Annotated in this window: 43 protein-coding genes, 2 tRNA genes and 2 pseudogenes; 19 read left to right on the top strand and 28 right to left on the bottom strand. The window is 37.4% G+C overall.

From position 1 onward, the window contains the following. The 6 genes and pseudogenes from RFH42_RS13575 to RFH42_RS13555 all read right to left on the bottom strand — a co-directional run. Nucleotides 1–1,081 (bottom strand): annotated as a pseudogene (locus tag RFH42_RS13575) (hypothetical protein); the annotation flags it as partial. A gap of 429 nt (nt 1,082–1,510) precedes the next feature. Beyond that, nucleotides 1,511–1,870 (bottom strand): YMGG-like glycine zipper-containing protein, encoded by a 360-nt coding sequence (locus tag RFH42_RS13570; protein ID WP_308976248.1) that lies wholly within the window; start codon nt 1,868–1,870, stop codon nt 1,511–1,513. 182 nt (nt 1,871–2,052) lie between these two features. Next, on the bottom strand, nt 2,053–2,676 hold the full coding sequence (locus tag RFH42_RS13565) for an alpha/beta fold hydrolase (RefSeq protein WP_308976246.1): 624 nt from the start codon (nt 2,674–2,676) through the stop codon (nt 2,053–2,055). Beyond that, a complete protein-coding gene (locus RFH42_RS13560) occupies nt 2,676–3,623 on the bottom strand; it encodes a pirin family protein (protein WP_308976245.1) in 948 nt (315 codons plus the stop codon). Before RFH42_RS13560 ends, RFH42_RS13565 begins: the two co-directional genes overlap by 1 nt. A gap of 133 nt (nt 3,624–3,756) precedes the next feature. Then, entirely contained in the window at nt 3,757–4,239 is a 483-nt protein-coding gene (locus tag RFH42_RS16910; protein ID WP_374990840.1) for a hypothetical protein, read from the bottom strand. Next, nucleotides 4,236–5,141, bottom strand: coding sequence for a hypothetical protein (locus RFH42_RS13555; protein WP_374990839.1), 906 nt, complete (start codon nt 5,139–5,141; stop codon nt 4,236–4,238). The genes RFH42_RS16910 and RFH42_RS13555 overlap by 4 nt, the downstream gene beginning before the upstream one ends. Before the next feature lie 147 nt (nt 5,142–5,288). On the opposite strand from RFH42_RS13555, the gene RFH42_RS13550 reads away from it, so the two are divergent. Next, nucleotides 5,289–6,620, top strand: coding sequence for a hypothetical protein (locus RFH42_RS13550; protein WP_308976244.1), 1,332 nt, complete (start codon nt 5,289–5,291; stop codon nt 6,618–6,620). Between the two features lie 157 nt (nt 6,621–6,777). Here RFH42_RS13550 and guaA read toward each other — a convergent pair whose 3' ends face one another. Next, nucleotides 6,778–8,346: a glutamine-hydrolyzing GMP synthase gene (guaA, locus tag RFH42_RS13545; RefSeq protein ID WP_308976243.1), complete on the bottom strand. Its 1,569-nt coding sequence runs from the start codon at nt 8,344–8,346 to the stop codon at nt 6,778–6,780. 329 nt (nt 8,347–8,675) lie between these two features. Between guaA and RFH42_RS13540 the strand changes: the two genes are divergently transcribed. Next, nucleotides 8,676–9,323, top strand: a complete 648-nt coding sequence (locus RFH42_RS13540) for a DedA family protein (RefSeq protein ID WP_308976242.1) — start codon at nt 8,676–8,678, stop codon at nt 9,321–9,323. 5 nt (nt 9,324–9,328) lie between these two features. Here RFH42_RS13540 and RFH42_RS13535 read toward each other — a convergent pair whose 3' ends face one another. The 5 genes and pseudogenes from RFH42_RS13535 to RFH42_RS13515 all read right to left on the bottom strand — a co-directional run bounded on the left by RFH42_RS13535 (nt 9,329) and on the right by RFH42_RS13515 (nt 11,740). Beyond that, complete coding sequence (locus RFH42_RS13535; protein WP_308976241.1) at nt 9,329–9,811, bottom strand: threonine transporter RhtB; 483 nt, start codon at nt 9,809–9,811, stop codon at nt 9,329–9,331. 58 nt (nt 9,812–9,869) lie between these two features. Beyond that, nucleotides 9,870–10,055: pseudogene (locus RFH42_RS13530) on the bottom strand (hypothetical protein); the annotation flags it as partial. A gap of 7 nt (nt 10,056–10,062) precedes the next feature. Further along, nucleotides 10,063–10,905, bottom strand: coding sequence for a ParA family protein (locus RFH42_RS13525; protein WP_308976240.1), 843 nt, complete (start codon nt 10,903–10,905; stop codon nt 10,063–10,065). Nucleotides 10,906–11,025: 120 nt separating this feature from the next. After that, a complete protein-coding gene (locus RFH42_RS13520) occupies nt 11,026–11,415 on the bottom strand; it encodes a SirB2 family protein (RefSeq protein ID WP_308976239.1) in 390 nt (129 codons plus the stop codon). 16 nt (nt 11,416–11,431) lie between these two features. Next, the gene (locus RFH42_RS13515) at nt 11,432–11,740 is read right to left on the bottom strand and encodes a BolA family protein (RefSeq protein ID WP_308976238.1); all 309 of its coding nucleotides are present in this window, start codon (nt 11,738–11,740) and stop codon (nt 11,432–11,434) included. Nucleotides 11,741–11,977: 237 nt separating this feature from the next. Here RFH42_RS13515 and RFH42_RS13510 point away from each other — a divergent pair. Continuing rightward, nucleotides 11,978–12,053 (top strand) — tRNA-Gly (locus RFH42_RS13510). 127 nt (nt 12,054–12,180) lie between these two features. Here the strand turns inward: RFH42_RS13510 and RFH42_RS13505 are convergent. From RFH42_RS13505 to RFH42_RS13480, 6 genes are all read right to left on the bottom strand, one after another. Further along, nucleotides 12,181–12,519, bottom strand: a complete 339-nt coding sequence (locus tag RFH42_RS13505; protein ID WP_308976237.1) for a hypothetical protein — start codon at nt 12,517–12,519, stop codon at nt 12,181–12,183. Nucleotides 12,520–12,649: 130 nt separating this feature from the next. Beyond that, entirely contained in the window at nt 12,650–13,750 is a 1,101-nt protein-coding gene (locus tag RFH42_RS13500; protein WP_308976236.1) for a patatin-like phospholipase family protein, read from the bottom strand. Beyond that, the gene (locus tag RFH42_RS13495; protein ID WP_308976235.1) at nt 13,750–14,634 is read right to left on the bottom strand and encodes a diguanylate cyclase regulator RdcB family protein; all 885 of its coding nucleotides are present in this window, start codon (nt 14,632–14,634) and stop codon (nt 13,750–13,752) included. Before RFH42_RS13495 ends, RFH42_RS13500 begins: the two co-directional genes overlap by 1 nt. Before the next feature lie 80 nt (nt 14,635–14,714). Beyond that, nucleotides 14,715–17,090, bottom strand: coding sequence for a dynamin family protein (locus RFH42_RS13490; RefSeq protein ID WP_308976234.1), 2,376 nt, complete (start codon nt 17,088–17,090; stop codon nt 14,715–14,717). A gap of 48 nt (nt 17,091–17,138) precedes the next feature. Then, nucleotides 17,139–18,605 carry a dynamin family protein gene (locus RFH42_RS13485; protein WP_308976233.1) on the bottom strand — a complete coding sequence of 489 codons (1,467 nt, stop codon included), beginning with the start codon at nt 18,603–18,605 and terminating at the stop codon, nt 17,139–17,141. A 49-nt stretch (nt 18,606–18,654) separates the two neighbouring features. Then, on the bottom strand, nt 18,655–19,554 hold the full coding sequence (locus tag RFH42_RS13480; RefSeq protein ID WP_308976266.1) for a helix-turn-helix transcriptional regulator: 900 nt from the start codon (nt 19,552–19,554) through the stop codon (nt 18,655–18,657). Between the two features lie 774 nt (nt 19,555–20,328). Between RFH42_RS13480 and RFH42_RS13475 the strand changes: the two genes are divergently transcribed. From RFH42_RS13475 to RFH42_RS13460, 4 genes are read left to right on the top strand one after another with little or no spacing between them, the layout of a single operon-like run. Continuing rightward, nucleotides 20,329–20,856, top strand: a complete 528-nt coding sequence (locus tag RFH42_RS13475; protein ID WP_308976232.1) for a fimbrial protein — start codon at nt 20,329–20,331, stop codon at nt 20,854–20,856. A 20-nt stretch (nt 20,857–20,876) separates the two neighbouring features. Further along, nucleotides 20,877–21,575, top strand: a complete 699-nt coding sequence (locus tag RFH42_RS13470) for a fimbrial biogenesis chaperone (RefSeq protein WP_308976231.1) — start codon at nt 20,877–20,879, stop codon at nt 21,573–21,575. A 9-nt stretch (nt 21,576–21,584) separates the two neighbouring features. Beyond that, nucleotides 21,585–24,176: a fimbria/pilus outer membrane usher protein gene (locus tag RFH42_RS13465; RefSeq protein WP_308976230.1), complete on the top strand. Its 2,592-nt coding sequence runs from the start codon at nt 21,585–21,587 to the stop codon at nt 24,174–24,176. Nucleotide 24,177: 1 nt separating this feature from the next. Continuing rightward, nucleotides 24,178–25,245 (top strand): hypothetical protein, encoded by a 1,068-nt coding sequence (locus RFH42_RS13460; protein ID WP_308976229.1) that lies wholly within the window; start codon nt 24,178–24,180, stop codon nt 25,243–25,245. 84 nt (nt 25,246–25,329) lie between these two features. Here the strand turns inward: RFH42_RS13460 and RFH42_RS13455 are convergent, their stop codons facing one another. Next, a complete protein-coding gene (locus RFH42_RS13455; protein ID WP_308976228.1) occupies nt 25,330–26,553 on the bottom strand; it encodes an SfnB family sulfur acquisition oxidoreductase in 1,224 nt (407 codons plus the stop codon). 610 nt (nt 26,554–27,163) lie between these two features. Here RFH42_RS13455 and RFH42_RS13450 point away from each other — a divergent pair. Further along, nucleotides 27,164–28,528 carry an LLM class flavin-dependent oxidoreductase gene (locus tag RFH42_RS13450; protein WP_308976227.1) on the top strand — a complete coding sequence of 455 codons (1,365 nt, stop codon included), beginning with the start codon at nt 27,164–27,166 and terminating at the stop codon, nt 28,526–28,528. A gap of 61 nt (nt 28,529–28,589) precedes the next feature. On the opposite strand, the gene RFH42_RS13445 is transcribed toward RFH42_RS13450, so the two are convergent. Next, entirely contained in the window at nt 28,590–29,654 is a 1,065-nt protein-coding gene (locus tag RFH42_RS13445; protein ID WP_308976226.1) for a sigma-54 interaction domain-containing protein, read from the bottom strand. Between the two features lie 422 nt (nt 29,655–30,076). On the opposite strand from RFH42_RS13445, the gene ssuD reads away from it, so the two are divergent. The 3 genes from ssuD (at nt 30,077) to RFH42_RS13430 (ending at nt 33,719) form a co-directional block, all read left to right on the top strand. Then, complete coding sequence (gene ssuD / locus RFH42_RS13440) at nt 30,077–31,228, top strand: FMNH2-dependent alkanesulfonate monooxygenase (RefSeq protein WP_308976225.1); 1,152 nt, start codon at nt 30,077–30,079, stop codon at nt 31,226–31,228. Between the two features lie 104 nt (nt 31,229–31,332). Then, complete coding sequence (locus tag RFH42_RS13435; protein WP_308976224.1) at nt 31,333–32,532, top strand: acyl-CoA dehydrogenase family protein; 1,200 nt, start codon at nt 31,333–31,335, stop codon at nt 32,530–32,532. A gap of 116 nt (nt 32,533–32,648) precedes the next feature. Then, nucleotides 32,649–33,719 (top strand): sigma-54 interaction domain-containing protein, encoded by a 1,071-nt coding sequence (locus tag RFH42_RS13430; protein ID WP_308976222.1) that lies wholly within the window; start codon nt 32,649–32,651, stop codon nt 33,717–33,719. A 71-nt stretch (nt 33,720–33,790) separates the two neighbouring features. Here RFH42_RS13430 and RFH42_RS13425 read toward each other — a convergent pair whose 3' ends face one another. From RFH42_RS13425 to msuE, 3 genes are all read right to left on the bottom strand, one after another. Beyond that, a complete protein-coding gene (locus RFH42_RS13425) occupies nt 33,791–35,029 on the bottom strand; it encodes an acyl-CoA dehydrogenase family protein (RefSeq protein WP_308976221.1) in 1,239 nt (412 codons plus the stop codon). A gap of 29 nt (nt 35,030–35,058) precedes the next feature. Further along, nucleotides 35,059–36,189 carry a dimethylsulfone monooxygenase SfnG gene (gene sfnG / locus RFH42_RS13420; protein ID WP_308976219.1) on the bottom strand — a complete coding sequence of 377 codons (1,131 nt, stop codon included), beginning with the start codon at nt 36,187–36,189 and terminating at the stop codon, nt 35,059–35,061. 86 nt (nt 36,190–36,275) lie between these two features. Beyond that, entirely contained in the window at nt 36,276–36,947 is a 672-nt protein-coding gene (msuE, locus tag RFH42_RS13415) for an FMN reductase (protein ID WP_308976218.1), read from the bottom strand. 496 nt (nt 36,948–37,443) lie between these two features. On the opposite strand from msuE, the gene RFH42_RS13410 reads away from it, so the two are divergent. Continuing rightward, nucleotides 37,444–37,519 (top strand) — tRNA-Gly (locus RFH42_RS13410). A gap of 130 nt (nt 37,520–37,649) precedes the next feature. On the opposite strand, the gene rtcR is transcribed toward RFH42_RS13410, so the two are convergent. Further along, on the bottom strand, nt 37,650–39,245 hold the full coding sequence (gene rtcR, locus RFH42_RS13405; RefSeq protein WP_308976217.1) for an RNA repair transcriptional activator RtcR: 1,596 nt from the start codon (nt 39,243–39,245) through the stop codon (nt 37,650–37,652). Between the two features lie 255 nt (nt 39,246–39,500). Between rtcR and RFH42_RS13400 the strand changes: the two genes are divergently transcribed. From RFH42_RS13400 to rtcA, 3 genes are read left to right on the top strand one after another with little or no spacing between them, the layout of a single operon-like run. Next, nucleotides 39,501–40,769: an RtcB family protein gene (locus tag RFH42_RS13400; protein ID WP_308976215.1), complete on the top strand. Its 1,269-nt coding sequence runs from the start codon at nt 39,501–39,503 to the stop codon at nt 40,767–40,769. 4 nt (nt 40,770–40,773) lie between these two features. Continuing rightward, a complete protein-coding gene (locus RFH42_RS13395; protein WP_308976214.1) occupies nt 40,774–41,274 on the top strand; it encodes a hypothetical protein in 501 nt (166 codons plus the stop codon). A gap of 36 nt (nt 41,275–41,310) precedes the next feature. After that, complete coding sequence (gene rtcA, locus RFH42_RS13390) at nt 41,311–42,363, top strand: RNA 3'-terminal phosphate cyclase (protein WP_308976213.1); 1,053 nt, start codon at nt 41,311–41,313, stop codon at nt 42,361–42,363. A gap of 146 nt (nt 42,364–42,509) precedes the next feature. Here rtcA and dhbA read toward each other — a convergent pair whose 3' ends face one another. The 3 genes from dhbA to RFH42_RS13375 all read right to left on the bottom strand — a co-directional run bounded on the left by dhbA (nt 42,510) and on the right by RFH42_RS13375 (nt 45,225). After that, nucleotides 42,510–43,295, bottom strand: coding sequence for a 2,3-dihydro-2,3-dihydroxybenzoate dehydrogenase (gene dhbA, locus RFH42_RS13385; protein ID WP_308981629.1), 786 nt, complete (start codon nt 43,293–43,295; stop codon nt 42,510–42,512). A 25-nt stretch (nt 43,296–43,320) separates the two neighbouring features. After that, a complete protein-coding gene (locus tag RFH42_RS13380) occupies nt 43,321–43,956 on the bottom strand; it encodes an isochorismatase family protein (protein WP_308976211.1) in 636 nt (211 codons plus the stop codon). Between the two features lie 96 nt (nt 43,957–44,052). Next, entirely contained in the window at nt 44,053–45,225 is a 1,173-nt protein-coding gene (locus RFH42_RS13375) for an isochorismate synthase (protein WP_308976210.1), read from the bottom strand. 563 nt (nt 45,226–45,788) lie between these two features. Between RFH42_RS13375 and RFH42_RS13370 the strand changes: the two genes are divergently transcribed. Together RFH42_RS13370 and RFH42_RS13365 are read left to right on the top strand one after the other, a co-directional pair. Continuing rightward, nucleotides 45,789–46,262, top strand: a complete 474-nt coding sequence (locus tag RFH42_RS13370; RefSeq protein WP_308976209.1) for a PadR family transcriptional regulator — start codon at nt 45,789–45,791, stop codon at nt 46,260–46,262. Nucleotides 46,263–46,271: 9 nt separating this feature from the next. Next, nucleotides 46,272–47,096 (top strand): siderophore-interacting protein, encoded by an 825-nt coding sequence (locus RFH42_RS13365; RefSeq protein ID WP_308976208.1) that lies wholly within the window; start codon nt 46,272–46,274, stop codon nt 47,094–47,096. 72 nt (nt 47,097–47,168) lie between these two features. Here the strand turns inward: RFH42_RS13365 and RFH42_RS13360 are convergent, their stop codons facing one another. Continuing rightward, nucleotides 47,169–48,467: an MFS transporter gene (locus tag RFH42_RS13360; protein ID WP_308976206.1), complete on the bottom strand. Its 1,299-nt coding sequence runs from the start codon at nt 48,465–48,467 to the stop codon at nt 47,169–47,171. A 733-nt stretch (nt 48,468–49,200) separates the two neighbouring features. On the opposite strand from RFH42_RS13360, the gene RFH42_RS13355 reads away from it, so the two are divergent. Then, nucleotides 49,201–50,568, top strand: coding sequence for an NAD(P)/FAD-dependent oxidoreductase (locus RFH42_RS13355; RefSeq protein WP_308976205.1), 1,368 nt, complete (start codon nt 49,201–49,203; stop codon nt 50,566–50,568). Nucleotides 50,569–50,915: 347 nt separating this feature from the next. Then, nucleotides 50,916–51,476 (top strand): LuxR C-terminal-related transcriptional regulator, encoded by a 561-nt coding sequence (locus RFH42_RS13350; RefSeq protein ID WP_308976204.1) that lies wholly within the window; start codon nt 50,916–50,918, stop codon nt 51,474–51,476. Nucleotides 51,477–51,729 lie beyond the last annotated feature (253 nt).

Raw genomic sequence — 51,729 nt, 5'->3', positions numbered from 1 at the left:
CGCCTACGAGATTATTGACAAGATCAAGTGACAACAGACCGCCAAGTAGACCACCTACAAGATTGTTGACTAAATCAAGTGATAATAAATTGCCTGTAATGCCTTCAAGCAGGTTTGTTACCAAATCAAGTGATAACACACCGCCAAGCAAACCACCTACAAGGTTATTTACAAGATCAAGTGACAACAGACCGCCAAGTAGACCACCTACAAGGTTGTTGACTAAATCAAGAGACAATAAATTGCCTGTTACTCCGCCTAGTAATTCAGCAACAAATTCTAGAGATAGTATGCCTCCCAATAAGCCGCCAACAAGATTATTTACCAGATCAAGTGATAACAAACCACTTGTTACACCACCAAGCAGATTAGAAATGAGATCAACAGATAATAAGCCCTTTGCAAGACCACCAACAATGTCTGTTACCAAGGCGATTGGGAGAATACCATTCACTAGACCATTTAGGAGCGTTACGATGTTGTTCCCCAATAAACCATGAGAAACTTTATCAACAACATCAGTCAAATTATCAACTAAACCATCTACAGTATTCGTCACGCCACCGACAAGATCATTTACGCCTTTAAGTGAAATTTGAACACCTAGGCTTTTTAGAATATTTTCTAGTAAACCTGTAGTTGTACCAACTAAACCATCTACAGTATTTGTTAAATTACCTGTAAGTTGATCTATGGCATTGGTGGTTGACAATACTATTGAATCCAAACTCGTTAATAGTTTTGAAACCAATTCAACTGGTAATTTTTGTGTAGTTAATTGATCTACAAGTCCAGAAGTCAATCCAGTAGTTAACTTATTACTCAATGTATTGCTTAATAAATCGCTAACAACAGCGCTAGGAAGACTACCTTTAGACAGACTAGTTGTCATTTTCTCAACGAGTTTTAACTCAATGCGTCCACTTCTTAGACCTGCTAAAGTCTCTTTAACAACACTATTTTTAACCCCAAGTTTTGCAAGTTGATTTGCAACTTTAGAAAAGTTGATGCTATCAGCTAATGTATAACTAAAGACACCATTCGTTTTGTTTGAAGTATTCCCCAATATACCTAATATCATGATTCATTCACAATTAATTGAAATAGAAAAATGAGTATAGTTAAAGAAAATAAATCAACCATTGCATTTTACACTTTAATATTTCAATTATTTCAATTAAATTCAACCACTTATTTGCACCAAAATACAGCATACCAATAGTAGATTATAGTAATAATAATATTTATTTATGATTAATGAGATTAACAACACATTTTTTTATAATTTTATTTTTATTTTTCCAATTTTTTTAAAGACATAATTTCAGTACGTATTTGCAAAATATAATACTTATCCTAAAAATACGCTCAAAAGAATAAATTTGTTACAACTTCAATAACTTAATTCAAATCACCAAATAAACTTAAATTACAAAAGATATCACAAAATAAAAAACAAGCGCCATTTAAAGGGCGCTTGTTTTCAAAGAGATTTATATATTTTTATTAATTAGCGATTGCGCTGTTGAATTGCAGAACCTGCTGCTGCACCTGCCGCACCACCAATTGCTGCACCAGTACTTCCACCAAAGACTTCTTTACCGATCACAGCGCCAACGCCTGCACCAAGAGCACTCGCTCCAGCATTTTGATTTGAACCATTATTTGCCTTACTTGCCACAGCAGCACCACCTGCAGCACCTAAAGCAGCACCAGTTCTACCTCCAACACTGTTCCCTAATGCAGCACCAGCAGCACCACCTAAAGCAGCACTGCCTGTACGTTTATCATTTGTAGACATATTTTGGCAGCCAGTCATAGACAAAACGACAAGAACCGCAGCGGGAACGAAAAGCATAGATTTTTTCATGAATATTTCCTTACCATATGAATCTACAACAGTATGCGATATATCTATTTATTTGACGAATGCTTTAGTTAATTAAGCACTAAATTACAAAGCTCTATTCTCTATCACTTCATAATTCTATTTATTTTGATCAAAATTTTATCAAAAAATAGTATCAACCTACGTTGGTTATACATGTGAATTTACAGCAATGTTCTCAACACAAAATTCTGAATTAAACTTCCCACTTGTCTGGCATGTGTGAAGGCTAAGTCATGTTGTCCATCTTGAATAATTTCTAACTCAGCCCATTGAAATTTCTGCTGTAAATATTGTCCAACACCTATAGGGCTAATGGGATCATTATCTCCCCAAAGCAACAATACAGGACAAGTAATCTGATGAAGTGCCTCCTCAATCACGCTACTTTTCTCCACAACAAACCAATCAGGTAAATCAAATTGTTGCTGATAAGATTCACGCCAATCCATCACATGAAAAGGGGTCAAATCAATCCCACCAGATGTTGCAACCAATACTAAAGCTTGCACAAGCTCAGGTTTATTTAATACAGCTTGTACAGCAAAAATACCACCCATGGATTGAGCCACAACAATACTGGGCTGTTGAATTTGATCTAGCACATAACATTGTAAACTCTCAAAGTCATTCACTTGAGGTTTCGACAAAACACCATCAAAACCTGGGTAACCCAGTACTGTCGCTTGCTCTAAAATATCTAATTGCTCTACAACGGGTTGCCAAAATTGCCTCCGACCTGAAGCACCAGGTAGAAATATCCAATTTTTATCATGTACACCTTGCATTATTTAGATGCTCTCATACGATCAGGTAAAGGAGGTGCAGCTAAACGCTCACCCTGATAATCAGCGACCTCACCAAAACGAGCATCACCTTGTACCCATTGCTCACGGGCTTGCTCAATCTCTTCTTGGGTTCGTCCAACAAAGTTCCACCACAAAATAACAGGTGACTCAAAAGGCACTCCACCAATCAAAATCGCATGTGTGCCAGCAGACATCTCTAGCTCAAGCTGTTGCAGACCCGTATTAACCACCAACATGTGCTCATTATTTAGTTGATGCTCACCTACACGAAGCTCACCTTCCAGTACAAGTAATGCATATTCAAAATTTGGATTTAGCGGAAGTAATGTTTTCACTTGCGCCTGTGCGACTAAATCCACCCCAAGCAACTCACTATGTACTTGAACTGGTGACTTTTCACCTAAAAACTCACCAACTAATACGGTGTACTCTACTTGATCATGTTGCAATATTGGTAATTTAGGGTAATGATCAAACTGAGGTTGCATATCTTTTTTATCATCTGGTAATGCAATCCATAGTTGTACTGAATGCATCTGTGTTTCAGTAACAGGTGCGACCTCAGTATGGCTAATACCACGTCCAGCCGTCATCAAATTCACTTGCTTAGGTTGAATTAATTGTGCATAACCTAAGCTGTCTCGATGCATCATACTGCCTTTAATCATCCACGTAAAAGTTTGTAAACCAATATGTGGATGTGGACCAACATCCAAACCTTCACCTGCAGTAAAATCGACAGGTCCGGCATGATCAAGGAAGCACCACGCACCAATCATTCGTTTTTGGCGACTTGGTAAAGCACGTTTAATCTGTGTACCTCGACCAATTTCAGCCTGACGCAAAGTAATAGGTTGCATACCGGTTGTAATTAAATCTTGCTCAAATTGAGCGGTTGTACTTTTTGATGAATTATTATTACTCATGTTTATGCCCTCGTATAACTGCTTATTAATCTGATCAATAAAAGTATGCCACTAAAATTATATCCATCTTAACTTTTACAGAAACAGCGAGCTAGCACGAACAATAAATGCAGGATTTTATTAATAGAACAATCTATATCCCCCACTGCAATTCCATCTGAGTCATTTGATTATGTATAGATTGATATTCATATTGTTTACATGTTGACCATAATGACATAAAAGAGGGAGTAAAATAATTACTCAGTACTTGGCTTTGTTGAAATAGTTTTAAAGCATCAAGTTGATTATTCGCTAAAAATACTTGTGGGTCTGTCTCATCTAAAACATCAGCCCTTTCTGGTAATAATACCTCATGAGATAAGCCATATAATGTACCAATCAAAATAACACACATTACCAAATAAGGATTCGCATCTGCACCAGCAACACGATATTCAATACGCGTATTTTCTAAATCAGAACAAGGAATACGTATAGCAACATTACGATTATTATTCCCCCAATTTGCTTCTAAAGGTACGTGGTTTCCCAATTTAAAACGGCGGAATGAATTAATATTTGGTGCTAAAATAGCCATTGATGCAGGCATCAATTCAAGTAAACCTGCAATCACTCGATATAATGCAACTCCCCCTGCCCATCCTCAGAATCTGCAAAGATATTCGACTTCATCTCATTACGAATACTCATATGGAAATGTAAACCACTGCCAGCTTGATGTAGACTCGGCTTGGCCATAAAACATGCCCGTAGTTGATGTTGTTGCGCCAATTGTCGAATCATTCGTTTTAATGACATGATCTGATCAGCTAAAGTTAACAAATCAGCTGTGTGTAGCAAATTAAGCTCATACTGCCCTGGAGCCGATTCAGCAACGATTGAAATAATCTCAATCCCTTGTCGTTCAGCATGTTGTTTAATTAATTCTAAAATATGTTGATTTTCATCTAATGCATCAACATCAAAGCTTTGATTTTCAGCAGACTGATTAAAGGCTACTTGCTCCATATCTTGCTTAAACAAATAAAACTCAAGCTCTGCTGTCATTACAGGATAATAATGTTGTGCATGCAACTGCAACATCATGTTTTTCAATAAATTACGTGGCTCTAATAAACAATCTCGACCATCATTTTCCTGCATCGTTAATAATAATTGTGCATGTGTCTCAGGATCGATAGCATTGGCCTGTAAAGTTCCTAAAACAGGAATACAAAACTGATCAGGTTCACCAATACCCTTGCCTAATCCTGAAGCCTCGACCACAGTTCCTTCTAAGCTCATTGCATAGATTGATAAAGGAAAATAACAACCTTGAGCCAAGTTTGCTAACTGATTCACATCAATGCGCTTGCCACGCACATGACCATTGAGATCATGCAAAAAAATATCAACACAACTTGTTTGAGGATAACGCTGAAGATACTGATCAACTTCATCAAGAAACTGTGTAGAGAAATGTGCTGTTATAGCACCTTGACGGTGTTCTTGAAATTGATGATTTAGACTGTTCATATCGCAAAGTAATGCTAGAAAGATGCTTTAAAGCATAGAACACACATTCTGCTTTGTATCGTAAAGTCTGCATAAAATCTGAGGATGGTAAACACATTGACACTTATCACTATTGTCGTATGATCGAATAATACTTTTGGAGTCAATATGTTATCTCAGCTACCTCGCGACTATTTATATCGAATTAAAGCCAGCTGCATGGATGGAAATAAATCTGAACATTTTCACGGTAAATGCCCATCTTGTAATAAGACCATTGCTTTTTATGAAGCACATACTGCCTCACCACAGCTTCCAATAGGAGTAACTCTTCCCTCCTTAGATGAAAAAGGAGTAATGGTCGGAGTATGTGAGAACTGTACTAATCACTTTAAATTAGAAATTATTAATCCTGACTTTTCCGGATTTAACAGCGGAGCAGAAAAAGATGGCTTTTATCTTCATGGCGATAAAGATATAAAGCAAGAAAAGGATTATAAAGAATTCCCTTCAATGACTGATTATATAAAAAAAGATACCATTTTAAATAAGAAGAATCCACATTATGATTTTGATGACTACCCTCTTTACGTTTGCAATGATTGTGAACAAAATTTAGAAACCATCTCATTCCATCATCTACAAAATAAATGGCAGAGCATCAAAGGACCATACTGGAATTATATTAATTGGTCACTTGGAAATGCACGTGGAGCATCACCTAAAAATATAGTGATCAATTTTCCATTTTATTGTACCTGTGGTAAAAAGCATATCGCCAATTTTATAAGTGAGTATCAAGAAAATAATAACTTTGAAGAGCACTTGTTTTCACTTATAAATATAGCTGGCTCTCGTGAATTAACTGAAGTCATTTTTGGCGTTCATACAAAAACAGCAATTATGACTTGGCTTTACAAATTGATTGCTAGATGGAATTTCTTATATGATAGGGTATATATAATTTCTCCTTTTGTTGGATATACATTTCTTAAGAATACACCGATGGTGAATACTTGGCTAAATATGCTTGGCCGTTTAGATCCTCAAAAAACCTCCTTTCTACTGAGAAGTGGTCAAGTAACTGCGTTTAAAAACGCATTTACCAATATAAATGATATAAGTTACGAAGAGATGGAGGAATTTAATTTAGGATCGGAACTTATTAAACAAATAAAAAACAAACAAAACTTTCATGCCAAGATATATTGTGGTGTGAGCCTAGATCGATGTGAAATATTAAACGGTTCTAGTAATATTATCGAAGGTCCATCATACGAAGTAATAAATTTTGATGTGATTCATGATTATGCAACAACATTCAATAAATTTTTAAAACCGCTTAATATTGATGACATATCAAATGAACTTAAAAATTCAACCTCTAAAGAATATTCTTTATTCTTTGATGAAGAACAAAACTTTAAGCCATTTGTCTTTTATAAGAAAGATTATATTAAATATGGAGCTGATAATATTACTCCTAAATCATCATATTAAGGCAGATCTTAGTTAGCTAGTCATAATAAAAAATGGCTATCAATTTATGTCATACACCACTAATGAATGACAAATGCTACAAAAACAAAGAAGCCCACTTTTTAGTGGGCTTCTATCATTATTTTCCAGTCAATAGATGTAAACTTTTACTATAGGATTACTCCCATTCGATTGTTGCTGGTGGTTTAGAAGACACATCGTAAACTACACGTGAAACATCTTTAATTTCGTTCATGATACGTGTAGAGATTTTATCAACCAAATCATACGGTAAATGAGCAAAACGTGCTGTCATAAAGTCTACGGTTTCTACTGCACGAAGCGCGATTACCCAAGCATAACGGCGACCATCACCAACAACACCCACCGATTTAATCGGTTGGAATACAGCAAATGCTTGTGCAGTTTTATCGTACCAACCACTTGCGCGTAACTCTTGCATAAAAATATCATCAGCAAGACGTAAAATATCGGCATACTCTTTTTTAACTTCAGCCAAAATACGCACACCAAGTCCTGGACCTGGGAATGGATGACGATAAATCATGCTATGTGGTAAACCAAGAGTCGTACCTAATTTACGTACTTCATCTTTAAACAAGTCACGTAATGGTTCAACCAATTCAAAAGCTAAATCTTCAGGTAAACCACCCACATTATGGTGTGATTTAATCACGTGTGCTTTACCATGCTTACTTGCAGCAGACTCAATAACGTCTGGATAAATCGTGCCTTGAGCCAAGAATTTCACACCATCAAGCTTACGTGCTTCTTCTGCAAATACTTCAATGAACTCACGGCCAATAATCTTACGTTTTTGTTCTGGATCTGTTACACCAGCCAAAGCACCTAAGAAACGATCTTCAGCATCAGCACGGATAACACGAATACCCATATTTTTTGCAAACATATCCATGACTTGATCGCCCTCATTAAGACGAAGCAAACCATTGTCCACAAATACACAAGTCAGTTGATCACCAATTGCACGGTGTAATAAGGCAGCAACTACAGATGAATCTACACCACCTGAAAGACCAAGAAGAACCTTCTCATCACCTATTTGTTGACGCAATTGTTCAATACGCAATTCAATGATGTGCTCTGGTGTCCATAGACCACCACAACCACAAATTTTATGCACAAAATTAGAAAGTAATTCAGCACCTTGAGCAGTATGTGTAACTTCAGGGTGGAATTGAACACCATAGAAACGACGTGTTTCATCAGATACTGCAGCAAATGGGCAACTTGCTGTATTTGCAGTCACTTGGAAACCAGTTGGAATAGCAGCTACTTTATCACCGTGACTCATCCACACTTTCAACTGATCATTGCCATCATTTAGATTAGCAAGTAACTGATCACGAACAAGAACATTAACTTCGGCATAACCAAACTCGTGTACAGTTCCAGCTTCAACTTTACCACCAAGCTGTTCACACATGGTTTGTAAACCATAGCAAATACCCAGTACAGGCACACCCAATTCAAATACAACTTGTGGTGCACGCGGGCTACCTTCTTGATGAACACTTTCAGGTCCACCAGATAAAATAATCCCTTTTGGATTAAATGCACGGATCTCTTCTTCAGAAAGATCATAGGCATACATTTCAGAATACACGCCTGCTTCACGTACACGGCGAGCAATAAGCTGACTATATTGCGAACCGAAATCTAAAATAAGAATACGGTCTTCTGTGATTTGAGTATGGGTAGTCATGGTCAACACTATGATTGGCAAACGAAATAAGCGCTGCATTCTAGCATTTTTCTTTTAGTCGCGCACATGCTTTGGTCACTTTATCCCTGACAGTTTTTTAAACAATGTAAAAATCACTTTTTAACCACTAAGCGATGATCGAGTTAAGGTCCTTAAAGTTAATTTCAAACTTAATTGCAGCCAAGTAAAGCTGATATTTTTTGATAAGTTCAATTTAACGTTTCTTGGGATCTTGCTCGACACGCTTTGTATAATTTATTGATCAGCATACTGACTTTAGTCAAGGAGACTGCTAGGATTTGGACAACCCACTATATGGCTCACCTTTCATGGAACTCATCAATTTTATTTTGCACATAGACCAACACTTATATGAGTTTATAGTTAACTATGGTGCATGGGTTTACGCGATTTTATTTTTGATTGTCTTTGTTGAAACGGGCTTAGTTGTCGTACCATTTTTACCAGGTGACAGTTTATTATTTGCAGCTGGCGCACTTGCAGCCTCAACAGGCGTAATGAATCCTTGGCTATTGATTGCCTTATTATTTACTGCCGCAGTATTAGGTGACACGCTAAACTACCATATTGGTAAATATATTGGTCCTCGCGTATTTGAATTAAACTCTCGCTTTATTAATAAACAACATTTGGTAAAAACGCAGCAGTTCTTTGAACGCCATGGTGGTAAAACCATTATCTTTGCACGCTTTATTCCATTTGCTCGAACCTTTGCCCCTTTTGTTGCAGGGGCGAGTAGCATGAATTATAAATATTTTATTAGCTATAACCTCATCGGTGGCTTATGTTGGGTCAGTTCATTTATTATTTTAGGCTATTGGTTTGGTAATATGCCTATTGTCAAAGACAATTTTACCTACTTAATCTTTGGTATCATTATCTTCAGTATATTGCCTGCAATTTTCGAATTTGTTCGTCACAAATTTTTAAAAAGTAAAGATTCATCCCCTACGTAGTAACCTCATTTTAAAAAGCTCAAAAATATGGGCGAAATTCCCAAAATAAGTAACAGTGCTGATCCTTTATAATAATGATTAGCACTGACTCCCCTAATTTTTCCTAATAATAGATTTCGTCCAAAGCACACCCAAAACAGACTACAAATAACAAAACAAATGCAAAATATTGTCAGGACACCAATGTAGTTCTCAAAAGAACTCCATGTTTCAAATGGGAAAATACCACTGGAAAATAAAATTGTTTTAGGATTTTTTAAAATTGTTAAAAATATATGTGTAGACTTGGGCTTAGCACGTTTTAAATAAAACGGCTCCATTGATGAAATTCGCCATAAATGTCTAACCCACCAAATGACATACAAAACACTGGCTAGATGCAAAATATGTAAAAACAATGGCCAAACTGGCAATCCCAAATGAAGAATTAAAGCCCAAAAGCTAATACCGTAAAAATAGCTCAAAACCTCAATAGGAATAAATTTCAAGGCCTTCCAAACACCTTGTTGATACGCTGAGTCTGCTAAAATTACATTACGTGAATCAGGTACGATTAGCAGGTTGTACGCCATTATTAATATAATTTTGGATACGATTAAACTCATCACTAATCTGTGCACATGATAGAGATTGATATTGTGTTGGAGACACATAACTTGGTTTAACTGTTGTCGCACAACCACCCAATAACACTACACCGCCGGCCATTAAGGCTAGATAGATTCCTCTCATACTTTTCTCATTTAGTCATTTTTTCGATTTCATTGAACAATGATTTAAATGCCTGAGTCAACTTATGATCTTTAGATAAATAAATTAAAGGCATATTTTTATGGTGTGATTCTTTCATTATCACCGAAGGAGGCAACATATTATCAAATACAGGGAGGGCTTCATCTTTTAACTGTTGTACAACTTCACGTGGTAACTTAGCCTGTGCTTGATATTGATTAACAATAATACCTTCTATCTCTAAATGCACATTATGATCATCTTGAGTTTCTAAGACATTTTCAATAAGACTATACAATGCACGTTTTGAAAAAATATCGCAGTCAAAAGGTATTAAAACGCCTTCTGAAGCAATTAATGCGGAAAGAGTAAAAAAGTTAAAAGCAGGTGGTGTGTCTATATAAATTCGATCATATTGACCTTGGAGCGACTGAATAGCATCTCTTAATTTATATATTTTATGTTTTGCCTCAAGCATAGAGGCGAGGCTTGTCAAATCAGGGCTTGAAGGTAATACCGATAAATTTGTATAAGGCGACTTATGAATATAATCCGCAAACTCAGATTTACGTGCTTTTAATAGAGAACCTATTGCCTGCCCAATAAGACCTTTACTTTGTTGTTGTCCTAAAACTTCATTAAAAAAATCTTGAATGTTTGGTGTTAATGCTGGTTTATCTGCATTATAGGTTGCATCATCACCCAATAAATATTGGCTAGAATTGGCTTGAGGGTCTAAGTCAATTAATAAAGTCTTTAAACCTTGTTCTGCACTTATGGCCGCTAGGTTTACAGCAATACTCGATTTACCTACACCACCTTTTTGATTAAACACAACACGTGTACGCATAAAAGCCTCTTAATTTTAATAGTCTTACATCTATGATGATGCCCAAACAGCAACTACATTTTCAGCTGAGTTGAATTCACCCAAAATTATGTTCTCAACCCAGCCTGCTAATATAACCATTTAAAAAGTGGGTTTAATCATCACTAAAATTAAAATTGCCAAAAACACCATCGCGCCAATCGCCACACCAGCTTGACGTTGTTGTAGCGTAATGCTTTCATCACGTTTATAGGCTTTAATTTGAGTTGAGAGCAAAACTAAGAATAAAATAATTTTGGCATAAAACCATGGCTGTACTTGAAAGTCCTTCATAATCAAAAGTACCACCCCAGTGAGTACCAACACTGTATAACTTAGATGTTGCATAGCAACAAAAACAACACGACCTTTAGGATTCGGTTGTTGGTTAACAGTACCTATAAATAGCGTTGCTGCACGTAATACAAAAACCAGCATTGCTAAAGCAACACTGCTCATATGAATGATCTTAATCAGAAGTTGAGTTTCCATAACGTCTACCTAATTATTATTCTTTTGGTGCATGCGCACATTGTGGGCTTTCTGGAGCCTGACCTTGCCACTCACTTGGATCATAAGCATGAATAGCTAAAGCATGAATTTGTCCAGGTGCAACAAGTCCTGTAGCTGCGGCATACACTTTTTGATGACGCTGCACTAAACGTAGTCCAGAAAATAGCGCACTCACAATAATGACTTTAAAGTGCGACTCTTTACCAGGAAAATAGCCACCATGCCCAGCTGACTCATTGATGATCTCTAAATGCTCTGGTTGTAAATCCTGTAACTGTTGTAGCAATTGCTGTTCTAGACTCATAGTCAAACGATCCTAAGCACCTAAGTAAATGCCTTGAGTATAACGGTTAACGTTTGATTTAGATAATACTTCACAAATAATGTATATTATTTAGTCTCAATTCTTGCCAATTTTATGACCAATTCAAATGAACTTCTAAACCAAAACAAATAGGTGTGAATAAAAAACACCCAAACAATGCACTATCCTTAAAAAAATAGTTGACCAATATCATACATATTGTATTATACGCGGCATGCGGGAATAGCTCAGTTGGTAGAGCATAACCTTGCCAAGGTTGGGGTCGGGAGTTCGAGTCTCCTTTCCCGCTCCAGATTCAAAAAAAGCCTCAAGTGAAAACTTGGGGCTTTTTTAATCAATAACAAAAATAGTATCAATGTTTTCTTTAAGAGTTTTGATACGCTTTTGCTCTGCATATTTCCATCAAACTAAAATCATCTCTACTTACACATCAAATAACCTTTAGCTGCTGCAAGTCTATTGGCTCTCGTTTTATCTAGATAAGCCTGAATATCTTGGCGAGATACTGAACCCCCAGAATCACTACTCAATGAACCTAAAGAAAGCATATCTAACATATATTTATATTCATAATGCATTTGATCTGCTGAATATGCCTGCCATCGGCCTGTATCTTCTTGATAGTAAGCAACTCGACCTTGTGCATTACAGTTTTTTGCGAAGTGATAAAGTGTATCTGTCACATCCAAAGTTGCTCCATAACTATCAATAGAACAAAACCCCATAATCGCAACCGCTAAAACTTTTAATGATTTCATCACCCAACTCTCAGATTTAATAAATGTATACAAAGCAACTTATGCTCTATTTTCAATAAATTAAATCTAACAGTTGAGTGAGACAGGTGATGGCATTTAGAAAAAGACAAAGCTGTATTTTTTTAAATCACTATTTACCTCTAAGTCTTGCCATCATATCTTGCATACGGTCTGAGCTACTTAACATTTCCTGTTCTGTTTTTTGCTGCGCCTGTATTACTGTTGCCAAATGACCGCGACTCTCTAAAGCACCTTTAATTTTTCCTATACAAGCTACAGTATCTGTATAGCCTTGCTCTATCCACTCACCAATACGTGAAGGCTTAAAGGCTAAAAGATCTCGCATACCATCTCGGTTAATTTCTTTTTGAGGACGAATTTCAATAACTGTTGTATCAGGAAAACGATGTCTATCCCATAAAGAACCATCTGATAGGTGACTAACAATCACCAAATTACACCCAGCATTAATCAAAGGTGTTATTGGTGTATTACCTTGTACAGTTTTCCAACCACCTTGCCCACCATCAGTATAAGCCTGCCCATCAATTTTTTGACTCTCATACAATAAAGGTAATGCAGCAGAAGCCATTAAGGCATTTTTCCAGTTCTGTTCCGAAAGCTGTTGTAGACAAAAAAATTCAGATGGCGCAGTATCCTTAATATCAAGCATAGCTGCAATACAGCCCATTAAATCAAGCAACCCACCATCACTTTTATATGCTGAAACATATAAAGGAATGCCTCGTTTTAAATCATCCCATTGCAAATACTCATCAATAAGAGAAGTTAAAGGTGTATTATCTAATACACTTTCTGGACCAGTCAGTTTTTCTTCTAAACTTTTTAAATACTCTGGGTAGATATTAAAACGCTGTAATAGCTCTTTCCCACTTCGATACGCAATATATCGAACCATATTAGGTGTATTAAAACGTAAGCCAAAACTAGCTAATAACACCATATATGATGGAATAAATACATTTTTTGATTGCAGTTTTAGAGGAGATTGCTGACTTAATTGTTGCCATACTTTATTTAAACGCTGATAACCTTGCTGCATAGATTTGCTTGTTGCCAACAAAGAACCATTTAAGGCTCCTATGCTTGCTCCTGCAATTGCATCTGCTTCAATACCATATTCAGCAAGGGCTTTAACAACACCAACATGGTAAGCACCTTTAGCCCCACCGCCAGATAAGACTAATCCTGTTTTTAATTGTTTTTGCATTATCTTACCCCAAACATTTCATTTAATGAGTAACTTGCTAATTTTTCAGCAGTTAATATCCGAGGTAAATACAATGATAATTGCTCAGGCTGTTGTGATGCGAAATGATTAATTGGCATTTTATCAGCAATAGCCCAGTCCCCCATAAATGAATAACTTTCTTTTAGATCTAGACTTAACACTTCAGGTTGTTCAGCCCACTGTAATGGATGAAAAAAATCATCTTTATTACTGTGCTTATCTGCCTGTAAGCGCTTTGCAGCATCTAACCGAATGCTTTCTTTTAAATCAAGAACAGTTTTTTTTGCCTGTTGGACTTGATGATATTGTTGATAATAAGCGCCAAAATCTCCCCAATACAATTGCTCTAAGACAGTATATAACCGTAGTAATGGTGATAACTGACTAAACTCCCCCATCTCCCATTGTTTGAACAATAAAGTAATTTGTCTTTCTGCTTTATTCTCGGCCTCAACCATAGAAAGCCTTTGATCTAATTGATCACAACGACCGTGTAAGCTCACCGAAAGTTCTGATAATAGATCACGAGTTTCCAAACTAAACTCAGCCAAGTCAGTGACAGCATTCTGAACCTCAATAATTTTCTGATTTGCTGTCTCTATCGCTGTAAAACCTAAGCTTAACTCTTGAGTTAAAGTATTTAACCAATCAAAAGTTGCATTTAAACCTGTGGTCATATTTTGATTGATCTGTTGCTGACGTAGCTGCCCAGCCCCAGTAAAACTATCAATGAGACGAGAAATTTTCCCCAAACGCCCTGACTGTACTCGAACCTGATCTTGTGATACTTGAATACTATTTACGATTTCAATGACAAACTTATCCGCAATACACGGCATAATTTTTGATATTTCAGACTGCATGATTTACGCCTTATAAATGAGGTTATTTACTCACTGTAAATAACCTCGCTGATGGGTTACACAAGATAAAATTTAATTTCTTATTGGCTACTATCCTGTATAGCTTTTTGAAGTACCAGAGTTCTCTCTTTAATCGCTTGGCAAGACTTTTTCATAGCTGAAATCACATCCAAAAATTGACCATCATTTTGCTTCGACAATTCTTTATCTCTTAAACTATTTTCAATATCTTTACGCAATCCAGAAACCTTACGCTTAAACTCACTAAAGAACTGTTTAGTTGCATCCTCTAAAGGCTTTTTAATATTCTGAGTCAGAGAAATATCCAATTGTTTCTGATTTTCTATTAATTCATTTTTAATTTTTTGCTCAACTTGGCACATATCTACCTTATACTCACGGACAGTTTCAGTATAAGTTTCAGTTCCCCAGTTGTCGTTAAACCAATTTTTAAATTTAGCCCATTTGCCATCACTAACTCTTGTACGTGTCACTTGATGACTATTTTCAATCAATGCATTTTGCATCAATTTTGCACTAGATAACTTAAGATTTAACGACTTTCGTTTAGGTAAATTTAAGTTAATATCCTCAAAACCACTCTGGTTTAATGTGCTATTGATCTGTTGAATATCTTTTTGTGCATCTATAAAGATTTTATTTTTAAATTCCTCTTCAAATATCTCAAGTAAAGTAGTTAACTCTATTTCAATATTATGATTTGTCCGTTCATTAAGCTGTGAAAAAATAATAACTAAACTCTGTATAAACTCTTGTGCTTCCTTTTTATTTTCGCCAAAATCGATTACAGGATTAGTTTTGTCTATACGCCTTTCATTCATCTTCAGTTTTACTTTCTTCCAGACTGTAGCCAAAGTCTTAGGTTTTTTTGAAAGATCTTCTTTTTCCAACTGAAAAATAGTTTCCTGCCCTTTTTCGATATTAACTTTAATTTCATTAGATACAGAGTTAAACTCTTTATCAACAAGCTGCTTAATTTTTTCTAAAAATTGCGCCTGAGAGGCATCTATTGTTTTTTTTGCATTAATTTCTGTTTGATTAATTCGTTTAATATCATTACCCAATTGAACCATTAATTCTTGTAGTTCAACTGCAGACTTTTGCACTGTCTGTTCTTTAACAGCCAACACCAGATTAATTTTTTCAGAACATTCATCCAATTTATCGACTGCTGAATCCAATGCAACAAATGCAGCTTTTTGATGTGATGCTGAAATTACCTGTTTTAATGGCTCACTAAAGGATGATTTCTCCCATAAATACTTGATCATTGCAGCAATATTATCCGATGTTCGTAGTGGCTCCAAATGCAATCCTGCTACATTATAAAAGTCACCCACCCAAACTGCATTTTCAATATCTGGAAGTGCACCATCGGCTAAACGTTCGTGTCGAGCGCGGTTGGCCAAATAGGCAAATTTTGCTGCGACCGGATAAGTATTTTCTGCCTTAATTAATCCTTCTGTAAGCCCCTCAACAAAAATTTTCACTTCGTCCTTTTGCATACCATTACGATCACAATTATCAAACTTATTCACCAACGCATATATTCGATTCTTAACTGTATTGGCGATGTCTTTTAAATCATCTCGAATCTGGGCATCTGCCTCTGACTTAAGCTGGGTATAATCCATTACCGCCAACACGGCAGAGGCTTTTCTTAGTTGATCTTGTAACATTGGACGCAAATGCGTTTGCCCAGCTTCATTTGGCCCTGGAGTATCTAATAAAATGAGTTTACCTGCTTGATCTCCCACTTCTTGTAAGTGAGCAAACTCCACTTCTATTACAGGTAATTGATCGACATCTTGATAGCATTCAAATGGAAACTGTAAATTAAATAGTGGTGCAACACGCACCAAGTCATTCATAGAACTTAGAAAATCAAAAATTTGCTCCTCACCAAGCGCCTCAGTCTTCATTTTCATACCATTTTGAATCTTTTCAATGGTTGTATAGAGATCTCTATCTGACTTAGAGTGTTCAAGTATGTCTCTATTGGCAGGGTTTTCACATGCAACTTTTAAGTCTTGTATCAGCTGATTAATCGGTCTACCGGCAGTATCTGTAAAAATTAAATGGGGTAAATTTTTACCCCTACAGTGCTTAATTAAAGTTGGGATCGCGGTCATTGGTGCATTACGATTAGGTAATATCTCTTTACCGACAATCGCATTAATAGCTGTTGACTTACCTGCTTTCATTGTCCCTACTACAGCAAGTACCATTTCTAGCTCAGTGACTTTAAGCAGTTCACCACGCAATACAGCAATTTCTTTTTTGACTGACTGGGTATCTAAGGTCGCTTGATCTTGATCACTCTCTTGATCTGACTGATCTAAAATGCCTTTTTCAGCCATTTCTAATAGTAGATTTTGTTCAAGTTTTAATAGTGCTTGTGCTTCTTCTCTTAAAGTTTCGACCTGATGACCCATTGATTATTTCCTTTACACTTTATACATTCATTAATTGTGATTAAAACACTAGGCCAAAGTTAAATCGGCTATGCGTTGCTTGAGTAGTTGAATAGATTGTTCTAAGGAAGGCATATCTATTTGTAGCTTGCGATTAAATATCCGATCTGTCATCACGCCAATTTGAGAAGTATTCATTGTAGCCCCTTGCCCATATATGCCTTTACATAACTCGCTAAACTTTTTCACCCGCATTTGATTAAACGTGTGGACATAGCTGATTAACTTATCTATTGCTGAACTCAATATAATCAACATCGATTGGTGATGCAGCACCTCCACTACCTGCTTTAATGGTTCGCTAAAGAGCGACTTCTTCCATAAAACTTCTATCGTCGCGGCAATATTATCCGCTGTTCGCAGGTGCTCAAGACTTAATCCCCCCGCCCTATAAAAATCTTCAACCCAAGCAATATTTTCAGAATCAGGCAAAGTTCCATGGAGTGAATATGACTGTTTCGCTTGATTTGCCAAATAGGCAAGCTTTGCCGAAATAGGGTAGACATACTGTTTAGCAATTAAACCTTGAGTTAGTCCTTCAACAAAGGGCTTCAGCTCATCTTGTTGCATACCATGGCGATCACAGTTATCAAACTTATTCACAAAAGCATAAATACGTTTATCTAAGGTATTTGAAAATACCTTTAAGTCATCTCGGAGTTGAGCATCAGCCTCTGACTTAAGTTGGGTATAATCCATAACTGCAATGACAGCCGATGCATGTCGTAATTGTTCGTGTAGCATCTGTCTTAAATGCTGTTGACCCGCTTCATTCGGCCCTGGAGTATCCAGCAAAATAAGCTCACCGCCATGATCAGCTTCTTGTAAATGAACAAATTCCACTTCAATAACAGGTAGTCGTTCTAAATCTTGATATTGATGAAAAGGAAATTCCAAATCAAAAAGTGGGGCAATGCGTACTAGGTCATTTATAGAGCTCAAGAACTCAAAAATCTTTTTTTCACCCAAGGCTTCGCTAATGACTTGCATACCTTCTTGAATTTTTTGGACTGTAATAAATAAGTCTTTATCATTTTTAAGCTGATCAAGTTTAGATTGATTAGATGGGTCAGCAAAAGCAGATTTGAGGTTTTGTATTAATTGATTAATTGGTCGGCTGGCTGTTTCAGTAAAAATCAAATGTGGCTCTGGTTTGCCTTTATGATGTTTGATTAAAGTTGGAATAGCTGTCATCGGTGCATTACGATTTGGTAAAATCTCTTTACCAACAATCGCATTAATAGTTGTAGATTTTCCTGCTTTCATGGTCCCAACAACGGCAATAATCGTTTTTTGCTGCTCAAGTTTAAGATACTCACTACGTAAGATATCTATTGCTTTATATGCAAAAGCATTATCTTGATCTAAATTAAATAACAACTCCAAGTCTATAATTTGATGAAAAGCATTGAGCCCAGTGCTCAATAACGTTTGCACTTCTCTTTTTAAATCACTGACTACCGTTATATCTTTCATATCATTCATCTATTTAATAATATATTAAATCCACTAAGTTTATGCCTTATTAGATTCCCAAATACTGTTTTAGCCCTTGCTCCATTTCATCTTGTAGCCCTTCTGGACTAATAATTTTAAGATGTGGAACCCAATAACGAACTAAAGGTAGAATCTGTTTAGTATGTACAATGCGGCTAGATACTAATAATCCACCATCGTCCAAGAACTTAATCACTTGTTGTTCTGGTAAAAGTGCTCGTGCTTGAAAATGTATTGCCACCTCAGCATCAACTTTAAGAACAACCTCTGTTTTCTCTTGCCCAAACCAGATCGTTTCTTCATTTTCTAATTGAGCTAAAATCTCTGGATCAACTTCAAAATCCACACACATTGATTGATCGGATAACAACTCGATGCGGCTTAACCTATACGCTCTTAGTTCATTTTCGAATGTTGCTGCTAAATACCAATTTCCATGATGGTGAATTAAACGATAAGGAGAAACACTTTTAGGTTCCCCTCTATATAGAAAAGTAACTTGCTTATGTTGCTGAATAGCCGCACTGAACACTTTAAACAAAGCTTTAAACTGACTAGCATCTTCTAATGAATAACCTTTGGTACTATAAGTTTGATTCGCCCGATGATCTAAAAGTTCTCGTAGGAACGAAATATCCAAAGATGGATATAAATCACGAATACCGGAAAGCTGAGCAAAATTGCGTATATCCTTATGCGTAATTTTTCCAAGATAACTTATTGGTAAATAATATTTTTTACTTACATCATCTTTTAATAATGGTAAAGATGCACTTAAACGATCAAAGTCTCGTGAAATAGTTCGAGTACTCACTTTAAACTCATCGGCTAATGCTTTAACACTCAACTGCTGTCCCATATTCAGCTGAGTAAGAATATTTGCCAAACGTTCTGCTAATCGCTCATGAGTCGCTTCATCATGCTGCATAAATATTTCGCTCACGAACCAAACAATAATGATTAAATTATACTACTGAAATATAACATATATTTACAAAAATATTAAAAAAGTAACTATTTGTCGCTTTTCTGTGGTGATTAATGAGTTTAAAAAATAATCTTGACAGGTGATGTCATTCTTAGCAGCAAAGTATAATTATTTAATAGTGTTGAGTTATTACACAAAGATTTAGTGTTTAAATCCCCCACCAAACTGAAAATGCAGCTTGTACAAAAGGTCTACCTAATTTTTTAATTCACTTAGAATAAGCATAATACTACTACGCAAGGTTGGGGTCGGGAGTTCGAGTCTCCTTTCCCGCTCCAGATTCAAGAAAAGCCTCAAGTGAAAACTTGGGGCTTTTTTCATGCCTAAATTTTAATGAACTAAAACTAGAATCAGACAGCCTATTTATTATCCACCTTTAAAGAAAAAAGAGTGTAAAACACCTGTGTAATTCCATGAAATTTGACACATATGTACTGTGTTTTTTTAATATTTTTCCACTAAAGCAAAGTACCCTATTGATTAAAATTTATACTAAAATAAATTTTTTTTACAAATTCGCCCAAAAACAACTTATTGATTTGTATTAATTAAAATATTTTAAATATATAAATATTCTCGCTATTGTTTAATTTATCTAAAAAAGCAACTATGATATTAAAAAGTGTGATGATTCATCATATTTTTCATAACTTGGCTTAACACATCACATTTAAACCAAGTTTTTTCTTATTATCCATGTATTTAGGCATATATATGAAATTAGCTCTTACGATTTTAGCGAGCACGGCCGCATTAACTTTATCAACTCAAGCTTTTTCTGCTGGACAAATTAAATTTACAGGTGAGATTGTTAATGCTGCCTGTAATATCGCAGTTGATGGGAATCCAACGGGCGAGGTTATGTTAGGGAAATGGCCTACTTCTACATTTAAAGTAGCTGGTGATAAATCAAGTCCAAAACCTTTTACCTTAAAAGTCACTGACTGTGCCGCTGGTAGCTATAATTTTCATTTTGAAGGTTTAGCAGATTCTGTAAACAAACAACTATTAAAGGCCTCTTCAGCTCAAGGTGTGGGTATTGCAATTGCCAACGCCGATTCAATGACAAACTTAGTCAATATCAACACTGTCGCAACTAGCGACACAAATGCAAGCATTACTCTAGGTAAAGATGAGCAAGAAGGAAGCCTTCCTCTACAAGCATTTTATCAAGCAACAGGTGAACTCGTTACTGCGGGTCAAGCAAATGCAACTGCTCGTGTAACTATCGAACAGAAGTAAATACAACCTAAGGAATTATCATGTATTTGAGAACAATTGCTACAAGTGTATTTTTAGCTTCAACTTTTTTTCTATCTCAAAGCTATGCTGCTATTCAAGCACAGGCAAGCCGCGTCATTTATGACGCTTCAGCAAAAGCAGCAACATTGTCACTCAAAAATAATACTGATAAACCCTATATGGTACAAAGCTGGTTAGAGGCTGGAAAAACGACAAATGAAGATCAGAAAATCCCATTTGTCGTTACTCCACCTTTGGTCAAAATAGAACCACAAAAAGAATCAACTTTACGATTTATATATTCAGGTACTGGGCTCGCAACGGACCAAGAGAGTCAATTCTGGATCAATATTCAAGAAATCCCACCTAAACCTGAAAATGAAAACGTGTTACAGCTTGCTGTCCGCACAAAAATCAAATTATTTTATCGTCCAAAACAAATAAATATACAGTTGGAAGATGCTATTAAGCAGGTGCATTGGTCTGTTCAAGGAAATGCTTTAAAGCTTGAGAATAAAAGTCCGCTGTTTATTACCATTGGAGACCTAAAGCTAGGCGATCAAACTGGGAAACTAGTGCAAATGGATGAGGATATGATCCCACCATTTCAATCGACCATCATACTCAAACATTTACCAACAAATACAAAGACAATTAGTTTTACTTACCTTAATGAATTTGGAGGAAATGTTCAAATGCCTCCAGTACAACTATATTAATGATCACATATGCATTCTTCACGCTATATATTCACCATCATACTCAAGTGTTCAACACTCACGCTGAGTCTTGGTCAAACTTGGTCTTTTGCACATGCTGAACATATTGCTTTTAATACTGATTTTTTAAAAGACAAAACCGATGAAATTGCTATTAATGCCTTAAACTACGGTCATACACTTGAACCTGGCATATATGAATTTTCTCTCTCAATTAATCAGCGTTATATTGGAAAGCGTTCTATTCGTTTTGTAGAAACTCAAGAGCATCAAGTTGAACCATGTTTTGATCAAACATTTATTGATCAGAATCAAATTCTATTTATAAACCCAGAACAACAGCAAATTAACGCCCAAGGTTGTTATGATTTAACAGCCATTGCTAATGCTCAAATTGAAACTCATATTGGACAATCTCAGCTTGCACTTACACTCCCTCAAGTCAATTTAGTCCAAAAACCGCGAGGCTTTGTTTCACCTAAAGAGTTTAATCAAGGTATTCACGCGATTATTTTAAATTATTCAGCAAACACCAGTTATTACCATAATCGTGGAGAATCTAATCATTATAATAATTCACTCTTTTTAAATGGTGGTTTTAACTTTGGGCCGTGGCGTTACCGCAATAACTCTAGTTTTACTCAGTATTCTGGAGAAAAAAGCCGTTGGCAAAGTAGTTCCAATAAACTGGAACGCGACTTACAAACCAAAATTCCAACACGTTTAGAAATTGGTGATAGTTTTAGTAGTAGCGATGTCTTCGACAGCTTCAATTTTAGAGGAGTGCAATTTAGTAGTGATAGCATGCAACTCCCGAATAGCTTACAAAACTATGCGCCAATTATTCAAGGGACAGCACAAAGTAATGCAAGTGTTGAAATCCGTCAAAATGGCTATCTTGTATATAGTACTCATGTTGCACCTGGACATTTCACTATTCGAGATTTATATGCAGCAAATGATAGTGGTGACCTAGAAGTTAGTGTGATTGAAAGTGATGGGCAAATTCGTAAGTTCATTCAACCCTATTCCTCTGTGCCTAATATGGTTCGCCCTCATCAAGCAAAATTCCAATTTACTGCAGGTCAATATCGTAGTGGTAATGATCAAAAGTATCATCCATATTTTGGACAATTAAGCTATGCCTATGGTGTCAATAATTATATAACCCCTTATACAGGGATGATCATCGGTGATGATTATTATGCAGGTGCAGCAGGTTTAGCCTTTGCACTTGGCTATCTTGGCTCTCTTTCTACTGATCTGACCTACGCACATAACAAAACTTCGCAAGGAGAAAGTAAAGATGGGATCAGTATTCGTTTTCTTTATGCAAAATCACTGAATTCTTTAGGTACCAATTTCCGCCTAGTGGGTTATCGCTATTCTAGTCAAGACTATTATAGTTTTAGTGATGCCATGCAAGAACGTGCCCAATGGAAAGATGGCTTATATGAATATAGCTATCAATCTGACTATTTAAATCATCCATCCAATGCAGAACAACGCCGACAATATTTTTATTCACCTACTTATTATAATAAACGTAATCAATTTAGTGCTTCTATCAATCAAGAGTTAGGTAGCTTTGGACAATTATATCTAACTTTGGCAAAAACTGATTTCTGGCAAAAAGAATACAACCAAGAAAACTGGCAAATTGGCTATAACAAAAACTTTAACCGTTTCTCTTATGGAATGTTTTATCAGCACAGTAAGTCAATGCTACAAAACGATGAAAATATTTTTGGTCTTAATCTTAGTATTAATTTAGATCGTATTCCTGCATTGAGAAAATATGATTTATCAAGTAACAACAGTTACCAACATTCTGATCGATTAGGGGATACTTTTAATAGTACGTTGTCAGGTAATTTTCTTGAAGATAAAAACTTAAATGCGCAGATTCAAGTCAGTCATCAGGAACAAAACCGTAGTAATCAAGTGGCTCTTAGCAGTTCATATCGTGGCACAAAACTAAACTCATCTCTGGCCTATACTTATTCAGACCAATATCAACAAGCTTCTGCATCAATTGATGGCGGTATTTTAATACATTCTGGCGGCTTAATTTTAGGACAACAAATGTTTGGTAATCCAATTTTGATTGAGGCCAAAGGTGCTGAAGGTATTCGTATTGAAAATCAAACTGGCCTTAAAATCGACCGTACAGGTTATGCCGTTATTAGCAGTAGTAGTGCTTATAATCGCAATCGTGTGGCGTTACGTGTAGATGATTTAGGACAAAATAGAAATATTGATATGCCAATTATCAATGATATTGTCCCAACAAAAAATGCGGTGATTAAAATAAAATTTGATGTCAAAACAGGTCATAGTGTTCTGGCTAAACTCAATTATCAAGACCGCCTTATTGCAACCGCAAGCTCCATTATTGATCCCATCACACAAAAAAGTGTGGGACTCGTTGGTTTAGAAGGTCAAGCCTATTTAACTGGTGTTCAATCTAACCAAACATTAATTGCAAAATGGGGCGATGAATCTTTCGAACAATGTCAATTTACATTGCCACAACTGAATGATCGTGAAATGGGCTACGATGAAATAAACATCAACTGCCATGCTGTAGAGGAACATTAATATGTCTATCTTAAGGGTTTTATTTCTACAATCTTGCCTAGTTTTTTGTTTAAGCTTAGTTGCGATACAGCATAGTTGGGCACTACGCTGCCTCGAAGGTGGTGTCGCTACTACCCCATTTAATATTGACACTGCTCGCAACACGTCACACACAACTTATGTTGGCCCAATCCGTGTCATTGACTCTGACCAAGCTGCAGGAAAAATGTTGTGGCAGTCCCCTACTTACAGTACAACACTAACCTGTTATGACGATTACCAAACCAATAGAGCTGAATATCTTTATTTGTATCCTGATGATCAATATAGTCAATTAACCGCAGCTTTCGCAAATAGTAATCTCATCGTTGGTATTAAGTACGAAGGTCGAGAATATGAAATCCATAACAACTATGCAGCAATCGCTACAGGTCAACTTGCTCTTATTTCAACATCTTCAACTGCTGCAAAAAGTAACTGTAGACTTATAGGTAAACCAACGACTTCATCTTGTGCAACACCTCAAACAGTTACAATTCAGTATTCGTTATTTATTAAGTCTCGTGGTTCAGGTAAGAAGTACAATGCAGGCACTCGAAACTTCACCATGTTTCAGGTTGATGGTGCAGGTGGTAGAAACCGTAATGGTAACTTCCAAGAGCTCATTTCTAATATTCAGGTCAATTATATCGACTGTGTGCCTATATTTAATGTACAAGACGTTAATCTAGGCCGTTATTCTCCTGATCAAGATATTAATAAAATTTTACGTCGTACACCGTTTACCTTAGAAATGAATATGACTGGAAAAGACTGTGCATCATCGGTGTTTACTGGACGCTGGTCTTCCAACCAAATGTTGAATAACACAACATTGACCGCTGCTGAAACCAACATGCGCAATAAAGTTGGCATTCGAATCTTCGATACAAATAAAACAACACCAATTGCATTTGATCAAGACATTAATTTTGTAAAACCGCAGGGCAATTCAATTCGTCAAAATTACGATGCAGGTGTATTATTTTTATCTAAACCTCCAGCAGGTAAATTTACATCGACCTTAAACTATGAGGTCTGGCTGAAATAACAATATAAACCCTACCCTCATGATTCATCTCAACAACTGAATTAAATAACCCTCTATAATTGGGCTATTTAATTCAGTTTTATTTTATAGCCAAGCATGTCGTTCAGGTTGGATCTCATTGAGGTAATAATTTCCCACAACATAATATTTCCATCGTACTGGGTCATGCAAAGTATGAGTACGAGCATTACGCCAATGACGATCCAAATTATGTGCTGCAAGTGTTGAGCGTGTTCCAGCCAATTCAAATAGTTTATTCGTTGCTAGAATCGCAATTTCAGTGGTTAAAATTTTAGCTTGTGCGACCAATATAGAGGCCTGAGCAGAATTTTCCTCACTGACCTCGCTTATGGCGATATCAATTTGATCCGCAGCAAGATCAAGTACAGCTTCAGCAGCCTGTAGACGTGTTTTTAAATCACCAATAGTCGCAATCGTAAAATGGTCTTCTGTTGCCTTATCTTGTTTAGCATCAATCCATGGGCGTGTATGTTGTTTCACATAATGAATTGTTTCTTCTATAGCACTACGGGCTAAACCAGCATCAATCGCTGCTTGTAAAATCTGTGAAATAGCCCCTGTTGGTGTTGGGTTTTCAAATGAATGAATGGCCACCACATACTCAGCTGGAACACGGACATTTTCAATCTCAACGCTGCCACTCGCTGTCGTTTTTTGTCCAAAACTAGACCAATCATTGCGAATGGTTAAACCAGCAGTATCACGAGGAGTAATTGCCAAATAGGCATTTGCCTCATCATCTACCGCCACAATAGGTATCCAATGCGCCAACAATGCCCCCGTAGAAAAGAACTTTTTCCCATTTACAATATAATCATTGCCCTGTTTTTTTATTTTCGTTTGAAAGTCTGCGACATGTTTATTACCAATTTCTGAAAAGGCATTACCAAAACGAATTCCTTTCAAGACTAAATCATAAAAGAATTTTTTTTGTGAATCTGAAGCATCAAAAAGTAAAGTATCCACTATAGAAATATGGTTCTGTGGAATCTGGCCTAGTGATCCGTCTGCCGCGGCTATAATTTTAAAGACCTCGACCACTGTACGATAAGAAGCATCAATACCACCAAATGCCTTTGGTACACGAATGGCCCATAAACCACTTTGTGAATATGCATTTAGCTCATCTACAGGTAATAGACGCTGTTGATCACGCTCGGCAGCACCCTGTAAAAACTTAGCCGCCAGTTGTTTTGCAATTTCTATCGCTTCTTGTTCAGTTTCAATTCGATGGGCTGCTTGCTTTGGTATCTGTTGTATATACGGATCAACATTTAGATTACTCATATCATTTTCCTTCTGTTTACTTCAATCACGAGGGGTTGCAATGTTGGTTAGATTGACCAAATTACACATTAAATAAATATCGGATTGATCAATTGCACAAGTCATGCCAAAAACTAACTAATTGTTTTTATTTATTTTTATAATCAAACACTATATTAGAAATGTCTTTTTAATAGTAAAAATGGTGATGCAGTGTTGTCTCAGCAACAATTTTCTAAACTGCCATATACCTTTAACTCAAATGCATCAGTAGCTCTAAATATAATGATGTGTAATTTATCCTAAGCAATCTGTTTATAGAGCAACATCAAATAAACATAACAGTGCCTTAATCTAGACACCAAAGCCAAAAAATTAAAATAACTAATTGAATTTTATAATTATATTTTTATGGCATAGATTATGCTTCAGTAAACTCTCTTATTTCTCTTAAAAATACTGAATAACGGATCTCCCCACATGTTCAATCTTAAGCCAATTTATAAATATGACGAAAAGCCTATTTCGAAATCAATGCTCATCTACTCCTGTGCTTGTAGAACAAATAAATCATGATCTCAAACATAACAATCAGTTCACACCTTCATAACGTTTGAAATAGGCAATCAACATGACTAAACAAATTCGCTTTAATGCTTTTGAAATGAATTGTGTCACACACCAATCCCCAGGATTATGGCGACATCCGAGAGATCGCTCTTGGCAATATAAAGATATTGAATACTGGACAGACCTAGCAAAAATTTTAGAAAAAGGAATTTTTGACGGTATTTTCATTGCAGATGTACTTGGGACTTATGATGTATATCATCAAAGTAATCACCATGCTTTACAAGGTGCAGTCCAAGTGCCTGTCAATGACCCTCTACAACTGGCCCCTGCAATGGCTACTGTTACTCAGCATCTGGGTTTTGGAATTACAACATCTATTTCCTTTGAACACCCTTATCCTTTTGCACGGCGGATGTCGACTCTAGACCATCTCACCAAAGGCCGAGCAGGTTGGAATATTGTCACTTCCTACTTATCTAGCGGTGCTAAAAATATTGGTCAAACAGATCAATTGTTACATGATGATCGTTATGAAATTGCTGATGAATACTTAGAGGTCTTATATAAGCTTTGGCAAGGCAGTTGGGCGGATGATGCCGTTATACGTGATGCCCAGTCTGGAATTTTTATTCACCCCGAAAAAGTTCAGCCAATTCAGCATAACGGTCAGTATTTTCAAGTACCTGGTATTCACATCTGTGAACCTTCACCTCAACGTACCCCAGTACTCTACCAAGCAGGCGCATCATCTCGTGGTAAACAATTTGCAGCCAAACATGCTGAATGTATTTTTATTTCTGTACCCTCAAAAAGCCTATTAAAGCGCTTTGTTACAGATATTCGTCAGGCATTAATTGCTGAGGGCCGCGAACCCGACAGCGTTTATATTTATACCCTAGTCACAATAGTCACTGGAGCAACAGATCTTGAAGCTCAAAATAAATTCAATGAGTATCGTCAATATGCCAGTCATGATGGTGCTCTTACTTTAGTTTCAGGCTGGAGTGGTGTTGATTTCGCACAGTTTGGTAAAGATGACCGAATTCAATATATTAAAACTAATGCCATACAATCATTATTGGAATCTTATAGCAGTGCCGACCCAACCCGATCTTGGACCGTAGATGAAGTTGCTAAATGGACAAGTATTGGTGGTAATGGCCCTGTGTTCGTTGGTTCAGCTCAGACCATTGCAGATATTTTACAGGAATGGACTGAAGAAACAGGTGTAGATGGATTTAATCTTGCTTATGCCATCGCACATGAAAGCTTTAATGACGTTGTAGAATATGTTGTTCCTGAATTACAAAAACGCGGTATCTATCCGAAAGAATATAAAGAAGGAACATTAAGACATAAGCTTTTCGGCCAAGGAGATTACCTTAAACACCCACATACGGCAGCTCAATATAATCACCAATAAAAACAGAGGTGCAACTATTTGCACCTCCTCTTTTTTAATTTACAAACAAATGAATGTTCAATTAAGCGCGTATATTGGGTTCAAGAAAGCCATGTCTGATTAAACGCGCACGAATAATATTCCGACTAACACCTAATAATTTAGCTGTATGTAGTTGGTTTTTATGGCAATACTCATAAGCAGCTTGAGTAATTTCAGCCTCCAAACGCTCATCTAAATTAGAAATTCCCTGTTCAAACCATGCCAATAATGTCTGTTTTAAAGACTGTCCATGATTGGCTTGATAAATCAGATCGTCATGTACATTTGACAACAATTTATGTTTGAATCCTGAAAGTTGAAAATCATAACTCTGAATCAAACCATTTTTACAAATTAATAAGGCATGATGAATCGCATTTTCAAGCTCGCGTATATTGCCAGGCCAATGATATTCACAGAGTAACTGCTGTGCTTCAGTCGTTAGTACTGCTGGTGGTCGTTTCAAGCTCATTGAATAGTCTTCAATAAAATGTTGTGCCAACGGTAAAATATCGTCTATACGTAACCGAAGAGGCAATATACTCAGCGACGCAACTTTAAGTCGAAAATATAAATCTTCCCGAAAATTACCTGCATATACCGCCTCTTCTAAACGAATATTGGTTGCAGCAATTACACGAACATCAATTTTTTTTGTTTTTCTTGAACCCACTCTTACAATTTCATTTTCTTGCAAGATTCGCAAAAGCTTGACCTGAATATTTGGTGAGAGATCACCAATCTCATCAAGAAAGATTGTTCCTCCTTCTGCCGCTTCAAACCACCCCATTTGCTGACTGATCGCTCCAGTAAAAGCCCCTTTTTCATGACCAAATAATTCAGTTTCTGCCAAAGTATCAGAGAGAGCACCACAGTTCACTGCAATAAAAGGTTGTTGACGTCGGTGACTATGTTGATGAATCTGACGAGCAACCAACTCCTTCCCTGTACCTGTTTCCCCAATAATTAAAACTGTTGCTTCACTAGGTGCAATTTGTGAAATATAAGACATAAGACGCTTGGAGTTCTGATCTTCAAATACATAAGCACTGGCTTTGACTGTCCGTGCTAACTGCCGTGATTCAGGATGTTTTACAATATCCATGACGATCTCCAATACCCTACATGTTTGGATTAAAGTAATTTGATCTGAGGTCTAATCACTCAGCTTTAATCTTGATAAAAAATGAAAAATTCAGGATGCCCAACGCTGATTGAATAAACGTTAAAATCAAAAAAACATAATGAACAATAAGCCAAATCTAAATTTTTACGCTAAAAAAGACCAATAACATAAACTGCTATTGTTATTCGCTTTACTTATTAATTTACATCAAGCCCCTAATTTAAATGTTGCTGAACTGGCAGGTCTAGCGGTGTTGCCTCAGCAACAGTAAATCAACAGCTCAGCTGTACACTAACAATAATGCTTTAGGCTAAAAATATATCTTATTGATAATAAACAAAATAATAATTGGCATAGCACTTGCTATGTCATGAGTATTAATTTTTTAAAGATGAATTTACATGAATATCTTCTGGTTTTTACCTACACATGGTGATGGACACTTTTTAGGAACAAGTGAAAATGCTCGTCCAGTTTCGCTGCACTACCTACGCCAAATTGCACAAGCAGCAGACCACCTTGGTTATTATGGTGTATTAATTCCAACTGGGCGTTCTTGTGAAGATTCTTGGGTGGTTGCCTCCGCTTTAGCCCCACTCACTGAAAAATTACGTTTTCTTGTCGCCATTCGCCCAGGGATTATTTCTCCCACTGTTTCAGCACGTCAGGCTGCTACTTTAGACCGTTTATCCAATGGACGTTTACTCATTAATGTTGTTTCAGGGGGGGATCCTGATGAAAATTTTGGTGATGGTTTATTTTTAGATCATAGTGAACGTTATGAAGCTGCCGATGAATTTTTACAAATATGGCGACGTGTTTTACAGGGTGAAGCAGTCGATTTTTCAGGTAAACATTTAAACGTAAAAAATGCCAAAATTTTATATCCACCAGTACAAAAGCCTTATCCACCACTGTATTTTGGCGGCTCGTCTGAAGTTGCCCAAGACTTAGCAGCCAAACAAGTGGATGTATATTTAACATGGGGCGAACCACCAGCTGCGGTCGCAGAGAAAATTGCGCAAATTCGTGCTAAAGCCGCCAAACAAGGTCGTACAGTTAAATTTGGTATTCGTTTACATGTCATTGTACGACGTAGCAATGAAGAAGCATGGGCCGCAGCAAATCAATTAATTGAACACATTTCCGATGAAACCATTGCTAAAGCACAACAATCCTTTGCTCGCTTTGACTCAGTAGGCCAGCAACGGATGGCTGCACTCCATGGTGGAAAACGAGATCATTTAGAGGTATCACCCAATCTCTGGGCAGGTGTTGGTTTAGTACGTGGTGGTGCTGGGACAGCCCTAGTTGGAGATCCTGAAACAGTTGTAGCGCGTATCAAAGAGTACGCAGACTTGGGCATTGAAAGTTTTATCTTTTCAGGCTACCCACATTTAGAAGAAGCTTATCGCTTTGCTGAATTAGTATTTCCGTTATTACCAGAGCCTTATGCAAGTTATGCAAAATTTGGGCAAACCAATTTAACGGGGCCTTTTGGGGAAATGATTGCGAATGATGTTATTCCACAAAAACAAACTGTTAACGGTTAAATAGACGACCAACAACGCTTGTGACCCTCGTGTCACAAGCGGATGTAAGCACTTTGAGCATGCAATAACTCAGTTTTAAAATTAATCCTTGATAGGACATTACCATGAATGTTTTAAGTCAAAACCATCGTCTACATTGTCTTTCTGATGCTGAAACCACTGCACAAACTCTTGCGCAACAGTTTGCACTCACAGCAGTTGAACGAGACCGTACAGGAGGTACAGCAAAATATGAAAGAGATTTAATACGTCAAAGTGGTCTACTGGCTTTATCAATTCCTGCTGAGTTTGGAGGTTTGTCTGCTCGCTGGCAAGATGTACTGAATATCGTTCGAATTTTTGCTCAAGCCGATAGTTCACTTGCACATGTCTTTGCATTTCACCATTTACACCTAGCCACCGTGCGTTTATTCGGTCATACCTCACAATGGCATAATTGGTTCAAGCTCACAGCTGAGAAATCTTGGTTTTGGGGGAATGCACTCAATCCACTTGATAAACGAACCATCGCCAAACCGCAACAACAAGGTTGGTATGAGTTTTCAGGAAAAAAAAGCTTTTGCTCTGGCGCTATTGATTCGGAAATGCTCATTGCCTCCGCGGTAGATGAACAGACAGGAAAATTATTTATTGCAGCAATTCCCAGCGCTCGTTCCGGTATTACGCTCTATCATGACTGGGACAATATTGGTCAACGGCAAACCGACAGCGGCAGTGCTATTTTTGAACGAGTGCGTATAGAAAACAAGGATCTATTATTAGACCCTGGCCCACTGAGTACGCCATTTGCATCCTTACGTCCTCTTTTAGCACAATTAATTTTTATCAATATGTTTTTAGGCGTGGCCGAAGGGGCTTTTGCTGAAGCGCAGCACTATACCCAAACAGAAGCAAAAGCTTGGTTTTTATCTGATGTAGAACATGCCAATGAAGACCCATATACCCTACGGCATTATGGTGAATTTTGGTTGCAACTCGAATCACTTCGTCTACTCAATCAACATGCAATACAGAAATTTCAACACGCATGGGATTTAGCTGACAAACTCACCGTAACAGAGCGTGGAGAAGTTGCACTCAGTATTGCAACAGCAAAAGTCGCAGCAACTCGCACCAGTCTCGATATTACCAATCGTATGTTTGAAGTGATGGGAGCTCGGGCAACCCATGCCGCGCTTCGTCTAGACCGATTTTGGCGCAATGTCCGAACCCAGACATTACACGACCCTGTTGAATATAAACTAAAAGATATAGGTAATTGGGCATTGAATAATCGTTATCCTAAAGCCTCTTTTTATTCCTAATCATATTCATTTCCCTTTAATCTATAATCAAGCACCTATTTCACAGATGCCCCCCTACTCATCATCAAATAACGCTTTGTTGTATAGTGATCATCGAATAAGTGAAGGACCAAGCAATGCCACACAATATTATTACACTGCCTGAAATCACCCAACGGAGTCATTCACACAAAGCCACTGCACAAGTATTTAATGATCCTGAATCTCAAAAACTATTTGAATATATTCAACAAATTGCACCAAGTGATGCCAGTGTTTTAATTCATGGAGAAACAGGTACAGGGAAAGAACTGATCGCACGACAAATACATGAACATAGTGCACGCCGCCATCAGCCTTTTATTGCAGTGAACTGTGGTGCTTTTTCAGAGGCTTTGGTTGAAAGCGAACTATTTGGTCATGAAAAAGGGGCATTTACAGGGGCTTTATCCAGTAGTGTAGGCTGGTTTGAAGCAGCTCATGGTGGCACATTATTACTTGATGAAATAGGTGACTTATCCAAACGTATTCAGGTAAAACTTTTAAGAGTATTGCAAGAGCGAGAAATTGTACGCTTAGGTTCACGTAAAAAAATTGATGTAGATGTGCGTATTTTGGCGGCAACTAACGTCAGTTTAGAACAAGCCATTTTATCTGATCAATTCCGCGAAGACTTATATTATCGTCTCAATGTTGTGAGTTTAAATATTAAACCGCTCCGAGAGCGTCAAGGCGACATTATCCCTTTGGCACAGCATTTCATTGAAAAGTATCATATTCAACTGGGTTACGATAAAGCGCATCTATCACCTAATGCGAAAAAGAAACTCATTGAATACTGGTGGCCAGGTAATATTCGTGAACTTGAAAATATGATTCATCATGCTTTACTCATTTGCCAAAATAATATGATCGAAGCTGATGACCTGTCTTTATTGGCTCCTCCTCGACCTACTCCACTTGCTGAAGAACATAGTAAAACTGAAACGTTGATTGACCCTAAACTCAAAGCTGTATTTCATGAGTTTTTCCAACATCATCAAGGCGAGGTCTATAGCACAATTGAGCAACAACTTTTACGTACTGCCTATCATTATTGCCATAAGAATCAAGTTAAAACAGCCCAATTACTGGGTTTAAGCCGTAATATCCTTCGCGCAAAATTAATTGAAATAGGTGAGTTAGTCATCAGCAAACACCATGATTAAACTCAATCCAAATTAAAAAGTGCCTACTGACCAATAAGCACTTTTTAATATTGCACGAAAGTGATAAATGCTCATGATGCCTTCTGTTTTACACCACCTCCAATTTGCCAAACATAAATGGGTTCTTTTGCATTAACGACCCAATCCCCAATAATTTTTTCTTTATAGATAAGTGGATTATGAGAAGCAATGACCCTTGCATTCCGCCAGAAACGATCCAATGATTTTTTACGACTGGTCGCTGAAGCCCCTAGAGTATCAAATAGTTTACTACTGAGTTCTAATACCAAATCTGCAATAACCACTTGCCCCTGTGCCGACTCAATTTCAGCTGCAATATTTAACAGTGTTTCATTTTCTTCATCTTGAACAAAATGAGCCTGATATGCTTGCTGTGCAGTATGCGCCACTTGCAGCGTAATCGCCTCTGCAGCATATGCTTGTGCCGAAGCTTTACCTATCACTTGTAATATTTGCACATCCTGATCCACTCGCTCACTATTGCCATGACTAAATACACGAGTACGTTGCTGGATCTGATGCTTAAACTCATTAACAGCTGCATGTGCAATACCCGTTAAGGCAGCCAAATGAAACAGCTGATAAAACGCTGTTTGATATTTAAAGCGCTGTTCAAATGCAATCAACTCCTCTACCTGTGCATTCACTAACGTTGTTGTGCCACTGCCCGTTGTCCGCTGTCCAAAACCATCCCAATCATTTTCAATCTGAACGCCATCTTGCGCTGTACTGGTTACAGCAATGACCGCTTCCCCTGTTTCGGTAACTTGTGCATAGAGATCTAACCATTCTGCAAAAATACTTCCAGTGCTGTAATATTTTTTACCATTTACTCTATACTGCCCCGCTTCAACAGTGACCTGCGTAATAACCTCTCCAATTTTAACTGCACCAATTTCTGTCCATGCATTCCCAACTGTTTCTCCAGCAACAAATCGCTTAAACCAATGACTTTGATCATTATCTCTATGTGCATTTAAACGATCCTCCACAAAAGCAAAATGCCCGCGCAAAGCCTGTGTTACATTTGAATCAGCCTTAGACAGTTCAATGAGCAATTGAAAAAGCTGTGGTATTGAAGCCCCATCGCCACCATGTGTTAAAGGTACACGTACTGCAGTAAAACCAACTTCTTTTAACCATTGAATAGCTTCAAACGGTAACTCACCTTCTTGCTCACGCTGTTGGCTACCTGCTGCTATTTTTGCAAATATCGGACTGTATTTGCTCAATAATGCGTTGTAGTCTGCACACGGCGTTATATTTGAAATATCAAGTAAACTGCTCATTATTGATTTCCTTTTATCATCTGTGATGCTCAAACTGTCTCAATAGAGAGCGGTAATTTGCTATTTGTCCGACTATTTTCAGCTTCTAACTGACGTACCAAGGGCAAGACCTTTGCACCAAAATATTCAACTTCTTCAATAAAATGTAAAAAAGCAGTTAAAATCAGATCAACTCCAACTTCTTTTAACGCCACAATACGTTCTGCAACTTGTTGTGGCGTACCAATTAAATTGGTCTTAAAGCCATCATTGTATTGCACTAGATCTTCAAAACTAGATTTTGCCCAATTGCCCTCACCTTCAGGACTTGCAGCACCAGCCTGACGGGTTGCATCTCCAAAGGCTTTAACCGCTTCAGGGTTAGCCTGATCAATAATATCTTGTAAAACAGCAAGTGCTTCTTGTTCCGTATCTCTTACAATTACAAATGCATTCACCCCAATTTTGACTTGATGATGATTTTCTTGTGCTTTGTTACGAATATCGGCAACTTGCTGTTTAATACCCTCAATACTGTTCCCATTGGTCAAATACCAATCTGAAACCCGTGCAGCCATATCTCGAGCAGCACGAGAGCTGCCACCTTGAAATACTTCAATGTGAGGTTGTTGCACTGGCTTTGGCTTTAAGGTGTAGTCTTTAAACTGATAATATTTACCTTCAAAACTAAAGTTATCCTGTGTCCAAATACCCTTTAGACTACGAATAAACTCCTCAGAACGCACATAACGTTCATCGTGTTCAGGCCACGGCTCACCAATTGCATCAAACTCACCTCGAAACCAACCACTCACAACGTTAACCGCAATACGTCCATTGCTAAGTTGATCAATTGTGGCCAACTGTTTAGCAGCCAAAGCTGGTTTCCAAGGTCCTGGTAAAATTGCGGCAATGACTTTGAGCTTCTCAGTCGCGGCTAAAATTGCATGGCTAAAAGACACCGATTCATGTTGATATTCGGCTCCATAACCTGCAGTAAACCTGATTTGTGTTAATGCATACTCAAAACCATTTTTTTCTGCCGCCTGAGCTAAACGCCGATTGTAATCAATCCCCCAGTCTGTACGTTGTTCAATATCACTGACCACCAATCCACCACTGACATTGGGTACCCAGTAAGCAAAAAGGATCTGTTCGGTATTTTTTTTATTCACTGGCATCGTAAAACTCCACATTTCTAAATGAGATATCTCGCTAGATACATTGTGAGTTCAGCACAATGTGTAGATCAGTTCACTTGGCTTACTTATGCCAGCAATGCCAAACGCTCAACAGGCTTTAACACCACTTGTTGTGAAGTTGCAGCATCGTTTTGAGACGCGTTATTGTCATTTTTAGGCTCTAATTCATTGTTTGAAGATTTACTGGAAAATAAAAACTGAGGTACAGCACGTGTTGTTGCTAACTGAATTCGTTCTAATAACAACTGATTAGTCACTTTATAATGTTCAAAATCTTTATCGGTTGCAAATACACCTATGGGCAAAGTTTGAGCTTGGAAAAAACTAAATAACGGACGGAATTGATGATCAATAGTTAAAGCATGACGCTCACTACCACCCGTTGCAGCTAAAAGCACAGGCTTATCGACTAAGGCAAATTGATCAATATAATCAAATAAATGTTTAAATAAACCGGTATAAGATGCGCGATAAATTGGGCTAGCAACGATTAAAGCATCAGCCGTTTCAATTTGAGTTAAAGCTTGCTGTACTTCTATGGCAAGTAAGTCACGACTTGCCGCACCATTTAATAAATGCCCAATTTGACTGAGCTTGACGTACTCTACTTCAAACTGAATATGTTGTTTTAACTGGACTAAAATCGCATCAAGCAAACTTTCTGTTTTAGATGGTGTATTGGGAGCACCTGATACAGCAACAAGTTTAAGTGGACGAATAGAAGATAGAGAACTCATAGTAAATCACCTTTTTTAATAACCCAGTTTTCAATGCACAGGTTATTTTGGTTAATGTATATATCTCTATGAGCTAAAAGCATGCCAACTATTTTTTATATAATATTCAATTGGTTATAAAATTAGATCGGTTTTTATTTTGTTATGTTTTCGCTATTTTGCTGATATGCTGTTGCTCTAACAACACTCAACAAAACCAACTACACTTTAAAAAATCATGTTCAACTTACAATCACAGCACCAACAATAGCGACTTTAATTTTTTGTTCCATAATTAAATTTCAAACTATTTCCCATGATGGACAATATGAATGATTTTTTAGGATGTATTCAATTCATATTTTTTTCAATAAGCGATCAAAACTACTGATATTTCAACCTTTATAATCAAGTAAGCTCTTTTTACTACTCATTTTGATTTAATTTTATTCAATTAAATCACCCTACTATAAAAAAACCTTGACCACTCCATTTGATACTGTATTATAGGCCGCATGCGGGAATAGCTCAGTTGGTAGAGCATAACCTTGCCAAGGTTGGGGTCGGGAGTTCGAGTCTCCTTTCCCGCTCCAGATTCAAAAAAAAGCCTCAAGTGAAAACTTGGGGCTTTTTTATTATGAATTTTTACATACTGCTATTCCAATATAAATCCACTAAATAGATCACATTATTAGCTCCGATCCCTCAGCTGCACCAATCTACTCAATATGCAGAATGAAACTGATCCCAATTTAAACCAAATTTATTCAGATACTTTTTGACTCGGTCACTATCATTCGTTGTATTCCGCTGTTGGCGAGAAACTGCAAAAAGCTGTCGTCCAGCATCCGCCATTGACTTGGCACTCTCACAGACCTGCATTACTCCACGCAGTTGAATCTGGTCAAATTCATCCATTTCATTTAGCTGCACTTGATCTAAATACTTAAGTAAAATATCCACTTCCTTCGGTGAAGTTTGAACGGACCACAACTGCTTTAAACGATGAATTTCTTTTTCTACGGTTTCCGAACGAATCAACTCACCGCTTGATAATGTCGCCATACGTGTCACACTAGCAGTCAAATCTCGGAAATTACCCTGCCAAACAGCTTCCTTCGATTGAGCAAATTTCAAATAAACATCGAATGCATCACGGTGAAAACGCAATTGTCTTTGATGACTTGTTGCAAAGCGTTGTAATTCAAATTCAATATTCGGTGCAATATCTTCGACGCGATCTTTGAGATTGGGTAAAAAGAATGTCCATGTATTCAATCGTGCCCATAAATCCTCACGAAATGCTCCTGATCGCACTTCAGCTCTGAGATCTTTATTGGTTCCTGCAATCAACTGAAAATTTGCATGAACTTCGCTATCACTTCCAACAGGGAAGAAAGATTTATCTTCAAGTGCCTTCAGCAACATTGCCTGTTCATCTAAACCGAGTTCACCAATTTCATCTAAAAATAAAATACCTTGATCAGCACTTTTTAGTAGCCCTGAACGTGAAGCTGCAGCACCTGTAAATGCACCTTTAATATGACCAAACAAAGTAGACATAGCACTGTCACCACGCAAAGTAGCACAGTTCACATCAATAAAGCGCCCACTCAAATGAAACTTATCTTTTTTGAGTTGAAAGATTTGTTTGGCTAAATGCGATTTCCCAACACCTGTTGCACCCATAATTAAAATTGGCGCACTTGAGCGTGTTGCAACCAACTCTACTTCGCTAATCAACTGATTAAAATCAGAATTATATGTGGAGATATTCGCTTTAAGTTGTTGCCAGTTATGTTGTTGTTCATCCTCAAAACGCTGCTTTAACACATCATATCGAGATAAATCCAAATCAATAATGCGATACTCACCTTCTGGCGTTTTATCTTGATTAGGCGCACTTTGAATCAACTGGGCAGGCAGATAATTGGCATCAACAAGCAGATACCAACAGATTTGGGCCACATGCGTACCTGTCGTGATATGTAAAAAATAATTATTTTTTTCAGTATCAAACAAATAACTTTTCACAAAATCATACAGAGCACCATAAACTTCAGCAAAATCCCATGGATCACGAATACTCACTCGATGCCCTGAAATTACGGTTGATGGTGACAGAGTTTTAGCATCTTCTTCAAGAAATTTTACTAAATTATGGTGTTGCCGATCATGCAATAAAACCAGCTCATCTACCATAAGATCTTCATGCATGAGCAGACTTAAGGTTGGACGCCAACGCTGCCAACGATCAGGGCGCTTACCACGGTCTAGTGTTGAACCGACAAAACCAATGACCACATTACGTTTATTCATTTCAATGTTTTTATATAAAATTAGATATAAATATATATAAAATGATATTCATCAACAACATATAAATATCACCAGCATTTTAAATGCACGCAAACAAACCTATTTATTACTTATTTTTCAATAAGTTAAAATAAATAATCTATTTATTTTCAAAGTTGGCATAACCATTGCGAACATATAAATGCGCAACATCATTAGGGTATTGTGCATATCACCCACCTATAAATAGTAGGTAGGCTTTGCAAGGAAAATGAAATGTCGATCGTTGAAGAAATTAAACAACAAGCTCAACTTGAACAAGAGCAACAACGTGCCTATCAAGTGTTAAAAAATGAAACCAGTATGCCCGTAAAAATGTGGACGAATGGTGTAATCGTTGATGACAACTCAAAACGTCAATTACTACAAACAGCACAAATGCCTTTTATTTACAAATGGATGGCAGTAATGCCAGATGTTCATTTTGGTTTAGGTGCCACCATTGGCAGCGTCATTCCAACCAAAGGGGCGATCATTCCTGCTGCGGTAGGTGTTGATATTGGATGTGGGATGATGGCAACACGTACCAGTTTAACTGCATCAGATCTACCTGATCATTTATATGGTTTACGTACTGAGCTTGAACGCCTAATCCCCCATGGCATGACCAAAGGTCATGGACGAGATCGTGGATCTTGGGAAACACCACCTGAGCTGGTGGATCAAGCATGGGCCGATTTAGTTACCGATTTTGAACTGATTTGCTCCAAATACCCTCGCTTAAAGAATACCAACAATAGAAAACAATTGGGAACTTTAGGTACAGGAAATCACTTCGTAGAAATCTGTTTAGATGAACACGATCATGTTTGGATAATGTTGCACTCAGGTTCACGCGGTGTGGGTAATGCCATTGGTAATCACTTTATTGAACTTGCACGTAAAGATATGCAAAAGTACTTTATTCACTTACCGAATAAAGACTTAGCTTATTTGGTTGAGGGAACTGAATATTTTGATGACTATTGGTTTGCTGTCGGTTGGGCCCAACGCTTTGCTATGAAAAACCGTGAAATCATGATGCAAGCTGCGATTAAAGCTTTAGCAACGATTATTGCTAAGCCATTTAATGCAAAACTTGAAGCTGTGAACTGTCACCATAACTATGTGCAAAAGGAAGAACACTATGGAGAAGAAGTCATGGTGACGCGTAAAGGCGCTGTCAGTGCTAAACGAGGACAATATGGGATTATTCCAGGTTCCATGGGAGCGAAGTCCTTTATTGTCCGAGGACTTGGAAATCAAGAGTCATTCTGTTCATGTTCACATGGTGCAGGTCGTGTCATGAGCCGTACCGAAGCTAAACGCCGTTTTACTGTTGAAGATCAGATTGCACAAACTGAGGGTGTGGAGTGTCGTAAAGATAAAGAAGTGATTGATGAAATTCCATCTGCCTATAAACCAATTGAAGATGTGATGAAAGCACAAAGTGATTTGGTTGAAGTCGTTTATACCTTAAGACAAGTTGTTTGTGTTAAAGGATAAGATTATGCCAAACGATTGTATAAAGAAACTTAATCATCTCTTAGAGGGGCTATGTATAACTGCAAATGCTCTAGATCCAGATTTCCATGCACGATTCGACTGTTATGTAGAACTATTACATTTCGATAAAAATCTAGCAATTGAGGATAACTTCAAACACTTCTTTAGAGTTGACTCTTCTTGGAAAAAAATGGAGAAAATGAAGGATCCTCTGCACATTGCTGATTGGGAATTTCAGATGAGTAATATGGGAACTCCTGATAAAACAATGAGTTATTTTTTTCACAGAAATCTCTTTTTTACGTTGAACGCTAGGCAACTCAGCGTAATTTCTGGTGATTTAAAATCACATTTTGAAGGTATGATTGAAAAACTCATATCTGCCCAACAGGGCTATATATGTCCACCAAGCACATACATTCCAGCATATGTTCAGCATTGGCAGCATCTTTATCTTCAAGGTACAGATGCTACAATACTGATCACTTTTGAAGCTAATACTTAGCTTAATATTGGTAAATAAAAAATAAGGAAAATATACGTGAATAAAGCTTTGGCCAATATGCCAGCAGCCATTCAGATTGATGGTTCACAAGGTGAAGGTGGGGGACAAATTTTAAGAACCGCTCTTGCTCTTTCAATGATTACAGGTCAAGCATTTGAATTGACTAACATTCGTGCAGGGCGTAAAAAACCAGGCCTAATGCGCCAGCATTTGGTCTGTGTGCAGGCATCTCAACAGATCAGTCAAGCCTATCTAGAAGGTGCTGAGCTTCATAGCCAACGTTTATACTTTGCTCCACAGCATGTACAAAGTGGAAAATACCAGTTTCAGATTGGCTCTGCAGGCAGTACCACTCTAGTTTTGCAGACTCTTTTACCTACTTTGCTCTTACAAAAGGGAGTGAGTGAGCTGACCATTTCTGGCGGCACACATAACCCACTCGCCCCAACAGCAGATTTTATAGAGCACTGTTTTTTACCTACCCTAGCCAAACTTGGAATAGAGAGTGAGTTTAAGTTGAATAAAGCTGGCTTTTTCCCCATTGGTGCAGGTGAAATTCAAATTAAAATTCAACCATGGCAACACCAAAACAAATTATGTTTATTAGAACGTGGCGATCTACAAAGAACTGAGGCCTTTGCCGCAGTATTAAATCTTCCTGAACAGGCACAAATCGTACAACGTGAATTAGCAACTTTAAACAATGGACTGAAATTAGATAAACAACAGCAATTTTTCCTAAAGGGTATCAGCCAAGGAAATACGGTTTATGTCCAAATTAAATCTACGCATCATAACCAATTGTTTACAGCATTAGGTGAAAAGAGAAAAAGTGCAGAACAAATTTCTGATCATTTAGCTGAACAGGTAAAGCAATATCTAAAATCTCATGCAGCTGTAGATGAATATTTGGCTGATCAACTACTGCTCCCTTTAGCATTGGGTCAAGGGGGGGAATTTACAGCACAATGTATTAGTGAACATACACGCACCCAAGCCCATATGATCGAGAAGTTTATCGATTGTAAAATTGAGTTCGTCGAGTTAAATGCAAATCTATTTCAAGTTAATGTGTATGCTGCATCTTAGAGATAAAAAACGATATACAAACAGAGAGTTAAGCCACTGCCCATATCAGGGCTTAACTTCTACTTTTAACTTCGTTATTTATTTTGGAGCACATGATGATTTTTCTAGATGATTTCTTGCTGTAGTTGCATGTTGATGTTTCCTGATTATCGACCCAGCGTTGCGCCACCATCGACAACGAGATCATGCATGGTGATATGAGTCGCTTGATCACTGATGAGAAACAGCACTGCGTTTGCAATATCTTCAGCCAAAGCTATTTTTTGTAATGGAATCCCCACCTTATATTCAGCCAGATTTCCTCGAATGGTTTTCTGCTCGCCAGACTGATCATGCCAAAGCTGTTGAAGCATAGGGGTTGCTGTTGAACCAGGCGAAATAATATTGACTCGCACTCCAAACTCAGCCAATTCCAAACCAACAGTTTGACTAAAACTCGTTAATGCAGCTTTTGATGCACCATAGGCGGCCATCTTCATACGTGGTGCATGTGCAGCATTTGATGACACCATCACAATGCAGCCTGAGCATTTCTGACGAAAATATGGACTAAGCTGTTTTAAAAAATAGAAAGGGGCAAATGTATTGACCTCAAAAGTATTTTGCCATGCTTCCAGCGGCAGTGTGTCGTGATCATCCAGATGTAAGACCCCTGCTGCATGAATAAAATAATCAGGGGGACGAGAGGTCATCAAGGTTTGACACAATGTTGTTACCTGCATGGCATCGCTTACATCACACTGATGTAGCTCTGCCAACCTATTGTTATCAACCTGAGGTACACAGCAGTCAAATCCCACAACATAAATATTGTGTTCGTTCAACTGCTGCATAATCTGAGCACCGATCCCCTGATGAATACCTGTTACCCACGCAACTTTTTGAGTCTGATGATTTGTGATGATATCTTTGTTCTCTTTTGTCATATTCATGCTTTATTTATTAAGTAACCCATCTTTAGATTGAAGAGGTCATGATGTGTTTAACATCCTCAACCACGCCCAAATTGCGCTGTACATACTGCAAAGCAAAAAGGTGATCCTTCAAACTAAAATCAGCAACAGAGTCACCCACAACAAAAGGTTGGATATCATTCATAAATGCTTCAGCAGCTGTTTGTAGCACGCCGATATGTGCATAGACACCACAAATGATGAGTTGATCTTTGCATGTGTCATTTAATGTTTTTTGCAAATCAGAACGATAAAAAGCGCTATAACGCCATTTCGTTAGTAAGTGATCTTGTTCATTGGGTGCCAATTTCGTAACGATATTCGCTTGTTCTGGATAGGCAGTTAATCCCGCCCCCCACATGTCGTTTAATAACGCTCGATCTTGATCTTCTTGTTGAGCAGGTTGTGCTGTGTAAAACACAGGAATATTATTTGTGACACACCAAGATTTTATCTGAGCAATATTATCTATAACTTTTTGCATCAGTGGGGAATCTTCACCATAGAAATGAATAAAATACTCCTGCATATCGTGAATCAATAAAGCAGCACGATTTTTCTCAATTTTCCAATTTACTTTTGCCGCAGGATAATCTTGCTTAAATGGGAGTTCATAATTCTGAATTTTTGGAATCGCCATGATTTTACCTATTCATTGTATATAAGTTTAAATGCTCTTTTTTTCAATTCATCTTGTCATCAGCACTAGTTATTCAAGATGATGGAGGCCTAGAAATTAGAATGCTACCTTTACATTGAGCGTCTTCAATATGGTTTGCATCTTGGCCTCAGTCTCATTCCATTCCAGTTCAGCCTCTGAACCCGTGACGATACCTGCACCGGCATATAGACGAATTCTTTTCTCACTCAATAAACCACAGCGAATCGTCACAACCCACTCACCATTGCCATTTGAATCCATCCAACCAACTAGGCCTGTATAATAATGACGATCATATCCTTCATTTTTTAAAATAAAATCTTTGGCGAGCGCGGTAGGAGAACCACAGATTGCAGGTGTAGGATGTAAAGCCAATGCCAATTGCAAAGCATTGGCCTGCTCTGATTTCAGTTGCCCCTCAAATACTGTAGAGAGGTGCAACATTGTTGAGGTCTTTATGATTTCAGGCGGATCTGAAAATTTTAACTGCGTACAATAGGGCCTTAAATTACTTAGAACACTATCTACAACAATACGATGTTCATATAAGTCCTTTGCTGAGTGATAAAGTTCGTGTACGCGATGCTGATTTACACCGCCATCATGGCTAATTGGCCGTGAACCAGCTAAAGGATTACTGCGAATAGATTTGCCTTGTTTTGAAATTAATAATTCTGGACTCGCCCCGAGTAGATGCGCCCCACCCTCAACAGGTACAACAAAACTAAAAGCTTGAGGATTTTTTTGTGCAAGGATCATTCCCAGTGCAAAAGGGTTTTCAGGCTTCACCAATTCAAAATCGATCGCTTGTGATAAAACAACCTTTTGTAAATGATGAGATGCGAACTGTTGTAGTGCTAAATCGATCATCTGATTAAAATGTGTCTGCTGAACTAGACGCTGTTGTTGGTGAAACTCAATACACGGGTAATGGCTGATATACTGCTGATCGTCAAATGTAGTCTTCTCAATTTTTCTATAATGACGATAAAAATTTAAAGTAGCAGGCTTTGTCGTATCAAAGGGTATAACGCCAATTAAAATCGGATCAGCATGCTGTGATTGTTTTAACTTTAAAAAAATATCTCTAATTGTTTTACTTAGGATTTCCTGATCATCTGTGGATAGGTAAACTCTTTCTTCTAAATCTGTTGCATAAATGTGATGATTCTCAGTTAAAAAACAAGAAGGCTTTGCATCAACTTGTGCTTCAAGAACATCAGCAATGGGTAAACTCATATCATTCATAAAGGCTCCCGCGCCATGACACGTGTATAGGCTAAATTTATTACTCGATAAAACCATCCACACTAATCGATTTGTTAAAAACAATATTGATAATTATTATCATTTAAAATATAAAATCCGATGTGTTTTTATAATTGCGGGAAAACATTTGATTTTAAAAAGTTTATCAAAATTGAGCTGGCTTAATTTTTGTACTTTATTCTACTTTTCGTTTATCTGAATTATATAGTGAGGATATTCTTCTGTATCCCAAAACTTGGTTTACCCAAACAAAAAATGCGATTAACTTGTGAAAAACTAGAAAAGAAAATAATTCTTACTTATACACACCTCACCCTAGGGTAATGTCTATGTTGATCATACTGCTGCACACTCAACAATATTCCCAATTCTATAGATCTTCAAACTGGATCATACAGAGCCACCTATTACAAATCCAAGTATAGTTATTCGCAGATGGACCCTTATTTAGATATATCTTTTTTATAAAAGAGAATCATTCTCTATTGTAAATTAAATAAAAAAGATATATCTTTTTTAAAAGCCAATTTAGGAATATCACAATGCAAGTACACAAAACACAGCGGCAACGTGGCTTCGGTCATGGTGGTTTACGCTTGGTTGTATTGCATTTGTTGTCTCAACAACCTAGACATGGTTATGAATTAATTAAAACCATAGCCACCTTAACCAACAATCTTTACCGACCTAGCCCTGGGATTTTATACCCATTACTCACCGAACTAGAGCAGCAACAACTGATTGAACAATGCCTGACTGAAGGTGATCGCCGTAAACAATGTTACCAATTGACCGCTGCTGGACAGCAGCGCCATCAAGAGGAACAAGCGCATATTCAACAGATTTTGCAGCACGTTTCTCGGTGGTCGAAATATCCCAAACGCGTGGTACAAGCCATCGAAGATTTCCGCTATGAACTCCATGAGTCTCTTTCACAGCAGTCTCTAAATGAAGAGCAAACTGAAAAATTCGTACAAATACTCAAACACACCTTAGAACAGGTCAAACAGTTATAGGATACTTTCATGACTATCACACATGATAAAAAACCGTACCGTGTAAAACATGAATTAAAATTTCGTCAAATTGAAATTCAACAAATTCAACAACTCACCCCATCATTACTACAAATTATATTTACAGGTGATGACCTTGCAGACTTTATCAGTAGCGGCTTTGATGATCATGTAAAGCTATTCCTACCCAACACTGAAACTGGCGAAATGGTCTTGCCAACATTAAGTGAAAATGGCTTAAAGTTTCCAGAAGGCAAATCACCAATCATGCGTGACTATACCCCACGTGCCTATGATGTGAAGGCCAAAACACTCACTTTAGAATTTGCAATTCATGAAGCTGGGCCTGCAACGCTATGGGCACTTCAAGCAAAAGTAGGCGATAAAATTGCTATTGCAGGACCTCGTGGTTCAATGGTTATTCCAGAGACCTACCAGCATCATATATTATTTGGTGATGAAACAGCATTACCTGCAATCGCTCGACGTTTAGCCGAGTTGCCTGCATCAGCACATGCATTAGTGATTGTGGAAGTAGACAGTATTGCCGACCAACTCACTTGGCAAACAGAGGCACAAGTCCAAACGCATTGGTTACATCGTCAGGGTCAGGCCGCAGCCAGTAGTGTTTTTTTCGAGCAGGCACTCACCCAAATACAACTCCCTAAAGATGATTACTATATTTGGATTGCAGCCGAACTCAAGGTGGCACGTCACTTAAGAAAACGCCTAGTAAATGACTTTGCTGTAGATAAAGCATGTATTAAAGCTGCTTCATATTGGCAAAAAGGCACTGAGAATAGTGGTCAAACGCTCCCAGATGATGAAGATTAAAGGGTAGTTGATTTTAATTTTTGACCTGACTGAGCCTTTAAAATTGCAAAGTCAGGTCAAAGCCAGCATTCATCAAGATGCTAATTCATCCTTAGGCATTAGTGCACTACAGCACAAAGCCAAAACAGCCATAGACAATACATAAATTGAAATAAGATGTGGGCTACCCTGTCCAACACTTAATAATTTGGTGGCAATCAAAGGTGCAATACCTCCCCCCAAAACACCTGCAAGCTGTACCGAAATTGAAATACCACTATAACGAATCTCAGCTGGGAACTGACGTGCAAACAACTGTGACTGCGGTGCATACATAATCGGAAACACCACACCAAGCGCCAATACAATTGCAAGCCATATCCAGAATGGGTCTTGCGTATTTAACATGGTAAAGAACGGGAAACTATATAAGGCTAAGATTGCCAACCCAAACATAAACATATTACGCTGCCCCACTTTATCAGATAAATATCCACATAAAGGGGTGGTAAATAAAATCAACCCTGCCCCACACACAGTGGCAAATAAAATTTCTTGGCGTGCAATGCCGAGCTGTGTAGTGGTATAAGCCAGCGCGAAAGTCGATGCAATATAAAACCAAGCATTTTCAGCAGCACGAGCAATAATAATTGTAATGAGTGGCTTGGAGTGATTCTTAAATACCTGAACTGCAGGAACTTTAACTTCTTCGGCCTGATCTTTCACTTTTTCAAAATCGGGAGACTCAGGCACTTTTATTCGAATATACCACCCCACAAATAACAACAGAATGCTGGCGATAAAGGGTAAACGCCAGCCCCAGCTAAATAAGGCTTGTTCAGGTAGTAACGAGACAAACCATAACGCAATTGAGGCAAGCATCAGGCCACCACCAGCACTCGCCTGTGGCAAGCTTCCCCAAAAACCTTTTCCACCTTCTGGGGCATGTTCTACAGCCATTAAGACTGCACCGCCCCATTCTCCTCCCATTGCCATACCCTGTATAAAGCGCAAAACCACTAAACAAGCAGCAGCCCAATAACCAATGCTTTCGTATGTTGGCAATAGACCAATGAGGACAGTTGGCACTCCCATTAACATAAGAGTAAGCAATAACATAGACTTGCGACCTATTTTATCGCCAAAATGACCAAAAACAATGCCACCTAAGGGACGCCCAATAAAGCCAACAGCATAAGTTGCAAAAGCGGCAAACACACCACTCAGTGGATCTAATTGAGGAAAAAATAATTTATTGAAAATTAATGCCGCAGCGGCACCATAAATAAAGAAGTCATACCATTCGATGGTCGTACCCACCATACTGGAAACACCAGCCAAACGATGTGAGGATTTTTTTGTGTCTACATGAACCTCGTGATCTAAAGTCATATTTCTCCCTGTCCTTAAAATTATTCTGTCCTATATTTATCCGTCGTTTTAATACATGAACTCTGCTGAAACCTTGAGTTGAAGCCGTTCTCCATCACTTTAAATATAGGACAATATTTTAAAATTAATTTTGCTTATTTTTTAAATTTGAAGCAGTCAATAGTGCAAGTCAATCCTACTAATTACTTAAGTAATTACTCATATTAAATATTTATTGGATACAAATTTAATACAACTTATTTTAGGCATTTTAATACCAATTAATAAATAAAATAGCAAAGATTAAATAGCTCTAAAAAGATAGATTATTTCCTAAAAATACATATAAAATCACATCATAATTTTTTGTTACATTAATAGTATTTTTCAGATATTAACTCATCAAAATCCCATATTATTTACTCAAAATCAAGGTGATAAAAACTCACAGAACAAACCCTCACAAAAAACATATAACCCATTATTTTATATAAATAAAATAAAGTTAATCTAAAATTTTTTTCGATGCAAAAATCTTATATAAAATACAATTAGAACAACATTTAAAATCAATGAAATATTTTAACCATTTTCCAATCAATTTAAAAAAATCATGAAACGATTTAAAAAACACGTTAGTATCATTTTTATTTTTTACGATGAACCCTATAACAATCTCAATGTGAAGCAGCAAAATAATGCAGCTTGGAGCCTACATATTCACATTAATATTGTTATGCCTTCGGAGAATTTAATGAAACGTATTGCAATTATTGGAGCAGGCCCGAGTGGTTTAGCACAACTCAGAGCATTTCAGGCGCTCAAAGAAAAAAATATCGATATTCCTGAAATTGTCTGCTTTGAAAAACAACAAGACTGGGGTGGATTATGGAATTACACCTGGCGTACAGGTGTGGATCAAAACGGAGAACCTGTGCATGGGAGTATGTATCGCTATTTATGGAGTAATGGTCCTAAGGAAGCTTTAGAGTTTGCTGATTATTCATTTGATGAACACTTTGGTCGTGCAATTCCGTCCTACCCACCTCGTGAGGTACTTTGGGACTATATCAAGGGTCGTGTCGAAAAAGCTGATGTGCGTCAGTATGTACGTTTTCAACATGCTGTTCGTTATGTCACATTTGACCAAGACAGCCAGCAATTCAATGTGACCGTACAAGATTATCAACATAATCAAATCTACGATGAAACTTTCGATTATGTCATTGTTGCTTCAGGACATTTTTCCACCCCACGTGTTCCCGAATATCCTGGCTTTGAGCAATTTACTGGGCGTCTTATTCACGCACATGATTTCCGTGATGCAGTTGAATTTCAAGACCAAAATATACTTATTGTGGGGAGCAGTTATTCTGCTGAAGATATTGGCTCACAATGTTACAAGTATGGCGCGAAACAAATTATCAGTTGCTATCGCTCTAAACCCATGGGCTTTAAATGGCCTGATAACTGGTCTGAACGTCCATGTCTAAAATATGTCGATCAAGATACTGCTTATTTTGCAGATGGTAGCTCAGCCAAAGTGGATGCCATTATTTTATGTACTGGTTATCTGCACCATTTCCCATTTATGCAAGATCAACTGCGCCTAAAAACACATAACTGCTTGTACCCTCTCAATCTTTATGAAGGTGTAGTTTGGGAAGACAATCACCAGCTGTTTTATTTGGGTATGCAAGATCAGTGGTATACGTTTAACATGTTTGATGCACAAGCTTGGTATGTCCGTGATGTTATACTTGGGCGTATTGAATTACCTGATCGAGCGCACATGCAACAACAGGGCCAACAACTGCATGAACAAGAACAGCAGCTTGATGACATAGCCAAACTGATTGAATTTCAAGGCCAATATGTTGAAGGTCTAATTCATCAAACCGACTATCCAACTTTTGATATTGAGCAGGTCAATCAAATTTTTCTTGAATGGCATCAACATAAATACGATGACATTATGACTTTCCGTGATAAAACCTACCGTTCAGTAATGACAGGTACCATGGCCGCAAAACACCATACGCGTTGGCTCAAAGCCTATGATGACTCTCTTAAAGCCTATTTAGCGAAAAAGGCTTTAAAAAAGGAAGTCTCCTTAAGCTAAAACCCTATTCTATTCACTAAAAACAATACTTGGTTTAATACATTTATGCTGAGTATGGTTTTTGCATTGTAGTGACAATACAAGGGGTGCTTTCAACTGCTTATCATGACTTGAGTATTGTCACTGTAATTTGAAATAACCAAATAAACATGCATCTGAACCAGTCTTTATTTGTATTTTCATATTGGAACAGGCAGTAATTCAATGAATAATGCTTGCCTCAAATTTAATTTAGCTTTTCTTTTCTCATCTTAATTCAATTACATTAAGCGTAGAACATAGATGACATCGGTTACGCTGTTCAGTTATATTCAATATGGGATTAATTTTCAGTATGGACACTGGATATGAATTATCAACAGCTTGCTTTTGAACATGCTCCAGCAGCAATTGTAGTACTCAGCCAACGCCGAATGATGGCAATGAATCAGGCTTTCGAGCAACTTTTTGGTTATAGTAAACAAGATTTACTCAATCAATCGATTGCCAAACTTTTTCCAAGTCAGGAGGACTATGAAAAAATTGGTCATGATGCCCTGCAAGGATTATTAGAACAACGCAGTCTAGGCTACTCCGACCAACGTTTCATGCAGCATCAAAATGGTCAATTATTTTGGACCCAAACACACGGGCACACCCTCACACCCGAAGATCCTTTTCAACTGGCTGTATGGCACTTCGAACGTAAAGATCAATTAACACCAAAATTACAACTCAGTAAGCGTGAAACAGAGATTACACAATATATTGTTAATGGTTTAACCTGTAAAGAAATTGCCAAGTTACTTGGTCTATCACACCGAACTGTTGAAGTTCATAAAGCCAATTTAATGAAGAAATTAGGCGTTAGAAATAAAAATCAACTCAGCTCTAAAATCATTACCACTATTAGCTCTAAATTTATGTAATGGAGGTAATAGCATTCAATTATTTTATCCGATGGAGCGTAAAACCTCATCGTTCAGGGTGAGGATATAAGCGACTGGCGTAAGCCATATGACATATTTCGTCGCTTAACCTTATGCTATAAGGTTTTTGGCATTTTAAATTGCTATAATTTGGCTATGAAAACCCTTAAATTACACATAAAAGACAAACATTGTAAGATGCTAGATCAACTTGCATCAGAGGTTAATTTTGTCTGGAACTATGTTAATGATT

The organism is Acinetobacter rudis, from assembly GCF_031157835.1.
Classification (GTDB): domain Bacteria; phylum Pseudomonadota; class Gammaproteobacteria; order Pseudomonadales; family Moraxellaceae; genus Acinetobacter; species Acinetobacter rudis_A.
The sequence above is the reverse complement of the archived record's forward strand: the minus strand, read 5'-3'. Positions and strand labels throughout refer to the sequence as shown.

Coding starts and splice junctions, on each gene's coding strand:
- RFH42_RS13570 (WP_308976248.1), bottom strand. CDS start 1,870: ATGAAAAAATCTATGCTTTTCGTTCCCGCTGCGGTTCTTGTCGTTTTG.
- RFH42_RS13565 (WP_308976246.1), bottom strand. CDS start 2,676: ATGCAAGGTGTACATGATAAAAATTGGATATTTCTACCTGGTGCTTCA.
- RFH42_RS13560 (WP_308976245.1), bottom strand. CDS start 3,623: ATGAGTAATAATAATTCATCAAAAAGTACAACCGCTCAATTTGAGCAA.
- RFH42_RS13555 (WP_374990839.1), bottom strand. CDS start 5,141: ATGAACAGTCTAAATCATCAATTTCAAGAACACCGTCAAGGTGCTATA.
- RFH42_RS13550 (WP_308976244.1), top strand. CDS start 5,289: ATGTTATCTCAGCTACCTCGCGACTATTTATATCGAATTAAAGCCAGC.
- guaA (WP_308976243.1), bottom strand. CDS start 8,346: ATGACTACCCATACTCAAATCACAGAAGACCGTATTCTTATTTTAGAT.
- RFH42_RS13540 (WP_308976242.1), top strand. CDS start 8,676: ATGGAACTCATCAATTTTATTTTGCACATAGACCAACACTTATATGAG.
- RFH42_RS13525 (WP_308976240.1), bottom strand. CDS start 10,905: ATGCGTACACGTGTTGTGTTTAATCAAAAAGGTGGTGTAGGTAAATCG.
- RFH42_RS13520 (WP_308976239.1), bottom strand. CDS start 11,415: ATGGAAACTCAACTTCTGATTAAGATCATTCATATGAGCAGTGTTGCT.
- RFH42_RS13515 (WP_308976238.1), bottom strand. CDS start 11,740: ATGAGTCTAGAACAGCAATTGCTACAACAGTTACAGGATTTACAACCA.
- RFH42_RS13505 (WP_308976237.1), bottom strand. CDS start 12,519: ATGAAATCATTAAAAGTTTTAGCGGTTGCGATTATGGGGTTTTGTTCT.
- RFH42_RS13500 (WP_308976236.1), bottom strand. CDS start 13,750: ATGCAAAAACAATTAAAAACAGGATTAGTCTTATCTGGCGGTGGGGCT.
- RFH42_RS13495 (WP_308976235.1), bottom strand. CDS start 14,634: ATGCAGTCTGAAATATCAAAAATTATGCCGTGTATTGCGGATAAGTTT.
- RFH42_RS13490 (WP_308976234.1), bottom strand. CDS start 17,090: ATGGGTCATCAGGTCGAAACTTTAAGAGAAGAAGCACAAGCACTATTA.
- RFH42_RS13485 (WP_308976233.1), bottom strand. CDS start 18,605: ATGAAAGATATAACGGTAGTCAGTGATTTAAAAAGAGAAGTGCAAACG.
- RFH42_RS13480 (WP_308976266.1), bottom strand. CDS start 19,554: ATGCAGCATGATGAAGCGACTCATGAGCGATTAGCAGAACGTTTGGCA.
- RFH42_RS13475 (WP_308976232.1), top strand. CDS start 20,329: ATGAAATTAGCTCTTACGATTTTAGCGAGCACGGCCGCATTAACTTTA.
- RFH42_RS13470 (WP_308976231.1), top strand. CDS start 20,877: ATGTATTTGAGAACAATTGCTACAAGTGTATTTTTAGCTTCAACTTTT.
- RFH42_RS13465 (WP_308976230.1), top strand. CDS start 21,585: ATGCATTCTTCACGCTATATATTCACCATCATACTCAAGTGTTCAACA.
- RFH42_RS13460 (WP_308976229.1), top strand. CDS start 24,178: ATGTCTATCTTAAGGGTTTTATTTCTACAATCTTGCCTAGTTTTTTGT.
- RFH42_RS13455 (WP_308976228.1), bottom strand. CDS start 26,553: ATGAGTAATCTAAATGTTGATCCGTATATACAACAGATACCAAAGCAA.
- RFH42_RS13450 (WP_308976227.1), top strand. CDS start 27,164: ATGACTAAACAAATTCGCTTTAATGCTTTTGAAATGAATTGTGTCACA.
- RFH42_RS13445 (WP_308976226.1), bottom strand. CDS start 29,654: ATGGATATTGTAAAACATCCTGAATCACGGCAGTTAGCACGGACAGTC.
- ssuD (WP_308976225.1), top strand. CDS start 30,077: ATGAATATCTTCTGGTTTTTACCTACACATGGTGATGGACACTTTTTA.
- RFH42_RS13435 (WP_308976224.1), top strand. CDS start 31,333: ATGAATGTTTTAAGTCAAAACCATCGTCTACATTGTCTTTCTGATGCT.
- RFH42_RS13430 (WP_308976222.1), top strand. CDS start 32,649: ATGCCACACAATATTATTACACTGCCTGAAATCACCCAACGGAGTCAT.
- RFH42_RS13425 (WP_308976221.1), bottom strand. CDS start 35,029: ATGAGCAGTTTACTTGATATTTCAAATATAACGCCGTGTGCAGACTAC.
- sfnG (WP_308976219.1), bottom strand. CDS start 36,189: ATGCCAGTGAATAAAAAAAATACCGAACAGATCCTTTTTGCTTACTGG.
- msuE (WP_308976218.1), bottom strand. CDS start 36,947: ATGAGTTCTCTATCTTCTATTCGTCCACTTAAACTTGTTGCTGTATCA.
- rtcR (WP_308976217.1), bottom strand. CDS start 39,245: ATGAATAAACGTAATGTGGTCATTGGTTTTGTCGGTTCAACACTAGAC.
- RFH42_RS13400 (WP_308976215.1), top strand. CDS start 39,501: ATGTCGATCGTTGAAGAAATTAAACAACAAGCTCAACTTGAACAAGAG.
- RFH42_RS13395 (WP_308976214.1), top strand. CDS start 40,774: ATGCCAAACGATTGTATAAAGAAACTTAATCATCTCTTAGAGGGGCTA.
- dhbA (WP_308981629.1), bottom strand. CDS start 43,295: ATGAATATGACAAAAGAGAACAAAGATATCATCACAAATCATCAGACT.
- RFH42_RS13380 (WP_308976211.1), bottom strand. CDS start 43,956: ATGGCGATTCCAAAAATTCAGAATTATGAACTCCCATTTAAGCAAGAT.
- RFH42_RS13375 (WP_308976210.1), bottom strand. CDS start 45,225: ATGAATGATATGAGTTTACCCATTGCTGATGTTCTTGAAGCACAAGTT.
- RFH42_RS13370 (WP_308976209.1), top strand. CDS start 45,789: ATGCAAGTACACAAAACACAGCGGCAACGTGGCTTCGGTCATGGTGGT.
- RFH42_RS13365 (WP_308976208.1), top strand. CDS start 46,272: ATGACTATCACACATGATAAAAAACCGTACCGTGTAAAACATGAATTA.
- RFH42_RS13360 (WP_308976206.1), bottom strand. CDS start 48,467: ATGACTTTAGATCACGAGGTTCATGTAGACACAAAAAAATCCTCACAT.
- RFH42_RS13355 (WP_308976205.1), top strand. CDS start 49,201: ATGAAACGTATTGCAATTATTGGAGCAGGCCCGAGTGGTTTAGCACAA.
- RFH42_RS13350 (WP_308976204.1), top strand. CDS start 50,916: ATGAATTATCAACAGCTTGCTTTTGAACATGCTCCAGCAGCAATTGTA.